This is a genomic window from Streptomyces sp. CG4, assembly GCF_041080655.1.
In the GTDB taxonomy this organism is placed as follows: domain Bacteria; phylum Actinomycetota; class Actinomycetes; order Streptomycetales; family Streptomycetaceae; genus Streptomyces.
The window spans coordinates 3,321,181-3,377,452 of the sequence record NZ_CP163525.1 but is presented as its reverse complement, the minus strand read 5'-3'; the positions used below and the strand labels follow the sequence as shown (position 1 = coordinate 3,377,452).

The following is a 56,272-nucleotide window of genomic DNA, read 5'->3' as shown; positions in this document are numbered from 1 at the left end:
CGTATCGCGGTCGCATGCTCTGCGATGGCACTGCTCTCTGCGGACGGGCGGACACCATGGCCGACTCAGACACCCCCGACCTCCCCAGGCTCCTGCCGGACGCCGTCCACCGGTCGGTGAAACCCGGCACGGCCCTGCTGAGGCTGGAGACGACACACTCACGCGAGGGAGTCCTGGACGGCGCATGGTGGCCGCGGTCCCGGGACATCGGCGCCGAACTCCCCTCGCTGATCTCCGCGTTGACCGAGCACCTCGGACCTGTCATCCGGGTCGGTCTGGACGGCAGCGCCTGGGACGAACTGCCGACCCGGGTGATGGTCGACGGCCGAGTCGTCCACATCGATTCCTTCCCGGTAGGTGACGACACCGTCCTCATCACCCGGGGCGACCAGGACCATTTCTCCCTGATGCTGGTCCCTCCGGACACGTCGCCCGACGCGGCACGCGCCGCGATGGCCAGGGCCGTACGGGCCGACAACGTCACCGAGGCCAAACAGATCCTCATCGATACGGGCGGCGGCATGCCTCCTGCGCCGGCCTGACACGTCCGTCGCAGATCGACTCCCCATCGGCCTGGACGCTAGATGCGGGCGTACTTTTCCGTTTGCTGGGCGAATTCCTGGGCCATGGCAGAGCTGACCGTGGGCTTGGTGTCGCGGATCGTGTCCAGGTAGTCGTCGGTGGTGGGGGTGGTCCGGGATCCGGTGTCGAAGGTGCGCTCGAACTGGGCCTGGGAGACGGTTCGCGCCGCGTGGGCGATGTCGGCGGGGGTGAACCCCTCGCTGGCGGACGCGAGTACCGCGCTGTCGGCCCGCGCGCCCGCTCGGGCCAGGTAGCTCTCCCACAGTGCGGTCCTGGCGGTGTGGTCGGGAGGGCCGATCGGCAGCACGTAGTCGAAGCGGCCGTGCCGCAGGAACGCGGAGTCGAGCGTGGTCACGTTGTTCGTGGCACAGACGAGCAGCCGTCCGTCCTGGCTTCGGAACCGGACGATCGCCTTGAGCAGTTCGTTGACGACGCCGACAGCGGTCGCGTCCGCGCCGCCGCGTTCGCCGGCGATCTCCTCGACCTCGTCGATGAAGACGAGGACGTGGTCGAGCCGGGCGATCTCGTCGAAGCGCCGGTTCAGCCCGGTCGCCAGGCCGTACTCGGCGGCCAGACGGGCGGGGAACAGTTCGAGGAAGGGCCATCCCAGGCGGCTGGCGATCGCGTGCGCGAACGTGCTCTTGCCGGTCCCGGGCGGGCCGAACAGCATCACCGCCCGTGGCAGCTCCACTCCGTGCTGGGCGGCCAGTTCGGGATGGGCCAGCGGCAGGACCAGGCGCCGCTCGATGAGCTGCTTCTCCCGTTGCATGCCCGCGACCTTCTGCCACAGTCCCCCTGGCGGCAGCTCCGCTCCGAGCGAGGACAGCGTGCCGGCCGACTGCGGGGTCACCGGCCCGCGCTTTTCGAAGAAGACGAGCCCGGGGCGGGCGCCGAAGTCGCAGTTGCGCAGGGCGGTGGCACCGGTCTCGCCCTCGGGAAGGACGGCGTGCACCGCTCGGACGCCGGCGGCGAAGAGCCGTTGGTCAAGGGCAGTGATCAGGGCACTGCCCAGCCCGCGCTGCCGCCAGGTGGGCGCCATGCAGATGCGCAGGAGCCATGCCCGTTCGCCCTCCACCCTGCTCACCGCGGCGCCGATCAGCACGTCGTCGGCCGTGGCCACCACAGCCGGGTGGCGGGCCTGGAGGGCCGTCACGGCGTCCGAGAGCGGGAAGAGCGGCGGCTCCTCGGTCGTGCTGCTCTCCATGTCGACTCGGATCAGCGCTTCGAGATCGTCCTGGGTATAGTTCCTGACCCGCCAACCCGTCATGATCAGCTCCGCGTGTTCAGCCGTACTCCCATCATCAGCCGATGCCCGGAGGACGCGCGCGACAGACGTCGGCCACGAGTCCGCCTTGGCGGCACGGATCGCTCGGGCCGTAGTCGGGTCACGCCGCGGTGCCGGGCGCGTTGTCGGCCGGGCTGAGGGACTTGTCGGTGCGGCCGGTGCCGGCCGGTGGCGCTGCCGCGGCGGGTGCAGCGGCCGCGGTTTCCCGGGCGAGGAAGGAGCCGAGCTCGCCGATCGTGCTCATGAGGGGGGCCGGGAAGACGACGGTGGTGTTCTGGTCGACACCGATCTCCACCAGGCTCTGGAGATTGCGCAGTTGAAGCGCCAGGGGGTGGGCCATCATGGTGTCCGAGGCGTCGCCGAGCGCGGCTGCGGCCAGGGACTCGCCCTCAGCGTTGATGATCTTCGCTCGCTTCTCCCGCTCGGCCTCGGCCTGGCGGGCCATGGCGCGCTTCATGGTGTCGGGCAGCTGGATGTCCTTGAGCTCGACCAGCGTGACCTGCACACCCCAGTCGACGGTGGTGACGTCGAGGATCTGGCGGATGTCCAGGTTGATACGGTCCGTCTCCGACAGCGTCTCGTCGAGCGTGTGCCGGCCGACGACCTTCCGCAGGGTGGTCTGGGCGATCTGGTTGATCGCCGCGTTGACGTTCTCGACGGCGACGACCGACTTCACGGCGTCGACGACCCGGAAGTAGGCGACCGCCGACACGTCCACGCTCACGTTGTCCCGGGTGATGATGCCCTGGGACTGGATCGGCATGGTGACGACCCGCAGCGACACCCGGTGCAGGGCGTCGACGAACGGGATGATGAACCGCAGCCCCGGGGAGCGTGTTCCGACGAGTCGGCCGAAGCGGAACAGCACTCCCTTCTCGTACTGCTTGACGACCTTCACGGACAGGGCGAGGGCCAGGACGGCCAGGAGGCCGATCACGACGATGAGAACGATCAGGGCTTGCATGTGCTGCTCCTCGGGACGAGGCCCATGGCCACGTGGTGCGGGGACCCGCCGGTCGAGATCCCTGCATGTGCCTGCGTCGGTTCGTGGGGCAGGGCCGAAACCCGTCGGTACGGGCCGCGCAGACGGTCGGTGCGTGGGGCCGGGGACATCGCCTCGTCACCCGTGGTGAGTGGTGCGGTCGCGGCGGCGGCGCGGTGGGAAGCGGCCGCGGCCCCCGTCACGGTGGTCACGTCGTTCGCCGACCGTCGGCGACTTGGACAGTGGTGGTCCCGCAGGGGGTTGTGCCGCGTCGGTGCCGCGGCGCGGGCTGCCAGGCAGGGCGCGACTGTACCGGTGCACGGCGATCCTTTCCGCGTGCTCGATGTCGAGCCGGTGGATCACGAATGCCGCCGCCGCGATGAGGACCAGGAAGGCGCCGGTCGTCAGGAAGGTGTTCATGGCGGCTGTCTCACATGCCGATGATCAGGCGACTGACGCGGCCGGTCCGTGCCGGAACGGCCGCAGGGGAGGGGCCGTCCTCGTGCTTCCCTGCCTCGTCCGGTTCGAGTGGCCGGTCGGCGGCGGCGACGGCGTGCCGGGTCTTGTCCGCGGCGATGAGAGCGCTTGCGGTCAGCGGCGGACCGTCGTAGTCGGACGCGGCCGCCATCAGGCGGGCCGCCGACTCAGCCTCGGTCTCGGGTGGGATGACCAGCAGATCCCAGCGGCCGGTGCCGTAGGAGAGCAGCAGCAGCTTGTGCGGGTCGATCTCCGGGGTGAACCAGCCGACCTTGACGACATGACCGCCCACGGGAATCTCGTGCGGGATGACCGGCCAGCACTTCGGGTTGACGGCGATGCGGGTGATGCGGCCCCACAAGGGGTCCAGCACATCGGTCAGTGCGGGCAGCTCGCTCAGCAGGTCCCGGGAGCGGGGCCACCAGGCACCGTCCAGGAGGCCGCGGGGCGGACCGTCGCTCTTCAGCGCGAGACGCACGGCCGGGGCTGCGACGGGCTCGTGGTGTGGCAGGGGTTGGTGCAAGGTCGCCGACATGATGCGGACCCGTCTCCGGGCCGCCTTCGCGGCGAACCGGGGTTCATCTCTCGCCGAGAACGACCCGGCGTGGAAGCCGGCGTGCGAAATGCCCTCGGTGTTGTCCACCGTACTCCGCGGACGCCGGGGCGGTTGTGGAGTCGACGCGGCATGGCATTCCGCGAAGCGGCTGTCGACACCGGCGTTGAGTGGGCCGAGGACGCAGGGGCACTTCGTATGTCGGCTCCCGGACCGGTCTCCCCCACGAGGGCTCGCGTGCCCTGGCCCAGCACTCCTTGGCTGTGTTATGTGGGGGGTGTTCCTCGTGTTCCGTTCAGCCCGTCGCTCCGCATCAGTCCGCCGGGCGTCGGCGAGGAGTATCCTGGTGATTACCGAGAGCATCTCGTACACCGGCTTCCACGCCGGGTCGTTCTCGGCGATTCATGACAACCGAGCCGGCCGTGACCGGCCCGGGGTTGGGTCCGCGCCATGACCGCGACCATTCCGTTCACACCCGCAGTCGAAGCCCGGGCCCCTTCCTCGTCACCCCTCCGACTCACGCTGGCGCCGGCCGTCGCCCCTCCGGCCCTGATCGACGGTGCCTGGTGGCCTCGTTCGCGCAACCTGACGGAGCAACTCCCGGCGCTCGTCGAATGTCTCGACCCGCTGTGGGGACGGATCACCCGGGTAGCGGTGAGCCGCACGTTCTGGCCGGTCATTCCAGGAGAAGTGCCTGCGCACGGCCACATGGTGCGCGTCGGCTGGTCCAACGCCGGGCAAGACCCGCACAAGCTGTTGCTGCTGTCCTACACGTTCGGCTGCTGGAACCTGCTGGTGATCCCACCGGAGACAGACCCGGCCACCGCGGCCCGGCTCATGGTCACGGCCACCGACCCGTCACGGAACCTCACGGCGAGCGGCCTGATGCAGGAGGCCGAAAGCTTCCGGGCCATGGCAGAGGACGAGGCCGACTCGGACTCGCTCCGGGAGGCGGTCTGGGAATCCGAAGGCGGACACGACGCCCGCCACCCGGCCTCACGTACTCCTGCTGAAGCGGTCATGTGCCACGTGCCGACCCCGGCAGCAGGAGTGTGAGGGACATGGACACACCTTCGTGACGGTGAGTGTGCTCCTCGCGGTGATCGTCTTTGGTGTGATCGTGATTCAGCTGTTCACCGCGAGCCACGATGATCGCATGGAGACCCTGGCCTCCGGCCCTACCCGGCGGTGGCGGTTCTCGCCATGGCGCCGCACACAGAGAGAGAAGTGAACCCGCCCCAAGGAGGATCCGCGGAGCGGGCTCCGCCGGTAGGGCGTTCGCGGGCAGCGGCGGGAGTGGAACGGTCAGCGTGCCGTCGGCCATGTCCATGGTGGTGCGGCTGCCGGCTCACTCCAGGAGGGCGAGGTGGTCGGCGGCGCCCCCGCGCCATTCGATCAGGAAGAGGGTCGCGTCGTCGCTGGTGCGGCCGCCCCGTTGCTGCTTCAGAGCGTGGGAGAGTGCGCGCACCACCGCGCGTACTCCCTTCTCTGTGTGTTCGATGCGGTTGACCCAGTGGATGAGTTGCCCCTCGCCGAACTGCTCTTCACCGGCTTCGTGCTCCTCGATCAGGCCGTCGGTGAAGCACAGCACCCGGTCGCCGGGTTGGAGCGTCTGCTCGCTGATCTGGGGCTCTTCACCGCCGAAGCCGACCGGCAAGGTGGTCGGGCCTGTCAGTTGCTGCACGACTTGGTGGTTGCGGATCAACAACGGTGCGGGGTGGCCCGCGTTGACCCACTGCAGTTGGCCCGTCGCGATGTTCAGGCGCATCATCTGCGCGGTGACGAAGTGCTCGGGCCCGAACTGCTCCGCGATGGCCCGGTCCATGAACGCGTAGATCTCGGACAGGCCGATGTCGGCACGTCTGGCGTGCCGGTAGGCACCGACGGCGACGGTGGCCATCGTGGCGGCGTCCAGGCCGTGGCCCATCGCATCGACGATGGCCAGGTGCAGGATGTCCTCGTTGAGGGCGTAGTCGAAGCTGTCGCCTGCGACGCTGTAGACAGGCTCCAGGATTCCGGCCACTGCTGCCCGTGGGACGGACATCGCCAGCGGCGGCAGCAGGGACCACTGGATCTCCGCTGCCACACTCATCGGTTCGCGGCGCCGGGCGAAGAAGAACTGGTCGGTGTAGCTGTGCTTGGTGACCAGCATGTAGGCGACCAGACTGGCGAGCCTGCGCAGTAGCCGACGGTCGTCGTCATCGACGGTGTCCAGGGTGAGGGCCATCACTCCCACCTGGCCGCTGCCGTCCAGCAACGGTACGTACATCCGGACGCCGTCGGGCTGCGGCACCTCGACAGTGGTCGCCTGCAGGAAGGCGGTGCCGGCGGGAGAGTCACCGATCGGCTCGGGCTCGCCGACCATCAGCCGCCGACCCGGCAGCGGCACCAGCACCAGCTGGCCGTAGTCCTGCAGCAGGATCGACACATCGCGACCACCGACCCTGGCCACCTCGTCCACGACCAGCGGGGCGATCAGCTGCGGCGGCATCTCGTGTGCCCGGTCCAGCAGCACCCCCAGCAGCCGCTCACCGAACCGTTCCGAACGGTCCGTCATGCCGTTGTCCGGTCGCCGCTCACCTTGTGCCATGGTCGCGCCCTTGCACCGGTGTCCTCAAAGTCTCGGTCACCATGTTCCTACTGACCTCGTGCCGCGGATGCAGCGCCCGAAGCGACACGCTCGGGGCCGTCCGGCGGTCATGGCCGATCCGCTCGGCCCTCTCACGTGATCCGTACACAGGGCTCCTGACACGACCGTGATCAACCCTTCCAGAGTGACGCGGCCGACCAACCCAAAGTGCCCATTACGTCAAACGTGGCATGTCATACGTGATCAGGACAGATGGCTTTCAATCCCATTGTGTAGCTGTCACAGACTCTGTGCTTCCTGTCGGGACAGCCGCCGGAGCTGTGGGTGATCAGCGGTGAGTGATCTCGATGGCGAGGGCGCCCAGAGGTTCCTTGGCTGGGCCGCCCGTCAATCACCTGAACTCCCCTTGATCTGGTCGCGGTCGGGCCTGGACCGGAACCGCCACTCAAGACGGTACCGAGCGTGCAGTACGGGTGTGGTCGTGATCCACGTGAATTGCCGCAGCTCACCCTCGTCGCTGCGGACGGGCCGGGTCCGCAGCGGGGAGGCTTCGGTGGTCATCGAGGTCTCGGTGCCCCAGACCACCGGGTCGAGGACGGCGGGGAATGCGAGCTGGACTTCGAGCTGCTCGGTGGGCAGGCGGACGGCCCGCTGGAATCAGTTCCCCCGATGCCGCCGCCGACGGCTGGTCCGTTGCCGTGTGCGGACGGGTCACGGGGTGGTGCGTTCGATCTCGATGGCAAGGGCACCGAGGGCTTCCTTCTCAGATGGATAGATGGCGCGGATATTGGAGAGCTGTTGGTCGCGGGAGGCGGTGGGGTTGACGTTGGCCGGCTCCTCGCCGTCGAGCAGGGCTTCGAAGTCGGGGTACTCGGTGACCCGCTTGACTTTCACGTCGCAGGTCTCGTCGGTGTCCTTGATGCGGAAGCGGATGCTGTCGCCGGCTGCCAGGTTGGCCAGGTGCGGGTGTTTGACCCGCACCTCGATGGTCTTGGTGCCCGCGGCGACAAGGTCGAAGTACTGGCGGTAGAGGTTGAGCCCGTGGACGCGGGCGGTGGTGTCGGTCATGGGGCGGGAACGCTCCTGGTGGCTGGTGCGGTCATCATGCGGCCGATCTCGGCGGCCGAGTATGCGCGGAAGAAGTGCCGGGGGTCGGACAGCAAGGTATCGGTCATGGCGAGCAGTTGCTCGGCATAGTCCGTGATGGTGCCGGGCCACTGCCGGGTGTCGAGCATCCAGTCGGCGGCGCCGGCGGGCAGGGGAGCGCGGCCTTCGTGGATCAGCGACTTGGACAGCTTGGCGCCGGTGCCGGTGACGACCTGGGGGCAGAACAGGCGGGCCGGGAGCTGTCCGCGGGTGAGGCCGACGGCCTGGAGGGCCTCGTCGACCAGGTGGGAGCCGAAGACCCAGTCGCCGCCCTTGACCATGACGTGCAGGGTGCCTTGGGGGCTGGACAGCGCGAGTTCCTTGACCATGTTGCGATACAGGGTGGCCAGGTCCAGGTAGGCGCCTCCCGTCGGGGTGACGGTGGAGAGGCAGGGGCCGTGGTGGAGGCACACGGCAGCCACCTGCGCGGCCTCGCGGTCGGTGAGGTGCACGTGGGTGCGTTCGGCGTATTTCTCGGCCCAGCCGCAGCCGGGGTGCGGGCAAGGGATGCGGAGGTGCGGGGTGCCGGTGGAGGGGGCGAGCCACCAGCGGGCCGCGTCGAGGCGGGGCAGGAGTCGCAGCCAGGTGCGGCGGAAGTGCTCTCCGGCCTGCTGCTGGGTGTAGGTCTCGACTCGGAAGGGGATGCCCAGGCGTCGCGACAGCGCGGTGAACAGGGGCTGGTAGAGGGCTGAGACGAGGTCGCGGAGGGTTTGGTCTCCGAGGGCCTGGGCGTAGGCGCGCTGGTAGCGGTGGCCGGTTGTGGGGTCAGTGGACAGTTCATAGGGAGCGTTGTCGAGGGCGCTGAAATGGACCTCGGTGGGCAGGCCGAAGCGGTCGCGCAGGCGGGCGGCCATGGCGAAGGCCAGGGACTGCACGAGCGAGGTGCCAATGTGTGGGGCGCCGTTGATCTGCGTGCCGACGGCCAGCACGACCCGCTCGGGTGGGGTGGCCAGGATGCGCGGGGTCAGGACGTCCTCAGCATGGTGGAGGGCGTTGGCCAGGACGGTGTTCGGTGAGACCGGGTGAGTCGTCACGGGATGTCCCCCTGGGGTGGGTTGGGGCTCATTCGGTTCGGGTGTGGCCGAAGAGGAGACGTTGGCGGAGGGTGCCGAGGTCGAGGTAGCTGTCGATCTCGGCCGGAGTGGCGCTGCGGGAGAGCGGGTCCAGGCCGAGGACGAGGGTCACCGGGGTGCGTCGGCCGAGCAGGAGCATCCAGGAACGGCCTGCCAGGATGCGCTTGCGGTAGGGGGTGCTGTCGAAGCGCAGGGCGACCTCGGTGAGTGTGATCGGGCGCAGGCGTGGTCCGATGTCCGGTGGGGGAGCGGTGGCCGGGCCGAGGTGGAGGGTCTCGGCGACTGTCCGCATGCGTTGCTCGATGACGGTCTGCGCCTCGCACCGGCTTCGCGGCCGCTGGGGCACCAGCAGAAGGCAGCAGAGAGTGGCGCCGGTCGGGGCGGTGTCCAGCCACGTGACGGTGGCCAGGGAAGCGATCAGCCCTGCGGGGATCGTGAGCGATCTGGTGCTGGCGGGAGTCAGCATGCCGGCACCGTGCTGTGCTGGAAGGCGGCCCACACGCACTTGCCGGGGCCCCGGCGTTCCTCCACGCCCCAGTCGTCGGCGAGGGCCGAGACGAGCAGTAGGCCGCGGCCGGTCTCGGCGGTGGCTGGCACATGTCGTCTGCGAGGTGGGGCGTCGACACGGTCGTGTACTTCGATGCGGAGTTGGATGTCGTTGAGCGTGACGCGTACCAGAACCAGCCCGCCTGTGGGGACTCCGTGCAGGATGGCGTTCGTGGTGAGCTCGGAGACGCACAGCCTTACGTCGTCGAGGCGTTTGGTCCGGCCCCATTGGGTAAGGGTCTCGGCGACGAAGGTCCGGGCGGCACCTGGTGTGATGCGGCGCCGGTCGAAGAGCCTCGTGTGGTGCTCGATGGCCCCGCCGGGGGCCGGGGCGAGAGCGACTGGCTTGTCGGGCGGCGTGCTGGGCATGGCCAACAGCCAACCGCTGTAGCTCGTTTGGGTCGGGAGCCAGCGTGGGGGCCATGCCGGGGGCCACTATGGGGGCCAGAGTTCGTGTGCTGCGGGGTGAGGGGATGGGCGACACAGGGATCGGTGCTCTGCTCGTCCGGCTGCGCACAGAGCGTGGGTGGTCCCAGCAGAGGGTGGCCGACGAGTGCAACACCCTGGAGGGGCGGGCCACCAAGACGGGCAAGGAGATCGGGCGCTACGAGCGCGAGGTGCGCATCCCGGTGCCGTACACGCGGAAGTACCTGGCGCAGGTCTTCGGTGTCGATGCCGCCGTGCTCGACCAGGCGGTCGCTGTCAGCAAGAGCCAACGGGGTGGGGAGGGCGAGGATGAGGTGGGACAGGCACCGCTCGCGTGGCCCACGGCGCGTCCACGCACCGTCGCCGGAGCTGTGTCGGCGGATGCGGTGGCCTCGGCGGAGTTCGCCCGGTTCATCGCGCAGCGCAACGCGGACGAGTTCGTCGTAGAGCAGTTGGAGGCCGATGTCGCTCGGCTCGCCCGTACTTATGTCAGCCATCCGCTGCTGGAGGTGTACGTCGAGATCAAGCGGCTTCGGAACGGGGTGTTCGAGCTGCTGCGCGGGCGGCAGCATCCCCGGCAGACCACCGACCTGTACGTCGCGGCCTCTCGGTTGTGCGGGCTGTCCGCGCACGTCTGCTTGGACCTGGGCGCCTATGACTCTGCCGCCACGCACAGCCGTACCGCCAGGGCGTGCGCCGAGGCGGCTGGCCACGAGGGGATGCTGGCCTGGGTACGCGCTGTGGAGTCCCTGATCGCCTACTGGACCGGGCACTACGAGCGGGCGGCTCGGCTGGCGCAGGCCGGTCGCCAGCACCGGGCGGGCGGGAGTATCGGGGCTCGGTTGGCGAGCCTGGAGGCGCGGGCGTTGGCCATAGCCGGAGACCGGGCAGGTGCCGTAGCCGCCCTGGCGGGCGCCGAGCGCTCCCGCGAGGCGATGCGTGGCCACGACGAGGTGCCGGGCATCTTCGCCTTCCCGGCCGCCAAGCAGTTCGCGTACGCGGGGACGAGCCACCTGGCCGTGGGCGGGCGGGAGCACGTCCAGCAGGCCATCGCCAGCGCGGACACCGCTATCCGGCTCTACCGCAGCGCCGAAGACGACGACCAGTCGGTCGGTGACCTGTTCGCCGCCCACGTCGATCTCGCCCGCGGCCACATGCTCCTCGGCGACCTGGACGGTACCGAGGCGATGCTCGGTTTCGTCCTCGGCTCCCCGCCGGAGCGCATGTCGGCCAGCATCGTGCGCCGGCTCACCGCTCTGGGCCAGGAGCTGAGCGGGCCGCAGTACGGTGGAGCCGCGCGGGCCGTACACCTGCGCGAACGACTCCAGCACACGGCCGTCCTTGCGGCCGCACCCGCCGCCCATCCTCCGGAGCTGCCGACGTGACCGAACTGTCCGCCGCACACGACGCCGCCGTCACCGACCGGGGCCGTCTCGCCGGAAGTGCCTACAGCAGTGACCGGGATCTGGCTGCCCGCCAGTCGCTTTATCGGTGGCAGACGCCCCGTTACGACCTGCCAGGCATCGTCGCCGAGCAACTGAGGGGCGTGAACGGGCGCGTGGTCGATGTCGGCTGCGGCAACGGCAAGTTCATCCAGCGGCTCTGCCAGGACCGGCCCGACCTGACTCTGCTGGGCCTGGACATCGCTCCTGGCATCCTCGCCGGTGTCCAGGGCTTGGTCGCCGTTGCGGACGCCACCCGCTTGCCGCTGGCCACGCAGAGCGCCGATGCTGCCTTGGCGTTGCATATGCTCTACCACGTCCCGGACATCCCTCAGGCGGTCAGGGAGCTGTCTCGCGTGGTCGCCCGTGACGGGCTGGTGATCGCCTCCACCAACAGCGATCGGGACAAAGCTGAACTCGACGACCTGTGGCAGCGGGCCGCCGGCCACGTGCTCGGCACCGGACGCGGCCCGGCCCGCATCTCGCTCAGCGCCCGCTTCTCCCTGGAGAAGGCTCCGGCCTTCCTGGGGGAGGAGTTCGGCCGCGTCGAGACGATTGAACTGCCCGGCACCATCACCGTCCGCGACGCCGAACCCGTGGTTGCGCACATGGTCTCGTACCAGGCATGGGCGGACCAGCACGACGTGCCCTTCGAGGCCACGATCGAGCGAGCCCGCACCATCCTGGACGAACACATCGCCCGGCATGGGGCGTTCGAGATCCGCTGCCGGGGAGGCATCCTCGTCTGCCGCCGTTAGCGGCGGCGGGCACGTTCCGTTTGGTGCCCGTGCGTCGGGGTGGAGACGGGCTGCGGTGCCGGCGTAACCGTCATGGTGCGGCGGGTGCTTTGTGCGCGGGCCGCTTGTGCACGCCGGTTCGGCTGGGCAGTGATGCGCCAGTTGAGGACCTCGGCGGGGCGCTCGGCAGTGTCGAGCTCTCGGCTGGCAGCCATCTCCACGAGGAGGTGCCGGGCGTTGTGGCCGGCGGATTCCGCGCGGGCGAGGGTGGTGGCCAAGGCTGGCCAGGCGGCGTCGGCCAGGATGCGGTCGGCGTGGTCGGGGACGGCCTGGCACACGGTGGCCTCGAAGCGTTGGACGGTCTGGGGGCGGGGTGCGCGTCGGGCGAGGTCCGCCAGGACGGGCTCGGCGGCGTGGCGGTAGCTCTCCTGGAGGTGGCGGAAGGCTTCTTCGGCCGCTGCCGCCTGCTGCTCGTGGCCGCGCTGCTCGTGCCACTTGGCGGCGGCGCGGGCAAGGCGCAGGGCGGTGAAGATGAGGGCGATGGTGAGGCCGCCGGGAATGGTGGGGGCGTAGGCGAGTTCCTTGGCGGCTTGGCGTAGTTCGGTGGCGGCTTGGTGGTCTGCCCGGATCGCCGAGCGGCGAGCCCGGTTGAACGCCATGGCTGCCGCTTGCAGTTCAGCCCGGTGCGGTCCGGGGGTGGCGCGAGCCAGGTTGTGCAGAGTGTCGGCGAAGGCGTCCAGGTGGCCCTGGGCCACGGGATCGTCGCCCGAATCGAGCGCGGTGAGAGCTGTACGCACAGCGGATTCCGTCCGACGCCACGGCAAGGTCGGGTCGGCAACCGGTTGTGGGCGGTCGGCTACGTCCTGGGTAGTGAGGCGTTCGAGCAGGCGGCTGTAGGACAGATCGGGGGCGAGCTTGGAGCCGCCGAAGAAGATGGCGTCGCCAGGGGCGGCCAGGCTGTAGCCGTCCACCTCGCCGGTCTTGGCGCTGACGCGCGGCTTGACCTGGATGCCGAGCGATTGCAGCACGGTGAAGTAGTCGTCGATGTTCCGCACGGCGGCGGCGACCGCGTACGCGCGCTCCCGCAGCCACTCTCGCGCGGTCACCTCCTGGCCCAGGCGCTCGGCCTTGGCCCGCTCCGCCCCGGTGGGCGTCTTGGGCGCGGTCAGGTCACCGGACTTGAGCTGGCGCAATCCGTACTCGGCCTCGATCTTGCGGCACTCCTTCTGCGCCCGCCAGCCGTCGCGGTTCGTGCGCGCGCGGCGCCCGTCGGCGCGCACGGTGGTGGCCAGGATGTGGATGTGGTCGTCCGCGTGCCGCACTGCGATCCACCGGCATGCCTGGTCGTCGCCCTCGGGCGCGATGCCGGTGGCGGCAACGACGCGGCGAGCGACCTCGGCCCACTCGTCGTCGGTCAGGTAGCGGTCACCTGGCGCGGTGCGCACCGGGCAGTGCCACACGTGCTTCGGCGGCTTCTTCCCGCCCAGTTCGCGGGTGCGCAGGTCGACATGGTGGTCGAGGCGCTTGGCAAGCTGGGTGTAGGTGGCGTTGGGGTCGGGGGCGCCGGCCATGTCCCAGGCGGCCACGATGTGCGGGTCGGTGTGCTCGTCGCGTCGCCCCGGCCCGAAGAGGTAGTTGATCAGGCCGAGGGTGTCGGAGCCGGCGGAGACGTCAGGAACCATGACTGCTGCCTCCCGCCACGAGCTCGTCCATCAGCTGGTAGCTGCGCTGGACGGTTTGGTCGACGTGGGAGAGGACGGTCTCGGCCTGGTCAGGGATGGCTCCGCTGTTGATGGCCGTGGTGATCTGGTTGAGGTTGGTGCCGATGCGGTTCAGCGCCTTGATGTGGGCCTCGACGGCCTCCACCAGCGGGCGGATCGGATCGTCCTCCGGACTTCCCGCCATGTTCGCCTTGCCGACCGCGACCGCCAGGGCGGCGTCGCCGACGAACCCGGCGAACGTCAGACGGCGCCGCTCGGCCGCCTCGTCAATGATCCGGACCGCGGTCGGGGTAAAGCGGATCTTCTTCTCCTGGTCGCGGTTCTCGGTGGTGCGCTTGCGGTTCATCCGCGCGGGCAGAGTGGGGGCGTCGGGCTCACGCCACGAGGGCTGCTCAACGGGCAACGGAGGGCGGGCAGACGGCTCGGGCTGCGGAGCAGCGGTGTCGGCGGGCAGCTCGTCGCTCGTGGCGGGGGCGTCGGCGACGGACGCGGTGTTGGGCTCGGTCGTCGCCTCCCCCGGCTCGGGCGCCCGCTGGCGCCCGGCCTCCTCCTCCGCCATCCCAGGGGCGGGGGCAAGCGCGGACGAAGCCCCGTTAGGGGCTCGAACGCTCCAGCTTGCTGCTGTGTGGTTGGGCCGGCTGAACAGTTGCCAGCGGCGCCGAGGGCGATCGACGGGCTGAGGTTCATCGTGCCGTGTGGCGTTGGTGATGTCGACGGGGTCGTACATGTCGGGCTTCGAGTGGTGGTTTTGAGGGGGTGGGGATGGCTGTGCTTCGAGCGTTCACGGAGGGGGCGTTCACGCGGGCCCCCTTCTAAGAGAGGGCCCGCGCGTGAACGGCCTGGCGCGTGAACGGCGTGCACGCTGCCGTGATCGCTTGACCTGTGGTTTCGTGTGGATCGTGAACGGCGTGATCGCTCCGTGAGGGGTGTCAGCTGCACGGGCCGCGTGAACGCTCCCGTGAACGCTCGGTTCGGTTTGGCAGAGGGCGGAAAGCGGACCCTGTCACCGTTGATCAGGAGGGAATCCGGCTGACCTCCGCCGGTTGACCGGAAGCCTTGGCGGTGACCGGAAGTCGCGATCACCACCGGAAGTCGTCACGGGAAGAGGGCGAGACCGCAGGCGGACGATGCCTGCGGTCGGGCCGGTGGTGGTGACGGTCAGGACACGGCGACCAGGCGGCGGGCGCGGTAGCGGGCCTGGCTACCGCCACCGGCTCCGCCGGCGCTGCCCTGGGCCTTCTCTACATGTCCAGCCTGGGCGAGCTGGTCCAGCTTGCGCCGGGCCTTCTCCACGTCCGCGCGGCTGGGCTTGGACTCCTCGGTCAGATGCGAGGCCAGCTCGCGTGGGGTCAGCCCCTCGGGCGATGCCCGCACGAGGGCGAGTGGGTCGAGGGCCTGCTCGACGTGGGAGGTACCGCGCACGTGGTTGTGGATCACGGGCAGCGGGCCGATCTCGCCGGTCGGGGTCTTGAGATGGTGGATCTTGACCGCCGGGTCACCGGCTTCGCCGGCTATGAACAGCACGCTGCCCGCGCCGCCGACGAACCAGGTCGAGCCGTACACGCGGTCCAGGACGGGGCGCTGGTCGCGTGGTGCCTCGGCGGTGGACTTGCGCTGGTGGTGCAGCTCCAGGACCTCGGCGCCCTCGCGCAGCGCGTGCTGGCGGGCGTTGTTGTACGCGATGGCGGCCTCGTCCTCGGTCAGGCGGCTGACCGCGTCCTTGAGGCTGTCGATCACGACGGTGTCCGCCTTGTGGTGGGCGGCGAGTTCGGCGAGTAGGTGGGGCTCCTTGTCGAGGGTGGTGGGCAGCGGACCGGACCACACGCGCAGCCGGTCACGAAGGGTCGGCTCGTCCTTCGGGTTGAGGTGACGGCGCAGGGCGCGGGCGATCTGCGGTGGCCTGTCCAGGGCGAGGTACAGCACGCGCTCGCCTTCGGTCACCGGCAGGTCCAGGACTGCCTGGTACACGCCGAGGCGGGCGAGGATGACCTGGTGGGCGAGCGTGGTCTTGCCGACGCCCGGAGGACCGACGATCATCAGACTCTCGCCCTTGGCCCAGGCGGTTTGCTCCTGAGTACCCCATAGCGGGTCCGCCGGCGCACCGATCTCGTCGACGAAGTCCCACCCGTCGCTCATGTACCGGTCCAGGCGCGAGCTGCCCGTGGTGCAGGAACGCTCGCGCTGGGCGCGAACCAAGTCCTCTACTGTGGTGAGGACCTGGTCAGGGTCGGCACCTGGGTCGCTGGCCTGCTGGACGGCCTGCAGCGCGGCGGCCTGGACCGCTCGCAGCCCGGCCAGGCGGCGCACGATCTCGGCGTAGTACGCGGCCCGGCCGGGCTCGTACCCATCGGCGAGGCCGTGCAGGTAGACCGCCCCGCCGACGCGCTTCAGGTCGCCCTGCTGGCGCAGCAGGTCGGTGACCGAGACCGGGCTGGTGGGTGCCTTGTCACGCCGAAGCTGTAGCAGGGCAGCCCAGACCGTCTCGTGCCGTGGCTCGTAGAAGTCGGCCCCGTCCAGCACCAGGCGGACCTCGTCGATCTCCTCGGGGCGGTGCATGCACGTACCGAGGACGGCGCGCTCGGCGGCCGCGTCGCGAGGCATGTTCCCCTGCGCGTCACCGTGCTCGGGCGACTCGGGTGACGCGTGAGCGGGCGGGGCACTACGATGGTGCACGGCAAGTCCTCACCGGCGGTTGCGAGGCGGGCAAGGCCCCGCACCACTCAGGCTGGTCGTTCAAGCGGGCGATCTCGTGGGACTTCAGACGGTCTTTGGTGTTGGCGCACCGAGGGCCGTCGTCATTTCTGGGATGGGCTCGCGTCATACGGCCATCCCCCACTCGTCCAGGCCCTGGGCCAGTGCCTCCTCATAGCGCTGCAGCTCTGTGGCGCTGTACAGCACCCTCTTGCCGATCTTGACCCCGCGCGGGCCCTTACCGATCTGGCGCCAGTACCGGACCGTGCTCTCGGACGTGCGGTAGCGCTCGGCGACCTCGGCGGTGGTGAAGAAGCGTTCCAAGTCGTTTTCCTATTTGGATAGACGGTAAGTCATTACGTATAGTTGTACCCGACGGAGGGTGACGAGTCAAATGGGGAAGTGTATGATTCAATTTGAAAAGCGACCTGGTGGCGGCGACGAGGGAGGACGGCATGAGTGACGGGCGGCTAGGCGGTGGCGATGTGCCACTGCTGTACAGCGAGGGCAACATCGCGGCGCGGGTGGCTATGGAACGCGAGGTCAGGGGGTGGAGCACGACGGAGCTGGCGGATCGGGTCACCAAGGCCGGCGTCCGGATGAACCAGACGGCGGTCTGGCGGATCGAAAACGGCAACCCGCGGCGCCGCATCAATGTCGATGAAGCCCTCGGCTTCGCCAGAGTCTTCGAGCTGCCCCTCGAAGAGCTGATGTCCCCGCCGCTGGAGGGCATCGACCTTGAGGGGCGGCGCCTCGTCCAGGAGGCCGTCGAGGCGTTCTACGAGTCCCGTGACGCCCAGGACCGCCTCCATCGGGCGGTGGTCGCGACTGCCGAGTACATCGAGGCCCACCCTGATGGCTCGCGAGCCATCCACGAGCAGTGCCTTCGCCTCATGGGTGAAGAGCGCGACGCCCGAGCCCTTACTGAGTACATCGAGGGTGGCGGCTACTACCACCAGTAACCAACCTGAAGGAGAACCGGCTTGGCCAACATCCAGAAGCGCCCCAACGGCAAATGGCGGGGCCGCTACCGCGACCTCGACGGCAAGGAGCACGCCCGCCACTTCGACCGCAAGATCGACGCCCAGCGCTGGCTCGACGAGGTGACGACCAGCATGGTCACGGGCCTCTACGTCGACCCGCGCGCCGGAAAGATCTCGTTCCAGAAGTACGCGGAGAAATGGGAAGAGTCGCTCATCGTCAGCGAGGCGGCCGAGCGCATCACCGACAACGCGCTACGGCTGCACCTGGTCCCGGCGCTCGGCTCCCGCGCCATGGCGGCGATACGCCGCAACGACATACAGGTGCTGTTCAAGGCCCTGTCCGAACTGCTCGGCCCCGGCAGCGTGCGCAACGTCTACGACGTCCTAGTGCGCGTCATGACCGCGGCCGTCGAGGACAAGGTCATCCCGGCCAGCCCGTGCCGCCGGATCACCCTCCCGCCCGTGCCGGACGAAGAGGTCACCCCGCCCACGGTCGCGCAGGTCGAGGCCATGGCCCGCGTGATGCCGCCGTACATCCGGGCAGCAATCGTGACACTTGCCGGATCGGGCTTGCGCATAGGCGAGCTGCTCGGCCTCAAGGTGTCGGACGTCGACTTCAAGGCCGGCGCCATCCGAGTCGAGCGGCAGCGCCTCCAGTCGGGGAAGATCGGTCCGCCGAAGACCGCCAAGTCCCGTCGCACCGTCCCGGTCGGCGAGGTCGTCACCGACGCCCTCCTCGAACACCTCGCCGCACGCTCCTCCAAGGAGTGGCTGTTCACGATGGAGGAGGGCGAGCCCCTCAACTATCGCCGTTGGAAAACGGAGTGGAACTGCGCCCGCAGGGCGCTCCAGGCGGCGGAGAACGAGGCAGCCGAGCGCGAGGGGCGTAAGCCCGTCGAGCTGTCCCACATGGTGACCCACGACCTGCGCCACTTCTTCGCCTCCGCCCTCATCGCCGGCGGCGCGAGCGTCAAGCAGGTCCAGCTCGTCCTCGGTCACGCGTCCGCAGTCATCACGCTGCGGATCTACGCCCACCTGTGGCCGGGCGAAGAGGACCGCACCCGATCCGTCATGGACGCCGTGCTCGGCGGCCTGCGGACCGGGTGCGGACAGGTAGACACTGCAATCAAAGAAACCGCAGGTCAGAAGGCGTGAATCAAGATCAAGCCTTCTTGGTCTCCCAGAAGATCTTGTCGATCTGGGCGATGTAGTCCAGCGCCTTCTGGCCCGTCGCCGGGTCGGTGGACGCCTTGGCGGCCGAGAGGGCCTTCAGGGTGTCGTTGACCAGCTGGTGCAGCTCCGGGTACTTCTCGAAGTGCGGGGGCTTGAAGTAGTCGCTCCAGAGCACGGAGACGTGGTGCTTCGCGAGCTCCGCGCGCTGCTCCTTGATGACGGTGGCGCGTGCCTGGAAGTGGGGGTCGTCATTGCCGGCCATCTTCTCCTGGACGGCCTTCACCGACTCCGCCTCGATGCGGGCCTGGGCCGGGTCGTACACGCCGCAGGGCAGGTCGCAGTGGGCGCTGACCTTGACCTTGGGGGCAAACAGGCGGGAAAGCATGGAGCATTCCTTCCTCGTGATCGTCTTCTCAGGTGCGACATTACTCCCTGAGGAAGGCGATTTCTCGGGTGCCCCCTAGGGCTTAGGACAAAAGTCCAGGGTCAGACTGAGACTGGTGGAGGAACGGACCGGGGAGGTGCCGGGATGCCGGAGCTGTCACAGGAGACCGAGCGGGGGAGGGCTGTGGCGCCCTTCGGAGTGGCGGAAGTGACCGGGCCGTCGATGGTGCCCACGCTCCGACACGGGGACCGGCTGCTGGTGCGGTACGGGGCCTCGGTCAGGCCGGGGGACGTCGTCGTCCTGCGTCATCCCTTCCAGCAGGACCTGCTGGTCGTCAAGCGTGCCGTGGAGCGGCGCGACGGCGGCTGGTGGGTGCTCGGGGACAACCCCTACGCGGGCGGGGACAGCACGGACTACGGGGTCGTACCGGACGAGTTGATGCTGGGCAAGGCGCGCTTTCGGTTCCGGCCGCTCCCCGCCGGTCAGCGCTCGCCGCTCGCGCTGGTGTGCTGGGCGCTCTCGGCCGCGAGGCCGCTGTTGCCCGACCGGTCGGCCTCCAGGCGCTTGCGGGCCCGGTAGGCGGCCACGTTGGCGCGGGTCGCGCAGCGGTCCGAACAGTAGCGCCGGGAGCGGTTGGTGGAGGTGTCGAGGTAGGCGTTGCGGCAGGGGGCTGCCTCGCACAGGCCGAGGCGGTCGACGCCGTACTCGGTGAGGTGGAAGGCGAGGCCCATGGCCGCGATCGCCGCGTAGCCGGCCGTCGCGTTCGACGGGTGGTCGGCCAGGTGCATGTGCCACAGCGGGCGGCCGTCCTCGTCGCGGAAGTCGTGGCCGGAGATCTGCGGCGACACCGGGAACTCCAGCAGGAGTGAGTTCAGCAGGTCCACGGCCAGGGTCTCGTCGGCCGTGTCGGCCGCCTCGAAGACCGCGCGCAGCCTGCCCCGTACCGAGCGGAAGCGGGTGACGTCGGCGTCGGTGGCGCGCCGGGCCGCGGAGGAGTTGGCGCCGAAGAGGTCGCGGACGGCCTCGACCGAGGTCAGCGAGTCCTTGCCCCGGGCCGGCTCCTCGCTGTTGACGAGACGGACGGCGTAATCCGAGTAATAGGCCAGTTCCACTTGTAGTCCTTACGAGGGCGCTTTATGGTCGTGTCAGCGGTCGGGTAACAGACGGTCGTGCATTCAGGGTATTACGCATCATGAGGGGAGACGGGGTTCCATGACCACGAGTACCGGAACCGACTGGGCGGCCTGGCAGGAGAGCTGGGACCGGCAGCAGGAGTGGTACATGCCGGACCGCGAGCAGCGCTTCGAGATCATGCTCGACATGGTCGAGGCGCTCGTCGGGACCGCCCCGCGCGTCCTCGACCTCGCCTGCGGCACCGGCAGCATCACCGACCGGCTGCTCCACCGCTTCCCGCAGGCCACCAGCACCGGCGTCGACCTCGACCCGGCCCTGCTGACCATCGCGCGCGGCACCTTCGAGGGCGACGACCGCGTCTCCTTCGTCACCGCCGACCTCAAGGACCCCGACTGGCGGGCGCGGCTGTCGTACGACTCCTACGACTGCGTCCTGACCGCCACGGCCCTGCACTGGCTGCACAGCGAACCCCTCGCGGCCCTCTACGGTCAGGTCGCGGAGCTGGTCCGCGACGGCGGTGTCTTCATGAACGCGGACCACATGATCGACGACAGCACGCCCCGGATCAACGCGGCCGAACGCGCACAGCGGCACGCGCGCATGGATCAGGCCAGCCGGGACGGCGCCCTGGACTGGGCGGAGTGGTGGCAGGTCGCCGCCGAGGACCCCGTGCTCGCCGAGCCGACCGCCCGGCGGTTCGAGATCTACGGCGAGCACGCCGACGGGGACATGCCCTCGGCGGCGTGGCACGCGCGTGTGCTGCGCGAGAAGGGGTTCGGGGAGGCACGGCCGGTGTGGTGCTCCCCGTCGGACACGCTGCTGCTCGCGGTGAAGTAGGCGAAGCGGCCGTAAGGGGCGGTACGGATGGCTGTACCGCCCCGCGCCGGCACGCGGTCAGAGAACCTTCGACAGGAACGACTGCGTCCGCTCGTGCTGCGGGTTCGTCAGGACGTCGCGCGGATGGCCCGATTCGACCACCACGCCCTCGTCCATGAACACCAGGCTGTCGCCCACCTCGCGGGCGAAGCCCATCTCGTGGGTGACGACCACCATGGTCATACCGGACTCGGCGAGGTCCCGCATGACGTCCAGGACGTCACCGACCAGCTCCGGGTCCAGGGCCGAGGTCGGCTCGTCGAACAGCATCAGCTTCGGGTCCATCGCCAGCGCCCGCGCGATGGCCACCCGCTGCTGCTGGCCGCCGGAGAGCTGCGAGGGGTAGTACCCGGCCCGGTCGGCCAGCCCCACGCGCTCCAGCAGCTGCAGCGCCCGCTCCCGGGCCTGCGCCTTGCTCACGCCCTTGACCTGGACCGGCGCCTCCATGACGTTCTCGACGGCCGTCATGTGCGGGAACAGGTTGAAGCGCTGGAAGACCATGCCGATGTCCCGGCGCTTGCGCGCGACCTCGCTGTCCTTCAACTCGTACAGCTTGTCGCCCTTTTGCCGGTAGCCGACCAGCTCGCCGTCTACGTACAGCCGGCCGGCGTTGATCTTCTCAAGGTGGTTGATGCACCGCAGGAAGGTCGACTTGCCCGAGCCGGAGGGGCCGATGAGGCAGAACACCTCGCCCGGCCTGACCTCCAGATCGATGCCCTTGAGCACCTCGACATGGCCGAAGGACTTGTGCACGCCCTGCGCCCTGACCATCGGGACGGTCGCCTTCCGCGGGGCGTCCTCGGTCGTCTTGCTCGGCTTGTCGGTCATGCGCTCACCGCTCCCTTCGGCCGGCCCAGGGAGAACATGCCGGCCTTCACCTTCTGCCACGGGGTCGGCGGCAGCTGGCGGCTGGAACCGCGGGCGTAGTAGCGCTCGATGTAGTACTGGCCGACGCTCAGGACGGACGTCATGATCAGGTACCAGGCAGCGGCGAGGAAGTACATCTCCACCGGGGCACCGGAGTTCTGGCCGATGTCCTGGGCGTAGCGGAACAGCTCGGGGTACTGGACGGCCGCCACCAGGGAGGTCGTCTTCAGCATGTTGATGACCTCGTTGCCCGTCGGCGGCACGATCACGCGCATCGCCTGCGGGATGATCACCCGGCGCAGCGTCTTGCCGTGGCTCATGCCGAGCGCGTGGGCCGCCTCGGTCTGGCCCTCGTCCACCGCGAGCAGGCCCGCCCGGCAGATCTCGGCCATGTACGCCGCCTCGTTCAGACCCAGGCCGAGCAGCGCCGTCAGCAACGGCGTCATGAAGTTCGACCAGTAGTCCTTGTAGATCGGCATCAGGTTGATGTACTCGAAGACCAGGCCCAGGTTGAACCACAGGAACAGCTGGACCAGGACCGGCGTGCCGCGGAAGAACCAGATGTAGAACCAGGCGATGGACGAGGTCACCGGGTTCTTCGACAGCCGCATGATCGCGAGGATGATGCCGAGGACGATGCCGATCACCATCGACAGGACCGTCAGCAGCAGGGTCTTGCCGACACCGGTCATGATCCGGTCGTCGAAGAAGTAGTCCGGTACCGCGTGCCAGTTGATCTTGCCTTGGCTGAACGCGTAGATGATCGCGACGAGGATCGCGAGGGCGATGAGGGCGGAGACGTACCGCCCGTAGTGCCGCACCGGGACGGCCTTGATGGCCTCCGGGCCCGCGGCGGAAGTGGAGCCCTCCGCGGAGTTCTCCCCGGGGCCGGGGTCGTCTCCGGCCGTCTTCTCTATGTGAGTCACGGGTGTTGCCTCTCGTGGCCGCTTCTGCTCGGGTTGCTTCCGCGGGTCACTTGCCGCCGTTGATCACGGACTCCTTGACGGCGCCGTCCTGGGCGCCCCACTTCTCGAGGATCTTCTGGTACTCGCCGCTCTTGATGATCGCGTTCACCGCCGCCTGCAGCGCGTCACGCAGCTGGGTGTCCTTCTTGGCCACGGCGATGCCGTACGGGGCCGCCTCGACCTGCTGGCCGGCCATCTGGAAGTCCTTGCCGCCGCCGGAGGTCTTCACGGCGTACGCGGCGACCGGGAAGTCGGAGGAGGCGGCGTCCACACCGCCCGAGCGCAGCCGGGTCTGGGACTGCTGGTCGTCGTCGAACGGCTCGATGGTGAGCTTCTTGCCGCTCGGGCACTTCTTGGCCTCCGCCTTGGCCAGGTCGTTCGAGACGGTGCCGCGCTCGACGGCGATCTTCTTGCCGCACAGGTCCGACCAGCCGTTGATGCCCTGGGTGTCGCCCTTGCGGGTGTAGATCGAGACACCGGCGGTCAGGTAGTCGACGAAGTCGACGCCCTCGCCGACCTTCTTGCCCGTGTCCGGGTCGACACCCTGCTGGCGGTTCTTGTTGTCCGTCATCGCCGACATCGCGATGTCGTAGCGGCCCGAGCGCAGACCGGTGAGCAGGGCGTCGAAGGTGCCGTTCTGGAACTCCAGCGTGACGCCGAGCTGCTTGCCGACGGCCGCGGCGAGGTCCGGGTCCAGGCCGACGGCCTTGCCGGCGGAGTCCTTGAACTCCACCGGGGCGTACGCGATGTCCGAACCGACCTCTATCTTGCCCTTGTCCCTGATGTCCTTGGGGAGCTTGGCGGCCAGCGGGGCGCTGCCGACGCTGCCGGAGTCCTTGCTCTTGTCCTTGGTCTGGTCACCGCAGCCGGTGAGCAGCAGCGCGCCCGCGACCGCTATCGCACCGGCCGCTGCCAGACGGGAGCGTGCGGCGGTCGTACGACGGGTGGGGCTTGCGGTCGTCATCGTGGTTCCTCCGGCGGATGGAAAGAGGTGCCGATGGGGTCGACGAGAACACACACCTTCGGGTGTCGCGACCTCGTGGGGTTTACGGCATCTTGCCATTCGGACTGCACCAATCAGGGGCGTCGCCATGTCAAAATCACATAACGGGTCACCCCCGAACCGCATCAGGTCGGTACATCCTTGGCCCTTGGCCACCGAACCATCTGCGGGAATCCAGCCATCCGGCCGGAAAACCTTCAGCGCGTCTCACGATGTGGTCGGCGCTTGTGTCCGCGTACCAGCGGCTTCGGGCGCTCCTCGCGGTTGTCAGCCGCGTGTCATCTCTCTGTGGCTTTGTGGTTCCGAGATGTGACCTTGCACCTAATGGACTCGTCGTGGGCACCGTCCGTCCGGTAAGAAGGTTCTTTACACCCCTCATCCGGGGCTCAGGGCGCGTGTGCGGCGCGCCCGTCGTGCAAGTGCTCGTACGTGTCCGTACGTATCGGCATTCGGGCCTTGCGCGGTGCCCGCCCACCCCTCACCAGGAGTGGTCGACCCTCAAACCATGCATACCTAAGGGGTAATACAAAGTGGCAGCGGAGATCGTCAATCCTCGCAGCGACGGCAAAGCGGACCAGGACAGCGGGGCCGAGCCCCTCGATTCCTTCGATCCCGTGTTCGCGCTGCACCGCGGCGGCAAGATGGCCGTGCAGGCCACCGTGCCGGTCCGCGACAAGGACGACCTTTCCCTCGCGTACACGCCCGGCGTCGCGCGCGTGTGCACCGCGATCGCGGAACAGCCGGAGCTCGTCAACGACTACACGTGGAAGTCGTCGGTGGTCGCCGTCGTGACCGACGGTACGGCCGTGCTCGGACTCGGGGACATCGGTCCCGAGGCCTCCCTCCCGGTGATGGAGGGCAAGGCGATCCTGTTCAAGCAGTTCGGCGGCGTCGACGCGGTCCCGATCGCGCTCGACTGCACCGATGTGGACGACATCGTCGAGACCGTCGTCCGGCTCGCCCCGTCCTTCGGCGGAGTGAACCTGGAGGACATCTCGGCGCCCCGGTGCTTCGAGATCGAGCGCCGGCTGCAGGAGCGCCTCGACATCCCGGTCTTCCATGACGACCAGCACGGTACGGCCGTCGTGACGCTCGCGGCGCTGCGGAACGCGGCGCGGCTCAGCGGACGCGAGATCGGGCAGCTGCGGGCCGTCATCTCGGGCGCCGGCGCGGCCGGTGTCGCCATCGCCAAGATGCTGATCGGGGCCGGCATCGGGGACGTGGCGGTGACGGACCGCAAGGGCGTCGTCTCGGCCGACCGGGAGGACCTCACCCCGGTCAAGCGGGAGCTCGCGGGCTTCACCAACAAGGCCGGCCTCAGCGGCTCGCTGGAGGCCGCGCTCGCGGGCGCCGACGTCTTCATCGGCGTCTCCGGCGGTACGGTCCCGGAGGAGGCCGTGGCCTCCATGGCGGAGGGCGCCTTCGTGTTCGCGATGGCCAACCCGAACCCCGAGGTGCACCCGGACGTCGCGCACAAGTACGCGGCGGTCGTCGCGACCGGGCGGTCCGACTTCCCGAACCAGATCAACAACGTGCTGGCGTTCCCGGGCATCTTCGCGGGCGCGCTGCAGGTGCGGGCCTCCCGGATCACCGAGGGGATGAAGATCGCTGCGGCGGAGGCGCTGGCCGCGGTGGTGGGGGACGACCTCGCCGCCGACTATGTGATTCCGTCGCCGTTCGACGAGCGGGTCGCTCCGGCTGTCACGGCGGCGGTTGCGGCTGCTGCTCGTGCCGAGGGCGTCGCTCGTCGCTGACGTTGCGTGGAGTGGCCCCGTCCGTTTGGGCGGGGCCATTTCATTTCCTGGGGTCGGCGCGGGCCTGTGTCGCACGGGTGCCCTTGCTGCGCTGCATGGGTGCCGTTGCACAAGAGGGCATGTGTCACAGGGCGGTCCGGTTCCGTCGGCTGCACGGCGCACCTATCGTCGGCAGCATGTTCGCTGTCTACGCCGCCCGAATCGACCGCGACCAGCCGCTCACCGGCCTTGAGTTGGGGGAGCGACCGGCTCCCGAGGCCCGTCCCGGCTGGAGCACGATCAATGTGCGGGCCGCTTCCCTCAACCATCACGACCTCTGGTCCCTGCGCGGCGTCGGCCTCCCGGAGGACCGGCTGCCGATGATCCTCGGCTGCGACGCCGCCGGGGTCGATGCGGACGGCAACGAGGTCGTCCTGCACTCCGTCATCGGCCAGACCGGCCACGGCGTCGGCCCGGACGAGCCGCGCTCCATCCTCACCGAGCGCTACCAGGGCACCTTCGCCGAGCAGGTGGCCGTGCCGACCTGGAACGTCCTGCCCAAGCCCAGGGAACTGTCCTTCGCCGAGGCCGCCTGTCTGCCGACGGCCTGGCTGACGGCGTACCGGATGCTGTTCACCAACGCCGGGGTACGGCCCGGGGACTCGGTCCTCGTGCAGGGCGCGGGCGGCGGGGTCGCCACGGCCGCGATCGTGCTCGGCAAGGCGGCGGGGCTCAGGGTCTTCGCCACCAGCCGGGACGAGGCGAAGCGGAAGCGGGCCCTGGAGCTGGGGGCCGTGGAGGCCGTGGAGTCCGGGGCGCGGCTGCCGCAGCGGGTGGACGCCGTCATCGAGACCGTGGGCGCGGCCACCTGGTCCCACTCGGTGAAGTCGCTGCGGCCGGGCGGCACGATCGTCATCTCCGGTGCCACCAGCGGGGACCGGCCCTCGCATGCCGAGCTGACCCGGATCTTCTTCCTGGAGCTGAAGGTCGTGGGCTCCACCATGGGCACCAAGGAGGAGCTGGAGGACCTGCTCTCCTTCTGCGCCGCGACCGGGGTGCGGCCCGTCATCGACGAGGAGCTGCCGCTGGACCGGGCCCGCGAGGGCTTCGAACGGCTCGCGTCCGGGGAGCAGTTCGGGAAGATCGTGCTCGCCAACTCCTGAGGTGTCCGCCCTCCCGCAGTTCCTGCGCGAGGGGTGTCGTGGGGCGGGTTCGGGTGTCCGGGCCCGCCCCTTCGCACGCCGAGGATGTCAACGTTGGTTGACATGGGGTGTCGCGTCAACGTAGGTTGACATCATGAGCGAGGCAACCGAGCTGGCACAGCGTGCCGGTGATCGTGATCCGCGGGTCGGACTGCGGGCCGTCGCCGCGCTGCGCAGGCTGCTGGAGCAGCTGGAGGCGGTACAGGTGCGCAGTGCGCGCAATCAGGGCTGGTCGTGGCAGGAGATCGCCGCGGAGCTGGGTGTCAGTAGGCAGGCCGTGCACAAGAAGTACGGGAGGCAATGATGTTCGAACGCTTCACCAAGGATGCGCGTGAGGTCGTGCAGGGCGCGGTCATGGACGGCCGGCGCACCGGAGCCCGGACGATCGATGCCGAGCATCTGCTGCTCGCCCTTCTGGAGCGTGAGGGCAGCCGCGCGTCCTTCGCCCTGGCCGCGCTCGGGCTCGCGGAGCGCCGGGAGTCGGTACGGGGCGCCTTGTCCCAGGCGCGGCGGCACGCCGGGCTGACCCGGGCCGACGCGGACGCCCTGGCCGGGCTGGGCATCGACGTGTCGGAGATCGTGGCACGGGTGGAGGAGGTGCACGGCGTCGGGGCGATGTCCGGCGACCGGAAGGACGGAGGCGGCTGGTCGGGGCGCCGGCCGAGCTTCAGCCGGGGCGCGAAGGACGTCTTGGAGAAGTCCCTGCGGGTTGCCCTCGCCCGCCGCGACCGTCACATCGGTGACGAGCACCTACTACTGGCGCTCACCGTCCTGCCGGGCGTGCCGGCCGAGGTGCTGGCCGACCACGGCGTGACGTACGAGTCGGTGACCCGGGTCCTGTACGGAGACGAAGGCGAACAGGCGAAGGCCGGCTGAGCGGCGGGGCGCCTTCGACTGAGCGGCCAGGGCGGCTCCGACCGGGGCGGCCCGGGCGGCCGGGGCGGCTGAGGGGCGGGCGATGCCGGCCGAGGGGCCGGGGCGGTGCCGGCTGGTCGTCGCCCCGGCCGGTCCTCGTGGGGCTCCGGCACTCTTGTGCGGCCGTCCGTTTTCGGCCGTCCGTTCGCCGGTCTGCGGCACTCGTTGTCCGGCTCCCTGCTCGTCGGGCTCCGGTCGGAGGCGCGGCTGCTTGCAGCCACGGTGCGTACGCGAGTGCGGCAACCGCAACCCCTTGGGGGCGCGGGGCTGTAACGATATGCGGCTCCGCATACGGCTCCGCCGCGTGGGCGCGACCAGCCGCAACGGACTCGTCACGGCCAACGGACCCGTCACGGCCGGGGAACCCCGCCGTCCGGCCGCAGGCGCGTCTCTGCCGTGCCCGGCCGTCTCTGCCGCGCCCCGCCGCCTCCGCCGTGCCCGGCCACCTCGACCAGGCCTTCTAATGACCCGGTCAGGCCTCCGAACAGGCCACGAGCGGACCTCGCGCAGCCTCCTGGACCCCGGCGCCTCAGACCGCGGTCACCGTCAGGCCGCGGTCACCGTCAGGCCGCGGTCACCGTCAGGCCTTCGGTGACCGCAGAATCACCCCGATGTGGGCCGCTGCCGTCGACAAATGGCGGCGGGCGTCGCGGAGTTGGTCCGGGGTGACTCCGTGGTCGCGGGCCGCGTCGCGGATGTCGTCGCGGAAACGGTCCAGGAGACGGTCCAGGTCGCGGGTCGGGTCGCCGGTGGGGTCCTCGTGCGCCCAGGACGGTTCGTACGCGACGGAGAAGTCCTCCGTGGGGGAGACGTAGTGCAGGTCCGAGGGGGTGGTGGGCTCGGGGGCCGGCTCCTCGGCGGGGCGAGTGGAGCCGTTCCAGCTCTTGCCGAAGTCGCCCAGTTCCCTGGCCAGTTCGGACAAGCCCTCGCGGACGCCCGTCGGCCAGTCGCCGTGGGTGAAGTGGTCCTGGACGCGGTCCTGGACCCGGCGGGCGATGCGCTGCATCTCCTCCTGCGCCTGGGCCCGCGCCCGCGCCTGTGCCTCCTGGGCCTGATGGCGGGCCCGCTGGGCCTCCTCGCGGGCCCGGCGGCTCTCGTCCTTGGCGCGGCGGGCCTGCTCCTTCCACTCCTGCTTGACCCGGCGCATCTCCTCCTTGGCGGCCCGCCAGGCCTCCTTGTCGCTCACGTCGCCGTACTCCGCGAAGGGGCCCGCCGCGCCGGCGCCCGTCTTCGTGGCCCGGCGGGCCTCGGACGCGGCCGCGCGCATCTCCCGGCGCAGATCGCCGGCCGCGCCGCGTACATCGGCCTTGATCTCGGCGGCCAGTTCCGCGACCGACTCGCGGATCTCCAGCTCAAGGTCGGCCAACTCACCGCTGCGGTCGGCCAGTTCGGCCCGGCCGGCGTCCGTGATGGCGTACACCTTGCGGCCGCCCTCCGTGGTGTGCCGGACCAGGCCCTCCGCCTCCAGCTTGGCCAGCCGGGGGTAGACCGTGCCCGCCGAGGGGGCGTACAGGCCCTGGAAGCGCTCCTCGAGGAGCCTGATCACCTCGTAGCCGTGGCGCGGGGCCTCGTCGAGCAGCTTGAGCAGGTACAGGCGCAGGCGCCCATGGGCGAAGACGGGGGGCATGTCAGAGCACCTTCTTGTCGGTCGTGCCAGCGGTGACGTCGGTCTGGCCGGCGGCCGGAGCATCGGTGGTGGGGTCGGTGCCGGGGGTCTGCGACGGCTCGGCGGGGGCGGTGGGCTCGGTCTCCCAGGGGGTGTCCGGCTCATCCTCTCCCGACGGGCGGCGCAGCAGGGCGATCGAACCGGAGACCGTGGTGGCCCGGAGCCTGCCCGTGCCCGCGCCCAGGCGGCCGGTGATCTTGTGGGCGCCCCACTGGCCGTGCACCCGCAGTCCGTCGAAGGCGTTGGAGATCGTGCCGCTCGCGGTGTTCGCCTCCACCTCGGCGTCTCCCGGATGAGGCAGACGGATGGCGATCTCGCCGGAAACGCTGGTGAGGCTGACCTCCGTCGGGCCGTCCGGGTCCAGGTCGACGATCATGGAACCGCTGACGGAGTCGGCGCGCACGGAGCGCCCGGAGCCCTCGACCACCGTCAGGTCGCCCGAGACCGACTTGAACCGCAGGTCGCCGGTGACGGCCTGGGCCTCCAGGTTTCCGGAGACGGTGTCCGCCTGGACCGGGCCCGAGACGCCGACCAGGGTCGTGTCGCCGGTGACTCCCTTGACCACCGCCCGGCCGCTGATGCCGGAGACGACCGCACCGGCGCCGACCACGCCCACCTCCACGCGGGTGTCGGCGGGGACGGCCAGGGAGACCACGGCGCTGCGGCGCCAGCCCTTGCGGTCGAGCCACTTCAGGAAGCCCTTCCAGGGCAGGTCGTCATAGGCCACGGTGAGCGTGTCTCCCTGCTGGGTGACCATCAGGGGCGGGCCCTCGATCTCCGAGATCTCCAGGCGGGCGGAACCTTCGTCCGTGCCCACCACGTTCACCGTTCCGTTGACGATGCGGACCTGGAGGTCGCTCACATGGGAGTCAAAGGTCAGCTTCTGGGGCTCGGTGACGGACCACTCGGGCATGGGGGACCTCCTCGGCAGGCACGGCCGCGACACGCCATATCGCGTCCTGTGTCAAACACGATATATCGTGGATGCCGGAAGTCAAGACACCCGTTCGTGTGAGAGGGCCGACGTCTTCGCGTGAGAGGGCGGGCGTCATCGCGTGACAGGGCCGGCATCGGTCTCGCGCACTCCCGCGACCGGGACACGGCCTGCCCCGCGGGACACGGCCTACCCTGGGGGAGTAGATCCGTCCCCATCAGGAGTGAGCGTTGTACTTCACCGACCGTGGCATCGAGGAACTGGAGAAGCGGCGCGGCGAGGAGGAGGTCACCTTCGAGTGGCTCGCCGAGCAGCTGCGCACGTTCGTCGATCTCAACCCGGACTTCGAGGTGCCGGTGGAGCGGCTGGCGACCTGGCTGGCTCGGCTGGACGACGAGGACGACGAGTAGCCCGGGCGACGACGAGCGGACCAGGCGGCGCGCAAGCCGAGCGGCGGTGAGCCGGCCAGGCGGTGGCGAGTAGGCCGGGCGCATAGTTCTGCAACCAACCTGGGTATTAGCCTCGTCACTGTCCAAGTGGGCGTCGTCGGGGGCCGGTTGACCTGACGGCCAGGGCTCTGCGGGGGGAGCGGAATGAGTCACATCCAGGACATCGAGCTGCCGGACGGCACGGTGGTCACCGCCCGGATCGGCGCGGGGGAGGCCTACGGGGACCAGGAGGACGTCGGCTTCACCGAGGCCGCCGTCGCCAAGGTCGAACAGCTCCAGGAACTGATCAGGGCTGTCGGCGGCACCGTTCTCGACGCCGCCCGCGCGGCCAAGCCGCACGAGGCCGCCATCACCTTCGGCGTGGAACTGACCGCCAAGGAGGGCGTGGCCGTCGCCGTGCTCGCCCGCGGGGAGGCCAAGGCGTCCCTGGAGGTCACCCTCACCTGGCAGTTCGACCGGGGCACCACGGAGGAGGGCGAGGGGAGAGCGGTGGGCGCATGAGCGAGCGCGAGGACCGTCTCTTCGACCTCGTCCGGGCCGCCACCGTCCAGCTGCTTCCCGCCGCCGGGAAGGACGGCCCCTTGTGGGGCAGCGGCTTCTTCGTCGCGCCCGGCTGGGTGCTCACCGCCGCCCATGTGCTGCGCCCGCACCTCGCGGCGGACCGCCAGGCCGCCTTCCGGGTGCGCGGCGAGGGCGTCGACGCCGAGGCCCGCCTCGCCCGGTGGCTGCTCACCGACCCGCGCAACCCCAAGGTCCCGCTGGCCGAGGACCTGGCGCTGGTCCGGCTGACCGACGAGTGCCCGCACGAGTGCGTGTGGCTCACCGACCGGGCCGCCCGCCACTCCGGCGCCCTCAAGGCCTGCGGCTACTACCCGGTGCCGCCCGAGGCCCACTTCCGCATCGTGGACGCCGAGATCAACGGCCACGAGGACACGTACGGGCTGATCATCAAGCCCGACGTCGACTTCCCGAGCGGCATGTCGGGCGGTCCGCTGCTCGACCCCGAGACGGGTGCGGTCGTAGGACTCATCAAGTCGCGGCGCACGACCAGGGACGGCACCCCGACGGAAGGCGGCAAGGCCGTGGCGATCGCCGCGCTGCGCCGGTTCGGGGAGACGTACCGCGAGGTGATGACCGCCCACGACCGCTGGCACGGCGAGGAGCCGGTCGCGGAGACCGGGGACAACTGGATCGACCTGCAGTGCGGCCCGGCGGCCGGCTCGGACACGGTCTGGACGCCGCGCGACCGCCGCAAGGCGCTCGCCCTGCTCGCCGCCCTGCCGCACCCGCCCGACGAGCCCACCGTCAAGCTCATCGCCAAGGAGGCCCGCAGCGGCAACCAGTGGCCCGGCACCACCCCCGAACTGCGCACCTGGCGCGACGGCCACGGCCTGCTGTACGAGGGCACCACCCCGCTCGACCCGCTCGTCTTCCTGCGCTTCCTCAGGCTCGTGGAGGCCCACGCGTGCGCGCGCGACGCCGGCAGCCCCCTGCTCGCCGGCTGGATCACCAAACGGCTGCGGCACGACACCCGCCGGCACTTCCACGCCATGGTCCGCGACGCCACCCTCCCCGACGAGCTGAAACCGCCCGCCGAGGACCACGGCCCCGAACGCGTCGTGATCTCCTACCCCGGCCCCGGCGAGGGCTCCGTGGTGGCCCTGCTGCTCGACCCGGTGATCGGCGCGCAGCCCGTCCGGTTCTTCTGGCAGATCTGGTACGACGACGGCGACGGCCTGCCCGAGGTGCACGAGACCGACTCCTCGGTGCACGGCTACCGGCCCGACGAACTCGTCCAGGCGCTCCGTGTCCCGCTCGGCGCCCTGCTGGAGTCCAAGGACCGCGAGGGCCACCCCGTGCCGCTCGAAGTCGCCCTGCCCGCCGAGCACTTCGACACCGCCGTGCACCGCTGGCGGTTCGCGGACATCGCCGCGCTGTACGACCCCGGGCACCTGGGTGCGCGCCGCCGGCTGGTGCTGCGCGCCCTCGAGCGCCGGGGAGATCCGGACAATCTCTGGCTCGACCGCTGGCAGGGCATGGCGGCCGGGCACCGCTTCCAGGGCTGGCGCATGCCCCCGCCGGGCGCGGTGGACCCCTCCGGCTACCGGGGCGCCGGGCGCGACCGCATCCCCGTGATGTGCCGTCCGGCCGGACAGGGACCCGGGCGCGTCGCCATGCAGCACGCGCTGCACAGCGGCCACGCCGTCGCGCTGTGGCACATCGGCCCGCACCCGGAGCGCGGCGCCCATCTGCCGGAGTGCGACACCCTGCACGCGCGCGTGGAGGCGTTTCTGGAGACGCTCGGCTCGCTGGCAGAACTCCCCGACCGGCTGCGGCTCGTCCGCCAGGACATCAGCGAACAGCGCCCCGAAAGCGCCTGGGCCGAACCGCTCGCCCTGCTCTACGACGACCCCCGCCGGCCCCTGCCCGGCGAGGAGACCGACCCGGTGGACGCGCCGTGAACACCCTCGAAGGCTGGCCGAAACCACCTGTGTACCAGGGCTGTTGCGGGTATGTTCCCAGGGGCCCGTTGCGGGCGCACGACGCCCCCGCCGGCCAGGACGTGGACCACCACCGACCGTCGGCGAGGAGCACAGCATGAGCGAGTGGTTCGTCTACCAGGGCATCGGGCAGCCGGATCCGGCCAGGATCGACGCGCTGCCGGAACCGCCGCCCTGGCGGAAGTTCGACGCGCCGGCCGTCGACTACGAGGTCCCGGCGCTCGACTCCGCCACCCACCGCAGACTCGGCGAGCGCAGCGTCCCGTTGCCCGTCCAGGACCCCGACGCCCTCGAACTCGTCAACGCGGCCCTGTACCTGCGGCGCCCCCTGCTCGTCACCGGAGAGCCCGGCGTCGGCAAGTCCACGCTCGCCCACTCCGTCGCCTACGAACTCGATCTCGGCCGCGTCCTGGAGTGGCCGATCGTCAGCCGCAGCGAACTGCGCGACGGCCTCTACACCTACGACGCCATCGGCCGCCTCCAGGACGCCCAGCTCCCCGGCGAGGTCACCGCCCAGGACATCGGCCGGTACATCAAGCTCGGCCCGCTCGGCACCGCGCTGCTCGCCGCCGACAAACCCCGGGTGCTGCTCATCGACGAGCTCGACAAGAGCGACATCGACCTGCCGAACGACCTGCTGAACGTCCTGGAGGAGGGCCGCTTCGCCATCCCCGAGCTGCAGCGCATCGCCGACCGCACCCCCGAGGTGCGGGTCCTCACCGACGACGGCCGCCGGGTCACGGTGACGGACGGGCAGGTGCACTGCCGGGCCTTCCCGTTCGTCATCATGACCAGCAACCGCGAGCGCGAGTTCCCCGCCGCCCTGCTGCGCCGCTGCATCCCGCTCGACCTGAAGGCCCCGCGCGACGAGCGCCTCGCCGCCCTCGTCCAGGCCCACTTCGGCCAGGGTGCCTACGACGCCAACCACGATCTCGTCGACCGGTTCACCCAGGCCGAGGCGGACGGCGCGCTGCGCCCCACCGACCAGCTCCTCAACGCCATCTTCCTCGCCCAGCACGCTGCCCGGGAGACAGGTCAGCGGCGCACGGAGATCTCGGAGCTGCTGATGCAGCCCCTCGACCGAGGACCGCGCTGACCCATGACCTCCCGCGCTCCCGGTGGTCCGACGAGCGGCGTGAGCCCGGTGCTCACGGCGCTGGTCGCGCGTCTGCGGGACGCGGGGATCGCGCCCGGGGTCGAGGAGCTGGCCGACGCGCTGTGGCTGGCGCGCTGGCTGCCCGCGGGACAACCCGCCCGGCCCGGCCCCGTACCCTCCGTGGGCCCGGAACCGTCCGGGGCCACGGGCCCGCCGTCCCCGCGCCCACCGCGGTCCCTTCCCCTGCCCACCGAGGACGAGGCGCCCCGGCCGCCCGACCACGCCCGCCTGTTCGCCCCCGGTCCGGGCGGCGACGGCACCGACACCCGGATGACCCCGGTCCGCGTCCCCGCCGCACCCGCGCTGCCCGAACCCCTCGCGCTGCAACGGGGGTTACGGCCCCTCCAGCGCTACCGCGCGCCGGTACGGCCGGTTCCGCGCACGCTCGACGAGCAGGCCACCGCGGAACGCGCCGCCGAGTCCGGGCTCGTCCTGCCCGTCCTGCGCACCGACCGGCGCCGGGAGGCCCGCCTGCTCCTCCTGATGGACGTCTCCACCTCGACGGCCGTCTGGCAGCAGGCCCTCGACGAACTGCGCCAGGTCTGCGCCCGCGCCGGCGCCTTCCGCGAGGTGCAGGTGCGCTATCTGCACGAGGCGCCCGGCGGACTGCCCGGCTGTGCGGTCGCCCCGGAGCCGGGTGTCCCGCTCTCCGCACCGGAGCAGCTCAGCGATCCGACGGGGCGGCGCGTCACGCTGGTCCTCAGCGACTGCGCCGGGCCGATGTGGCGCAGCGGCCGGGTGCAGCGGCTGCTGCACCGCTGGGCGGCCACGGCGCCCGTGGCCGTCGTACAGCCGTTGCCGCAGCGGATGTGGCTGCGCACGCATCTGCCCGCGCGGCGTGGGCTGTTGCGGCGGCAGGAGGGGCCCGCCGGGTCGCTGCGGTTCCTGCCCGACCGGGGGCCCGCGCCGGCCGGGGCGCTGCCGGTGCCGGTGCTGGCGCCCCGCCGGGAGTCGGTGGAGGGCTGGGCGCGGCTGGTGTCCGGTGCCACGGGACAGTCGCTGGCCGCCGCGGCCGGGTGGGTGCGGGCCGATCACCCGGCGTCCGGGGCGCCCGTGCGGGCGGCCGAGGAGCGCAGCGGGGAGGAGCGGGTCCGCGCGTTCTGGCGGCAGGCGTCCTCCGAGGCGCGGCGGCTGGCGGTGTATCTGTCGGCGGTGCCGCTGTATCTGCCGGTGATGCAGCTGGTGCAGCACGCGATGCTCGCCGGGAGCGGTCCTGACGTCCTCTCCGAGGTGTTGTTGAGCGGGCTGCTGCGGCGGCGGGAGGACGCGGACGATCCGCGGGCCGTGCGCTACGACTTCCTGCCGGATGTCGCGTCCGAGCTGCGCTCGCGGCTGTCCCTGGACGAGGCGGAGCTGCTCTTCAAGCACTGCTCCGCGTACGTGGAACGGAAGTTCGGGCGAAGTGCGCGGAACTTCCCCGCGCTGGCCGGGGCGTTTCTGCGGGGAGCGGTGCCGCCGGACGGGGAGCTGCCGGCCGGCGCGGAGGAGCGGGAACCGGCCGGGCTGCGGGCGTTCGCCGAGGTGTCGGCGGAGGTGCTGCGGGATCTGGGGGCGCGGCTGCGGCCGGTGCCGGTGGCCGCGGCGGCCGGGCAGACGCCCGGGGAGCTGCTGGAGCTGGGGCGGCGGGCGCTGGCCCGGTTCCACGAGGAGGGCCTCACCCGGGAACTCGACGCGGCGGTGGGGTACTTCGGGATGGCGGCGACCGACGACCGGCCGGACACGGAGCGGGACTCCGCCCTGGAGGACCTGGCCGACGCGCTGCTCACCCGGTGGCGGGTGCGGCGCGTGGGGGACGACCTCAGGGAGGCGTGGGAGGCGGTCGAGCACGCTTCGTCCGACTCCGGGCGACTCGTCCGGGGCCTGGTGTGCTGGGCGCAGGCGCAGGAAGTGCGGTACGCGGGGGTCGACTTCGACGGTATCCCGGAGAGCCTGCGGGAGTGGGCCCGTCAGGAGCCGCGGCGGGCCGGGGAGCGAGCTCTGCGCGTGTTGCTGTACGTGGCCGAGGCGAGCCTCGTGGCGGGTGTGGACGCGACGGACGCGTTCTCGCAGCGACGCAGCGTCCTCGCGGACGCGCTGACAGGCGTGCGGCGGGCCATGGCGGAGCTGGGACCGGACGAGGGGATCGACGCCGAGTACTGGTACGTCCGTCACCTGGAGCGGGCCATCGACGCGGCGGAACTGTGGCTGGGCTCGGACGTGTTCGTCGTGCGGGGGCGGTTGCGGCTGGACCTGGCCCGGCAGTACGCGGGGAAGGGGCCGGTCGCCCGGTCCGCCCCCGACCGGAGGCGTGCCGAGTACTGGGCCGAGTGGGCCAGTGGTGACCTCGTCGTGGCGACCGGCCACGAGTCCGCGCCGGACGCGGTGGCCTGCCGGGTCTGGCTGGACGTGGCGGCCGTCATGGAGATCTGGCGCCCCGGGAGCGAGGACGGCCGGTTGTACGGGGTGGACGAGGCCTTGCGGGCCGCGGGCGACGACAAGGAGCTCAGGTTCGCGTGCCACGCGTGGGCCGCGGGGATCCACCGCGACCGCTACGACCGCTCCGGCGATCCGGCCCAGCTGGACCGCGCTGTCGACGCGTGGTCGCAGGCCGGATCGCAGCTCGGCATGGACGACCCCCGGCGGCCGGAGACGATGGACGAGCTCGGTCGTGCCCTGTTCGAACGGTTCGGACGGGCGGAGGAGCCGGATGACCTCGCCCGGGCCGTCCTCGTGCTGCGCCGCGCGGTCGAGCTTTCCCTGCCCGACGATCCCCGGCTGCCCATGCGGCGCCGGAGTCTGGCCGACGCGTACAGCACGCGCTACCAAAGGACCGGCGTACTGACCGAGCTGTACGAGGCCGACTGGCTGCTCGGCGAGGCCGTGCGCGGTTCCGACGACCCGGTGCTCCTCGCCGAGTGCTGGATCAGCCGCGCGAACCTGATGCTGGCGCTGTACGAGCGCACCGAGGCGGTCACCCACCTGCACGGGGCGATCGACTGCTTCGGCAAGGCCGTCGAGTACGCCGAGGAGGCGGGCGACGACGCACTGATGGCCGAGGCCCTCAGGGGACGTGCCCGAGCACGGGAGCGGCAGGGGAGACCCGCCACGGCCCGGAGCGACTACGAAGCTGCCCGACGTCTGACCAACCCCGCGAGTGCCGGCGACACCCAGCAGCGCCCCTCCCGCCCGTCCCCCGAAACGGCCACCGAGTGACCCTCCCCATCGACGACACCCACATACCCCTCCCGGAGATCGCCCCGCCCGACCACACCGACCACCCGGTACTGGCCGCGATCCTCGCCGAACTCCGGGAACGCGAGCGGGCACGAGAGGGGGAGCCCGTCGTCGTCGCCCACTACGAGGACGCGCCATGAGGACCCACCCGGCATGGCCGTACGACACCTTGGACACCCGCGGCCACGAGCCCGTGCCGTTCCGGCAGTTCGTGCTGAAGGTGCACGGCCGCTGCAATCTCGACTGCACCTACTGCTACCTCTACCAGGGCCCCGACCACGGCTGGCGCGACCGCCCACGCAGCGCCTCCGCCCGCACCATGCGCCGTACGGCCCACCGCATCGCCGAGCATGTCCGCACCCACCGCCTCGACGCCATCCGCATCGAACTGCACGGCGGCGAACCCCTCCTCACCGGGCCCGACCCGGTCCTCGCCTACGCCGACGCGGTCCGCGAGGCCGTCGACTGCCAGGTCACCGCCACCGTCCAGACGAACGGCACACGGCTGACGGCCAGGACCCTCGGCCGTCTCGCCGACGCCGGGATCCGTGTCGGCCTCAGCCTCGACGGGGGCGGCCCGGCGCACAACGCCCGCCGCGTCGACCGCGCCGGCCGGCCCGCCTGGCCCGCCGCCCGCGCGGCAGCGCTACGCCTCGCGGAGCACCCGGAGTCGTACGCCGGAATCCTCTGCACGATCGACCTGGCCGCCGATCCGCTCGACGTCTACGGCTCCCTGCTCCAACTCCGCCCGCCCGGGGTCGACTTCCTCCTCCCGCACGCCAACTGGGGCACATACGGCCGGTCCCCGGGACGGTGCCGCCCCGCCCCCACCCCCTACGGCGACTGGCTCACCGTCGTCTTCGACGCCTGGTGGGACATGAACCGCACCGAAGTCCCCGTCCGCATCCGTCTGTTCCAGGAGATCGCCGCTCTCCTCCTCGGCGCTCCCAGCCGCGCCGAGGCCGTGGGACTGTCCCCCATGGCGGCCGTCGTCGTGGAGACCGACGGTGCCATCGAGCAGGTCGACGCCCTCAGGTCGGCGTACGAGGGAGCATCCGAAACCGGGCTGGACGTCCACCGGCACTCCTTCGACGACGCCCTTCGCCACCCCGGCATCGCCGCACGCCAGTTGCGCGAGCGGGCGCTCGCCGACGAGTGTCTGAGCTGTCCCGTGGGGAAGGTGTGCGGTGGCGGGAACTATGTGCACCGGTACGCTCCTGGGACCGGGTTCCGGCACCCCAGTGTCTACTGCGCCGACCTGGAACGGCTCATCCGCCACATCGCACATCGGCTGACCGGTACCGTGCTCAACTCAACACATCGGAAGCCGATTTGACGCACAATTGAATAACCTGTGCACACTCGTGACCAGGTTCAGTCGAGGGGATACGGCGAGATGGCGGCGGAACTCGGACACGTCACGGTGGTGTTCGCCGGACAGAGCGAGTCCTGGGCCAAGTGGATCGACCACCAGATCCGGGCCGCGGGACGGGGCACCACTCTGATCAGGTGGAACCCGCTGCGGCGCCCGCCGTCCGCCGAGGCGTTCGCCGAGCTGCTGAGCGCGCCGGGGCGCGTGCTGCTGGTGATCGACGACTGGTACGAGCGGCTCGGCGCCGAGCGGTTCGACGCCTGGGCCGAGGCCCTGCGGCAGGTGCTGCCCGCGTACCAGGACCGGATCGCCGCCGTCAGCATCACCGCCCGGCCCATGCCGGAGGCCGTCATCGCCCTGGCTCCCGTCGAGCTGCGTGGCCTCAGGCCGGAGATCGCGCGCAGCCGCGTCCTGGAGTGCGCGGGCATCCCGGCCCCGGGCACCCTGATCGACCTGCGCCGCGGCCCCCGGTTCCCCGACGACCCGCCAGACGTGTGGCAGGTCCCGCGCCGCAACCGCCGCTTCATCGGGCGCACCGAACTGCTGGAGAAGGTCTACGGCGCCTTCTCCGCCGCCGGGCCCGACGGCGCCGCCGTGGCGCTGCTCGGTCCGGGCGGCTTCGGGAAGACCCAGCTCGCGCTGGAGTACGTCCACCGGTTCGCGGGCGAGTACGACGTCGTGTGGTGGGTCAGCGCACACCAACGCGTCACCGCCCGCCAGCAGTTCGCCGAACTCGCGCCCGCGCTGGAGCTGCGCGACGCCGGTGATCTCGCGGCCACCATCACGGCCGTACGGCGGGCCCTCGACCGCACCCAGCGGCCCTGGCTGCTCGTCCTGGACGGCGCCGGGGACCCGGAGCGGCTGGCGGACCTGCTGCCCGAGGGGCGCGGGCACGTCCTGATCACCACGCACCGCAGCGAGTGGGGCGCCCACGCCGAGAACATCGCCGTGCCCGTCTTCGAGCGTAGCGAGAGCGTCGCCTTCGTCTCGCGCCGCACGGAGCGGCTCAGCGACACGCAGGCCGCCCGCCTCGCCGAGGCCGTGGAGGACATGCCGCTGCTGCTCGACCAGACCGCCGCCTGGCTGGACATCAACCCGACCGTGCCGGTCGAGGACTACATCCGGGACATCCGCGACGGCCGCCCGGACCGCTTCGGCGTGATGCCCTCCGGCCAGTACCCGGAGAGCTTCGAGGTCGCCTGGGCCAAGCTCGTCAACACCCTCCGCGAGGGCTCCGAGTCCGCCTGGCAGCTCCTCAACCTGCTCGTGTGCTTCTCGCACGACGTGGTGCCGGTACGGCTGCTGCAGACGGCCCGGCACGGCGATCTGCCCGCCGAACTGGCCGAGTTGATCACCGAGCCCAGCAGCTGGAACACCGCGCTGCGCCGGCTCTCGGAGATCACCTCCATGCGCATCGAGTACGAACCCGGGCCGCGGATGGACACCCAGACCGTCGGCACCCTGCGCATGCACCGCCTCTTCCACCGCTTCGTCCGCTCCATCCAGTCACCCGCCGACGCCGAGCGCTATGCGGCGGCCGCCCGCCGGGTCCTCGTCTCCGCCGACCCGCGCGACTCCTCCTCGGCCGGCAACTGGGCCCGCTACGCCGCCCTCATCCCGCACCTGGAACCGTCCGGCGCCCTGGAGTCACCCGACGACGACGCCCGCGAACTCGTCCTGAACTGCATTGAATACCTGCGGATGCGGGGCGAGTACCACGACGGCTGGTGGCTCAGCCGCACGGCCGTCAAGCACTGGCGGGCCACCTCCGGCGACACCGACCGCGCGGTGCTCGTCGCCGCGCACCAGCTCGGCAACATGCTGCGCCGCCTCGGCCGCTACGAGGACGCGAAGATCGTCGGCCAGGAGACCCTCGGGCGCCTCGAACGTGCCGAGGACGTACGGCCCATCGAGATCATCCGCGCCAAGGACGGCCTCGGCGGCACCCTCATGGCGCTCGGCCGGTACACCGAGGCCCGCACCCTGTTCGAGGAGGCCGCCCGGGCTGCCGCCGCGGAACTCGGCGGTGAGCAGGTGCCGCGCACCCTCGCCATCCGCAGCAACCTCGCCGTCGCCCTCGGCCTCCAGGGCCGCTACGCCGAGTCGCTCGCCCTGCACCGCAAGGTCTTCGAGGCCCGACTGGACGTCCTCGGCGGCCGCGACGCCCTCACCCTCAACTCCGCGCTGCACACCGCCTGGATGCTGCGGCTGCTCGGCAGCTACCGGGAGGCGCTGGCCATCCAGGGCCACAACTCCCGGGTGCACAGCCAGGTGCTGGACCGCACCCACAGCCAGACCCTGCTCGCCGAGCACAATCTCGCCCTGTGCGCCCGTCGCGTCGGCGACCTGCAGTTCGCGCACGCCATGCTGCGCGGGGTCCGGGAGAAGCTGATCCGCCGGCGCGGCCCGCTGCACCCGGAGACGCTCATGGTCTCCTGCGACTACGCGATGATGCTGCGCGACCTGGAGCGCACCGAGGAGGCCCGCGACCTCGCCGAGGCCACCGCCACCCACTACGCCGCCCAGCTCGGCGAACGCCACCCGTACGCGATCGGCGCCCGGGACAACGTGGCGACCATCATGCGGGACCTGGGCGAGCACCGGGTGGCGCTGGACCTGTCCCGGCAGGCCGCGCGGCAGATGCGGCGGGCCGTCGGCAAGGACCACCCGTGGGCCATCGGCTGCGCCAAGAACGAGGTCGCCGCGCTGGCCGCCGTGGGGGAGACCGACGAGGCGGCAGCGCTGGGCCGGGAGGCCGCCGACCGCTCCGCGTCCGTGCTCGGCGACGCCCATGTGCTCACCATCAGCCTACGGGCCGGCCTCGCCCTGGACCTGGCCGACCTGGGCCGCCGCGAGGAATCCGAGGCCCTCCACCAGGACGCGGTGACCCGCCTCACCACCCTCCTGGGCGCCGACCACCCCCACACCCGCCACATCCTGGAACGCCACCGCCCGTACTGGGACTTCGAGCCCCAGCCGATCTGATCGACACGGGTAAGCAAAGGGCCCGGCCCCGAGTCACTGTGAACTCGGGGCCGGGCCCTTTTGTCGGCTGAACCGCCGGAGACCTACGCCTCGAAAACTTCTCGCACCAGCTGCTCCTGCTCAGCCTGGTGCCGCTTGGCGGAGCCCACCGCAGGGGACGAGCCGTGCGGGCGCGAGATGCGCCGCAGGCGCTCGCCGTGCGGGACGTCCGCGCCGACCGCCAGGTCCAGGTGGTCGATCAGGTTGAGCGCGATGAACGGCCAGGCACCCTGGTTCGCCGGCTCCTCCTGCGCCCACAGGTACTTCTCGGCGTTCGGGTACTTCTTGATCTCCGCCTGGAGCTCGGCACCCGGCAGCGGGTACAGGCGCTCGATACGGATGATCGCCGTGTCCGTGACGCCGCGCTTCTGACGCTCGGCCTCCAGGTCGTAGTACAGCTTGCCGGCCACGAAGACGACCTTGCGGACCGCGGCCGCGTCCGCCGTCGCGTCGCCGATGACGGGACGGAACTGACCCGAGGTGAACTCCTCCGTCTTCGACGCGGCGGCCTTCAGACGCAGCATCGACTTCGGGGTGAAGACCACGAGCGGCTTGTGGTGCGGGTTGTGCACCTGCCACCGCAGGAGGTGGAAGTAGTTCGACGGCAGGGTCGGCATGGCGACCGTCATGTTGTTCTGGGCGCAGAGCTGGAGGAACCGCTCGACGCGGGCCGAGGAGTGGTCCGGGCCCTGGCCCTCGTAGCCGTGCGGCAGGAGCAGGGTGACGCCGGACGTCTGGCCCCACTTCTGCTCGGCCGCCGAGATGTACTCGTCGACCACCGTCTGGGCGCCGTTGACGAAGTCACCGAACTGCGCCTCCCACATCACGAGCGCGTCGGGGCGGGCCAGCGAGTAGCCGTACTCGAAGCCCATGACCGCGTACTCGGAGAGGAGGGAGTTGTAGACGTTGTAACGTGCCTGCTCCTCGGCGAGGTACTGCAGCGGGGTGTACTCCTCGCCCGTCTCGCGGTCGATGAGGACCGCGTGGCGCTGGCCGAAGGTGCCACGCTGGGAGTCCTGACCGGACAGCCGGACCGGGGTGCCCTCAAGGAGCAGGGAGCCGACCGCGAGGGTCTCGCCCATGCCCCAGTCGATCGTGCCGTCCTCGACCATCGTCGCCCGGCGCTGCAGCTGCGGCAGCAGACGCGGGTGGACGTGGAAGGTGTCCGGGATGTTGACCTGGGACTCGGCGATGCGCTTGACGACCTCCGAGGAGATCGCGGTGCTCACGGCGACCGGGAAGTCCGCCTGCGGGTCCGGCACCGGGCCGGTGCCCTGCGGGGCGGTGACGGCCTCGCGGACCTCCGTGAAGACCTTCTCCAGCTGCCCCTGGTAGTCCTGCAGGGCCTGCTCGGCCTCTTCCAGGGTGATGTCGCCGCGACCGATCAGGGACTCGGTGTAGAGCTTGCGCACCGAGCGCTTCTTGTCGATCAGGTCGTACATCAGCGGCTGGGTGAAGGCCGGGTTGTCCGACTCGTTGTGACCGCGGCGGCGGTAGCAGATGAGGTCGATCACCACGTCCTTGTTGAACGCCTGGCGGAACTCGAAGGCCAGCCGCGCGACGCGGACCACGGCCTCGGGGTCGTCGCCGTTCACGTGGAAGATCGGGGCCTCGATCATGCGGGCCACGTCCGTCGCGTACATGGAGGAACGCGAGGACTCGGGGGCCGCGGTGAAGCCGACCTGGTTGTTGATGACGATGTGGACCGTGCCGCCGGTGCGGTAGCCGCGCAGCTGCGACATGTTCAAGGTCTCGGCCACCACGCCCTGGCCCGCGAAGGCCGCGTCGCCGTGGATCGCCACCGGCAGGACCGTGAAGTCCGTGCCGCCCTTGTTGATGATGTCCTGCTTGGCGCGGGCGATGCCCTCGATGACCGGGTCGACGGTCTCCAGGTGGGACGGGTTGGCGGCCAGCGAGACCGTGATCTGCTCGCCGTCCAGGCCGGTGAAGGTGCCCTGGGCGCCCAGGTGGTACTTCACGTCGCCGGAGCCGTGCATCGACTTCGGGTCGAGGTTGCCCTCGAACTCGCGGAAGATCTGCGCGTACGACTTGCCGACGATGTTCGCCAGCACGTTCAGGCGGCCGCGGTGGGCCATGCCGATGACGACCTCGTCCAGGCGGGACTCGGCCGCGGAGTCGATGACCGCGTCCAGCAGCGGGATGACGGACTCGCCGCCCTCCAGGGAGAAGCGCTTCTGGCCGACGTACTTCGTCTGCAGGAAGGTCTCGAAGGCCTCCGCCGCGTTCAGCCGGCGCAGGATGCGCAGCTGCTCCTCGCGCTCCATCTTGGAGTGCGGGCGCTCCACGCGGTCCTGGATCCACTTGCGCTGCTTGGGGTCCTGGATGTGCATGAACTCGATGCCGGTGGTGCGGCAGTACGAGTCGCGCAGCACGCCGAGGATGTCGCGCAGCTTCATCATCGACTTGCCGGCGAAGCCGCCGACGGCGAACTCGCGCTCCAGGTCCCACAGGGTGAGGCCGTGCTCGACGATGTCCAGGTCGGGGTGCTTGCGCTGCTTGTACTCCAGCGGGTCGGTGTCGGCCATGACATGGCCGCGGACCCGGTAGGAGTGGATCAGCTCGAAGACGCGGGCGGCCTTGGTGACGTCGTCGTCGTGCGAGGCGTCGATGTCCCGGAGCCAGCGGACCGGCTCGTACGGGATGCGCAGGGCCTCGAAGATGTCGTCGTAGAAGCCGTTCTCGCCGAGGAGGAGGTTGGCGACGGCGCGCAGGAACTCGCCGGAGGCGGCGCCCTGGATCACCCGGTGGTCGTAGGTCGACGTGAGCGTCATGACCTTCGAGACGCCGAGCTTGTTCAGGGTGTCCTGGCTGGTGCCCTGGAACTCCGCCGGGTAGTCCATGGAGCCGACGCCCATGATGACCGACTGGCCGGGCATCAGGCGCGGGACCGAGTGGACCGTGCCGAGGCCGCCCGGGTTGGTCAGGGAGACCGTGACGCCGGTGAAGTCGTCCATCGTCAGCTTGTTGTCGCGAGCGCGACGGACGATGTCCTCGTAGGCCTGCCAGAACTCGAAGAAGTTCAGGGTCTCGGCCTTCTTGATGGCGGCCACGACGAGCTGGCGGTCGCCGTTGGGCTTCACCAGGTCGATGGCCAGGCCGAGATTGACGTGCGCCGGCTTGACGAGGGTCGGCTTGCCGTCCTTCTCACCGAAGGACCAGTTCATCGACGGCATGGCCTTGATGGCCTGCACCATCGCGTACCCGATCAGGTGCGTGAAGGAGATCTTCCCGCCGCGGGCGCGCTTGAGGTGGTTGTTGATGACGATGCGGTTGTCGAACAGCAGCTTCACCGGGACCGCGCGGACCGAGGTGGCCGTCGGCAGTTCCAGAGAGGCGTTCATGTTCTTCGCGACCGCGGCGGCCGGGCCGCGCAGCGTGACCAGCTCGGGGCCACCGGGGGCGGGCGCGGCGGGCGCGGCGGCCTTCGGCTTCGGCTGAGCGGGCGCCTGTGCGGGCTGCGCCGGCTTGGCCGGGGCCGGGGCCTGCGCCGCGGGAGCCGGCGCGGGGGCCGCGGCGGGCTTCGGGGCGGCGGGCGCCGGAGCGGCGGCGGCCTGGGGGGCCGGGGCCGCGGGCTGGGCCTGCGGGGCCGTGGTGGTGGTCCCTGCGGCCCCCGCGGCCGCAGTACCCGCCGCAGCCGGGGTGACCGGAGCCCCCGGCTTGTAATCGGCGAAGAAGTCCCACCAGGCGCGGTCTACCGAATTCGGGTCCTGGAGGTACTGCTGATAGATCTCGTCGACGAGCCACTCGTTCGGACCGAACGCGGCAGCGGGGTTCTTCCCGGCTTGGTCGTCGGTGGAGACGCTCGGGTTACTGGGGGACTGTGGCGACACGGCGGCAACCGCCCTCTTCCGCTTCACAAGGTGATGGACAGCGGGAATAAAGGCTACGCCTCTGCGGGCGGGAAGGTCAGGTCGAGCAAGGTCATCGTCGCGTAAGTCACATCGGAAATCTTGTTTCGGGGCTTGATATGGCGGGAAACAAGCGTGGTTCCGCGGTGACTGGGTGCACCGGCCCCGGCCCGGCGCGCCACTCCTGTGCGGATCGCGCGGGCCTGCCCCTGATCACACGTGTCCAGCTGCGCGCCTGCGGCGCGGAAACTCGTGGATCTTGTGCTTCCGATTCGGACTTTACGTCAACCCGGGACGGAAGTCAGTCCCGGAAGGGTGACGATGATCCGGCAGCCCCGCTCGGATTCGGCCACACCGATCCGGCCGCCGTGCAGATCCACGGCCCAGCGGGCGATCGCCAGCCCGAGCCCCGTACCGCCGTCGCTGCCCGGCCCGTGCGGCCGGGTCACCGCGCCCCGGTTGAACCGCTCGAACACTCGGTGCCACTCCGACCGCGGGATGCCGGGGCCCTCGTCCAGCACCTCCAGCTCCAGCGACTCCGGCTGCGGCCCGCGGCGCGCCTTCACCGTCACCCGGCCGTGCGGCGGGCTGTGCTTGACCGCGTTGTCGATCAGATTGGCGACGACCTGGTGGATCCGCTCCGGGTCCGCGTGCGCGGTCAGCTCCGGCGGGGAGACGTCCAGGTGCAGATGGACGTCGGTACGGGTGTGGCTTCCCGAGCCCGAGGCGATGCCCGCGCGCGCCGAAGCCACCATGTTGGCCTCCTTCAGCACGCCCGAGAGATACGGCCACACCTCGAAACGGCGCATCTTCAGCGGTACGACGCCGTTGTCGAGCCGGGACAGGTCCAGCAGGGTCTCCACCAGCCGGCCGAGCCGCTCGGTCTGCTTCAGGGCCGTCCGCATGGTCTCCTGGTCGGCCTCGGTGACGCCGTCGACGATGTTCTCCAGCACCGCGCGCAGCCCGGCGATGGGGGTGCGCAGCTCGTGGGAGACGTTCGCCACCAGCTCTTTTCGCTGGCGGTCCTGGGCCTCCAGCTCGTCCGCCATGACGTTGATCGTCTGGGCCAGGTCGCCCAGCTCGTCCCGGCGGCCCTGGCTCACCCGGCGGGTGTAGTCGCCCTGGGAGATCGACCGCGCCACCGCGTTCATCTCGTCCAGCGGCATGGTCAGCGAGTGCGCCACGAACTGCGTGATCAGCAGCGTGGCGATCATCGAGAAGACGGTGATGAAGCGCAGCTCGGTCTTGGTGTGCACCGCGACGATCGACAGTCCGGTGGTGATCAGCACCGCGATGACGACGAGCGCGCCCAGCTTGGTCTTGATCGAGAACGGGCGTACGCCGCCCCAGGGGTCCTCCCCGGGGCTCCTCCGTGCGGCCGGGCGCCCGTCGCTGCTCATGGAGTAGGCGTCTCCAGGGCGTACCCGACGCCGTGCACGGTGCGGATCCGCTCGGCGCCGATCTTCCGGCGCAGCGCCTTGATGTGGCTGTCGACCGTACGGGTGCCGGAGGCGTCCGCCCAGTCCCACACCTCGGCCAGCAGCTGCTCCCGGGAGAGCACCGCGCGCGGGGTGTTCGCCAGGCACACCAGCAGATCGAACTCGGTGGGCGTCAGGTGGACGTCCTCGGACTTCACCCGCACCCGGCGCTGCGCGTGGTCGATCTCCAGCTCACCGAGGCGCAGGATGCCCGAGCGCGGCGTGGCGGCGGCCAGGGCCGCCCGCTCCACCCGGCGCAGCAGCACATGCACCCGCGCGGCCAGCTCCCGCATCGAGAACGGCTTGGTCATGTAGTCGTCCGCGCCGACCCCGAGACCGACCAGCATGTCCGTCTCGTCGTCGCGCGCGGTCAGCATCAGCACCGGTACCGGGCGCTGCGCCTGCACCCGCCGGCAGACCTCCAGGCCGTCGAAGCCCGGCAGCATGATGTCGAGGATCAGCAGGTCGGGCTGCCAGGCCTCGGCCGTGTCGACGGCGGCCGGGCCGTCCGACGCGGTCTGTACGAGAAATCCCTCGGCGCGGAGCCGGGCCGCGATGGCGTCGACGATCGTGGGATCGTCCTCGACGACCAGTACCCGGCGCTGTGCGCCCGGGGTGGTCGTCGCCGCGCCGCTCTGGGAGGTGTGTGTCTGCTCCATCGCCCGCCCCTGATTGTTGCTTTCCGGAACCCGTGGGGTGATCCCATGTCTGCGATTGACGCTTGAATGATCCGCGTCAGGGCAGCACATTACGGGGATCCACCGTGCTGTCGCTATCCAGGTCTGACGCCGAGGTGCACGGCGTCCGGAACGCCCCGGGCAACGGGCACCTCTTCGGTACGCACCTGCCGGAACCCGGCATTCCGCAAGGTTCCTTCAAATTCCGGAGAGGGCTCGGCGGACCACACCGCGAGCACCCCGCCGGGCCTCAACACCTTTGCGCAGGCCGCGAGTCCGGCCGGCGAGTACAGCGTGTGGTTGTCATCCGTGACCGTCCAGCCGGGGCCGTTGTCGATGTCCAGGCAGATCGCGTCGAACGTGTCGCAAGTCTCACGGATGAACGCAACGAGATCGCCTTCCACGACGTCGGTGCGCGGATCGCCGAGCGCGGCGGCGGACACCTCGGCCAGTGGCCCGTCCCGGTGCCAGCCGACGACGGCCGGCTCCCGCTCGACCACGGTGATCCGCCCCCACCTGGGGTCGGCCGCGGCATGTGCGAGTGAGAATCCCACGCCCAGGCCGCCGATCAGCACGGTCGGCTCCGGGCGGCCGTCCAGCGCGTCGTACGCGGCGTCGACCAGCAGCCGTTCCGAGCGGCCGTCGGAGGTGTCCATCAGGAAACAGCCGTTGGCGATGATCTGCAAGAGCACTCCGTGTCGGCGCAGCACCACCTCGCCATAGGGGCCGTCGCGCCGGTCGAGGACCTCGGGGGAGTCGTACACGGCAGTCATGCCCCCATCCTGCTTGAACGAGTCCTGTCGTTCATGGGAATTGCGGATGGCGGCACGGCGGCTCGCACGTAGTTTTGTGAGTAGGGCATGTGTTTGGGTGGTTTGTACGGGGCATGGACGTCGGCGGAGCGTGAGAGGTTGCTGTGAATCCGCTCTCGCGTGGCGTCGGTCATAGACAGCGGGCCCCGGAACCCGAAGGGTTGGGCGCGACGGAAGGAGTCCCGCAACGTGGAACGGACCGTGACGGGCCCAGCGGCGGCCGCGACGCCACCCCTGGGGGGCCTGCCCATGTCCGACGGCACCGCCGTCGTCCCGGCCCCCGTGCTCGCCGATCTGCTGGACGGCATGCCGCGCCAGCGGCACGCCACGGCGCCCGCTCCCGTCCCCGTTGCGGACCTCGTCGTCGTCCCGGTCTCCGTCTCCGTCCCCGCCCCCGTCTCCGTCGGGGCGCGCCAGGCCGTACGGATCCCGCGCGTCTGGCGGCTGCTGCCCACTCCGGTCGGCACCCCGTTCACCTTCGTCTACATGGCCGTCCTGGCCGTCACCTCGGTGATCGCGGCCGTGGCGGCCCCCACTCTGATGGACGCCCTCTACCAGGCCTCCAGCACGGACGTGGCCCACCTGGTGCGCTCCCCCGTGGTGGTGCTGCTGGCGAGTGCGCTGTGGATCGCGGGCGGCATCCTGTCGCCGTACTCGCTCGCGTTCGTGCTGGTGCTCACCGCGCTGGAGCGGCGCATAGGCGGCGCGCGGACCGCCTGCGTCTTCCTGGCGGGCCACGTCCTGGCCACCCTCGCCACCGAGATCCCCGTGGGCCTGGCCGTCCTGTTCGGCCACCTCCCCACCACCTCACTGCACCGCCTCGACTACGGCATCAGCTTCGGCGTGGCCGCCAGCATCGGCTCCCTGTGCGGCATCCTCCGCCCCTGGCTCGGCTGGCCCGTCCTCGGCCTGATGGGCTCGCTGCTCGTGAGCGACCTGATCGAGTTCGCGGACCCGATGACGGACTGGGGCCACCTCATCGCCTTGACGATCGGCGTGTCGACCTGGCCTCTGGTCCGCCGCTGGGCGCAGCCGGCCTCGGCCTGAGAAGCAGCCCCCACTCTCGGGCGCAACTCCCGGGCACCCCTTGGCTACAAGTGATCGCTCACAGCGAACAACCCCCGGGAACACCAGCCCATCCCCAGCGGTTGAGTCGGCATAGCTCAACTTGACTGCCGAAGGGGAGATCATGGCTACTGAGTCCACGGCGTTCACGCTCGTACTGCCCGTGCTGCCGCTCGACGACGAGGTCGTGCTGCCCGGCATGGTGGTTCCGCTGGACCTGAGCGATGCCGACGTACGCGCCGCGGTGGAGGCCGCACAGGCCGCCGCCCGGTCGGAGCCGGGCAAGCCCAGGGTGCTGCTGGTGCCACGCATCGACGGCACGTACGCCAAGACCGGTGTGCTGGGCACGGTCGAGCAGGTCGGCCGGCTGGCCGACGGTGACCCGGGGGCTCTGATCCGCGGCCGGAGCCGGGTGCGGATCGGCGCCGGCACCACCGGTCCCGGCGCGGCCCTGTGGGTCGAGGGCGCGCGCATCGACGAGAGCGTGCCGGACCCGCTGCCGGGCCAGGTCGCGGACCTCGTCAAGGAGTACAAGGCGCTCGCCACCACCTGGTTGAAGAAGCGCGGCGCCTGGCAGGTCGTGGACCGCGTCCAGGCCATCGAGGGAGTCTCCGCGCTCGCCGACAACTCCGGATACTCGCCGTTCCTCACCACCGAGCAGAAGGTGGAACTGCTGGAGACCGCCGACCCGGTGGCCCGGCTGGGGCTCGCCACGCGGCAGCTCCGCGAGCACCTCGCCGAGCAGGACGTGGCCGAGACCATCGCCAAGGACGTCCAGGAGGGCGTCGACAAGCAGCAGCGCGAGTTCCTGCTCCGCCGCCAGCTGGAGGCCGTCCGCAAGGAACTGCGCGAGCTGAACGGCGAGCAGGACGGCGAGGAGTCCGACGACTACCGCGCCCGCGTGGAGGCCGCCGACCTGCCGGACAAGGTCCGCGAGGCCGCGCTCAAGGAGGTCGACAAGCTGGAGCGGTCCAGCGACCAGTCCCCGGAGGGCTCCTGGATCCGCACCTGGCTGGACACGGTGCTCGAAATGCCGTGGAACGAGCGGACCGAGGACGTGTACGACATCCAGGGCGCCAAGGCGATCCTGGACGCCGAGCACGCCGGCCTGGAGGACGTGAAGGCGCGCATCACCGAGTACCTCGCGGTGCGCAAGCGCCGTGGCGACCGTGGCCTGGGCGTCATCGGCGGCCGGCGCGGCGGTGCCGTCCTGGCCCTCGTCGGCCCGCCCGGCGTCGGCAAGACCTCGCTCGGCGAGTCCGTCGCGCACGCGATGGGCCGCAAGTTCGTCCGTGTCGCCCTCGGCGGCGTCCGGGACGAGGCCGAGATCCGCGGCCACCGCCGTACGTACGTCGGTGCGCTGCCCGGCCGGATCGTGCGGGCCGTCAAGGAGGCCGGGTCGATGAACCCGGTGGTCCTGCTGGACGAGATCGACAAGGTGGGCTCGGACTACCGGGGCGACCCGGCCGCCGCCCTGCTCGAAGTCCTGGACCCGGCGCAGAACCACACCTTCCGGGACCACTACCTGGAGGTCGAACTCGACCTGTCGGACGTGGTCTTCCTGGCCACGGCCAACGTCCTGGAGGCCATCCCGGAGGCGCTCGCCGACCGGATGGAGATCGTCCGGCTGGACGGCTACACCGAGGACGAGAAGGTCGTCATCGCCCGCGACCACCTGCTCCCGCGCCAGCTGGAGCGGGCGGGACTCGGCGAGGACGAGGTCACCATCGACGAGGGCGCGCTGCGCAAGCTCGCCGGCGAGTACACCCGCGAGGCGGGCGTGCGCACCCTGGAGCGGTCCATCGCCCGCCTGCTCCGCAAGGTCGCGGCCCAGCACGAACTCGGCGAGCGGGAGCTGCCGTTCACCGTCCGGGACCAGGATCTGCGCGGCCTGATCGGGCGCCCGCACCATGTGCCCGAGTCCGCCCAGGACCCGGCCGAGCGGCGTACGTCCGTCCCCGGTGTGGCGACCGGCCTCGCGGTCACCGGAGCCGGCGGCGACGTCCTCTTCGTCGAGGCGTCCCTGGCCGACCCGGAGACGGGCGCGGCGGGGCTGACCCTCACCGGTCAGCTCGGCGACGTGATGAAGGAGTCGGCACAGATCGCGCTGAGCTTCCTGCGCAGCCACGGCGCCGAACTGGAGCTGCCGGTCGGCGACTTGAAGGACCGGGGTGCGCACATCCACTTCCCGGCGGGCGCGGTCCCGAAGGACGGCCCGAGCGCCGGCATCACGATGACCACGGCGCTCGCGTCGCTGCTCTCCGGCCGCCTGGTGCGCACGGACGTGGCGATGACCGGCGAGGTCTCGCTGACCGGCCGCGTCCTGCCCATCGGCGGGGTGAAGCAGAAGCTGCTCGCCGCCCAGCGTGCCGGGGTGACCACCGTGATCATTCCCAAGCGCAACGAACCCGACCTGGACGACGTCCCGGCCGAGGTGCTGGACAAGCTCGACGTCCACACCGTGACCGACGTCCGCCAGGTCCTGGAGCTGGCGCTCGCCCCCGCGACGAACGGGGCGGCGCCGCAGATTCCGGTCGCGGCGTGACGGACGCTGCCGGATAGCCGGAGGCCCGGGTCCCGTGAGGGAGGCCCGGGCCTTCGCCATGCGCCCGTACCGACCCCCAAATCGGTGTGGCTCGGTAGAATTCAGGCGTGAGTTGGCCCCCCAGGAGCCCCTCCGGGCTGATCGGGGCCGAGATAGCGGGCTACAAGGTGCAACGCGAACTCGGCCGCGGTGGCATGGCCGTCGTCTACCAGGCCAAGGACCTGCGGCTGGGGCGGACGGTCGCGCTCAAGCTGCTCGCCCCCGAGTACACCCGCAACGACGCCTTCCGCCGCCGTTTCGCCCAGGAGTCGCGGGTGGCGGCCGCCATCGACCATCCCAACATCGTCCCCGTCTTCGAGGCCGGCGAGGCGGACGGGATCCTCTACATCGCCATGTGCTACGTCGCGGGCCTGGACCTGCGTGCGCTGATCGACCAGGAGGGCTCGCTGCCGGTCGCGGCCGCGCTGCGCATCGCGGCCCAGCTGGCGTCCGCCCTGGACGCGGCGCATGCGCGCGAGCTGGTGCACCGGGACGTCAAACCGGCCAACGTCATGGTCGCCAAGGGCGTCGACAGCGACCACCCCGAGCACGTCTACCTCACCGACTTCGGGCTGGCCAAGAAGTCGCTGTCGCTCACCGGGTTCACCACCGCGGGCGAGTTCGTCGGCACCCTCGACTATGTGGCGCCCGAGCGGATCACCGGGCGCCCGGTGGACGGCCGGTCCGATCTGTACAGCCTGGCCTGTGTGGTCCACGAGATGCTCGCGGGCGCCCCGCCCTTCCGGCGGGAGGACCAGCTCGAACTGCTCTGGGCCCACCAGTACGACCCGCCGCCCGCCCTCAGCGCGGAGCGGCCGGACATCCCGGCGGCCGCCGACGAGGTCCTCGGCCGCGCCCTGGCGAAGGCCCCGGGCGACCGCTACGACTCCTGCCTGGAGTTCGTGGCCGCCCTGCGCGAGGTGGCCGCCGCCCCCGTCTCCCGCCGCCGTACGCCGACCGTGGTGGACCGCGTGCCGCCACCGGATCCGCCCGCCTGGGCCCGGCCGTTCCTCGCCTGAGCCCAGCCCCGTCGCGCTTACGCGGGCTTTACCCGACCCCCGTGGTGTCGTCAAGTCCCGAGTCCTCGGAACATGACCCGGATTTCCGTTTCGGGCCTACTTGAAGTGCGGCCTCACCGGAGACACCGGAAAGGAAATGAGGCGGCACGGAGGGTGGAAATTCCCTCCGGAATTCCTTACATCCATCCATGGGAGAAGACTCATGACTCGAAATGTTCAGACCCGCGACGACATCCGTCCGAAGCGCCGAGGTCTCCGGCTGGCGACCGCCGTCGCCTCCGCCGCACTGGTCACCGGAGGTGTCCTCCTTCCCGTGTCCGGCGCGATGGCGGCCCCGATGCCCACGTCGACCGTGGCCTTCGTGCACGGCGGCGGCGCCGGTGGGGCCGGTGGCGACGGCGGCTCCGGGCTGGTCGGCGGCGGCGGTGGCGCCGGTGGATCCGGTGGCGCCAGCCTCCTCGGCACCGGTGGTGACGGCGGCGCCGGCGGCAAGGGCGGCGACGGCGTCCTCGCCGGGGGCGGCGGCGGTGGCGGCGGTGGCGGCGGTGAAGGCGTCGTCGGCGGGAAGGGCGGCGACGGCGGTGCCGGTGGCTTCGGCATCTTCTCCGGCGGTGGCGGCGGCTCCGGCGGCGGCGGGGGCGACGGCACCCTCGTCGGCGGCCAGGGCGGCAACGGCGGGAAGGGCGGCAACAGCATCTTCCAGGGCGGCAACGGCGGGAAGGGCGGCAAGGGCGGCATCGGCGGCCTGTTCGGCGGCGCCGGCGGGAACGGCGGGGCCGGCGGCCTCAGCCTCTTCTGATCGTCTGCGCTGACCGTCGACGGGGTGGAGGCCGCTCCGGGCCTCCACCCCCTGCCCGGGCCACCGCGCCCGCTCCCGAAACCTCTCGGCCCGCATCCGGCACCTCTCACCTCATCCCTGACCACACACCCCTCATCTCTGATCGCACATCCCTCATCCCACACCCCCCTGATCACATTCGGAGCCCCCGATGTCCACCAACCTCTGGCAGCGCCCCTTCCTCCTCGCGGCGGCCTCCGCCGCTCTCGTCACCGTCACCGCATGCGGCGCCCAAGCGGTCACCCACGCGGCCCCGGCCGCCACCGGTTACTCGGCCCTGGCCCAGCAGTCCTCCCAGTGCGGCGAAGGCGGCGAAGGCGGCAAGGGCGGCGCGCCCGGTCAGCCGGGGGAGCCCGGCCAGCCCGGCAAGCCGGGCTGTGCCCCGTTCCAGGGCCCGCAGGACCTGCCCGACAAACCGAAGTCGGAACTCTCCCAGCTGGACAAGGCGCGCATCGCGCTGACCGTGCTGACCGGCCGGGTGACCCAGGCCGACGCGGCCAAGAAGTACAAGATCTCGGAGCAGGAAATCAGCACATGGGAACGCCAGCTCCTGAACGGCGACTGGCTCGCATTTCTGCAGCCGGAATCTGCGTGAGAAATTCAGCGAAAGGAAATCCCATGCGCAGGCACTCCTGGAAATTCGGTCTCGGGCTCGCGGTCTCCACCTTCGTGATCGCCGGGGGCGCGATGGCACCGGCCGCGATGGCCGACACCGGCCCCGTCGGCAGCGGACCGGGCAGCAGCCCTGCCGGCCTCGGCAGCCTCCGTACGGGCAGCGGCAGCATCCATGTCGGCAACGGCAGCGTCCGCATCGGCGACACGATCTGCGCGGGCAACTGCAACGGCACCGTCAACGGCACCGGCGGACACGACGGCGGCATCTGCGCCGGGCTCTGCAACGGCAGCGCCAACGGCGGCGACGGCACCAACGGCGCACCGGGCCGGGCCGGCACCAGGGGCGGCAACGGCGGGATCTGCGCCGGCGTCTGCTCGGGCAGCGTCAACGGCGGCAACGGCGGGAACGGCGGCGGCGCGGTGGGCACCGGCGACGGCGGCGACGGCGGCCGGGGCGGCAACGGCGGGATCTGCCTCGGCGTCGGCTGCGAGAGCAGCGGTCAGGGCGGCCGCGGGGGCAACGGCGGCAATGGCTGACTCACCCGGTGGCCCCGGAGAGCGACTGCTCCGCCCACACCGTCTTGCCGACCCGGTCGTGCCGGGTGCCCCAGCGCTCGGCCAGCTGGGCGACCAGCAGCAGGCCCCGGCCGCCCTCGTCGAAGATGCGGGCGCGCCGCATGTGCGGGGTGGTGCCGCTGGAGTCGTACACCTCGCAGAGCAGGGTCGAGTCCTGGTGGATCAGCCGGAGCTGGATGGGCGGACGGCCGTAGCGGATGGCGTTGGTGACCAGCTCGCTGACCATCAGTTCGGTGGGGAAGGTGGCCTCCTCCAGGCCCCACACGGTCAGCTGGTCGCGGACCAGATGGCGGGCCCGGTAGACGTCCGTGGGGTCGTGCCGCAGCTCCCAGGCGGCCACCCGGTCCTCGTGCAGGACACGGGTGCGGGCGACGAGCAGGGCGATGTCGTCGTCCGGGCGGTGGCTCAGCAGCGCGGTGAGGACACGGTCGCAGAGCGCGTCCAGCGACTTCGCGGGCCGGCCGAGCGCCGCGAACATCTTGTCCAGCGCCTCGTCGATGTCGTGCTCACGGGCCTCGAACAGCCCGTTGGTGTAGAGGACGAGCAGGCTGCCCTCGGGCAGTTCGGTCTCGACGGCCTCGAAGGGCAGCCCGCCGAGCCCGAGCGGCGGCCCCGCCGGCACGTCCAGGAAGCGCACGGCGCCCTCCGGGCTGACCGCGGCGGGCGGCGGATGACCGGCCCGGGCCAGGGTGCAGTGGCGCGAGACCGGGTCGTAGACCGCGTACAGACAGGTGGTGCCGATGCCGCCGGCGGTCTCGGCGGCCGGGTCCGTGCTGCCCTCGTCGGCGGCGAGCCGCAGCACCAGGTCGTCGAGGTGGGTGAGGAGCTCGTCGGCCGGCAGATCGACGTCGGCCAGGGTGCGTACGGCGGTGCGCAGCCGGCCCATGGTGGCCGAGGCGCGGATGCCGTGGCCCACCACGTCGCCCACGACGAGCGC

The 56,272-nt window shown here is 70.9% G+C and carries 51 protein-coding genes (1 of these 51 cut by a window edge); 26 read left to right on the top strand and 25 right to left on the bottom strand.

The annotated features are described in order from the left end of the window. The first annotated feature begins 56 nt into the window (after positions 1-56). The gene (locus tag AB5L52_RS15175) at positions 57-542 is read left to right on the top strand and encodes a DUF5994 family protein (protein ID WP_351023882.1); all 486 of its coding nucleotides are present in this window, start codon (positions 57-59) and stop codon (positions 540-542) included. A gap of 38 nt (positions 543-580) precedes the next feature. Here the strand turns inward: AB5L52_RS15175 and AB5L52_RS15170 are convergent, their stop codons facing one another. From AB5L52_RS15170 to AB5L52_RS15155, 4 genes are all read right to left on the bottom strand, one after another. Next, complete coding sequence (locus tag AB5L52_RS15170) at positions 581-1,849, bottom strand: ATP-binding protein (protein ID WP_369364486.1); 1,269 nt, start codon at positions 1,847-1,849, stop codon at positions 581-583. 118 nt (positions 1,850-1,967) lie between these two features. Next, positions 1,968-2,831 (bottom strand): slipin family protein, encoded by an 864-nt coding sequence (locus tag AB5L52_RS15165; RefSeq protein ID WP_351023877.1) that lies wholly within the window; start codon positions 2,829-2,831, stop codon positions 1,968-1,970. A gap of 156 nt (positions 2,832-2,987) precedes the next feature. Then, positions 2,988-3,269: a hypothetical protein gene (locus AB5L52_RS15160; protein WP_351023875.1), complete on the bottom strand. Its 282-nt coding sequence runs from the start codon at positions 3,267-3,269 to the stop codon at positions 2,988-2,990. A 10-nt stretch (positions 3,270-3,279) separates the two neighbouring features. Continuing rightward, entirely contained in the window at positions 3,280-3,969 is a 690-nt protein-coding gene (locus tag AB5L52_RS15155) for a DUF5994 family protein (protein WP_351023872.1), read from the bottom strand. Between the two features lie 360 nt (positions 3,970-4,329). Between AB5L52_RS15155 and AB5L52_RS15150 the strand changes: the two genes are divergently transcribed. Then, positions 4,330-4,935, top strand: a complete 606-nt coding sequence (locus AB5L52_RS15150) for a DUF5994 family protein (RefSeq protein WP_351023869.1) — start codon at positions 4,330-4,332, stop codon at positions 4,933-4,935. A gap of 292 nt (positions 4,936-5,227) precedes the next feature. On the opposite strand, the gene AB5L52_RS15145 is transcribed toward AB5L52_RS15150, so the two are convergent. The 5 genes from AB5L52_RS15145 to AB5L52_RS15125 form a co-directional block, all read right to left on the bottom strand. Further along, positions 5,228-6,469 (bottom strand): PP2C family protein-serine/threonine phosphatase, encoded by a 1,242-nt coding sequence (locus AB5L52_RS15145; RefSeq protein WP_351023866.1) that lies wholly within the window; start codon positions 6,467-6,469, stop codon positions 5,228-5,230. Positions 6,470-7,180: 711 nt separating this feature from the next. After that, positions 7,181-7,537, bottom strand: a complete 357-nt coding sequence (locus AB5L52_RS15140; RefSeq protein WP_351023864.1) for an ASCH domain-containing protein — start codon at positions 7,535-7,537, stop codon at positions 7,181-7,183. Then, positions 7,534-8,649: a hypothetical protein gene (locus AB5L52_RS15135; RefSeq protein ID WP_369364482.1), complete on the bottom strand. Its 1,116-nt coding sequence runs from the start codon at positions 8,647-8,649 to the stop codon at positions 7,534-7,536. The genes AB5L52_RS15140 and AB5L52_RS15135 overlap by 4 nt, the downstream gene beginning before the upstream one ends. Positions 8,650-8,677: 28 nt before the next feature. Next, a complete protein-coding gene (locus AB5L52_RS15130) occupies positions 8,678-9,154 on the bottom strand; it encodes a hypothetical protein (protein ID WP_351023858.1) in 477 nt (158 codons plus the stop codon). Beyond that, complete coding sequence (locus AB5L52_RS15125; protein WP_351023856.1) at positions 9,148-9,603, bottom strand: ATP-binding protein; 456 nt, start codon at positions 9,601-9,603, stop codon at positions 9,148-9,150. Before AB5L52_RS15125 ends, AB5L52_RS15130 begins: the two co-directional genes overlap by 7 nt. A 104-nt stretch (positions 9,604-9,707) precedes the next feature. On the opposite strand from AB5L52_RS15125, the gene AB5L52_RS15120 reads away from it, so the two are divergent. Both AB5L52_RS15120 and AB5L52_RS15115 read left to right on the top strand, forming a co-directional pair. After that, a complete protein-coding gene (locus tag AB5L52_RS15120) occupies positions 9,708-11,045 on the top strand; it encodes a helix-turn-helix transcriptional regulator (protein WP_351023853.1) in 1,338 nt (445 codons plus the stop codon). Next, complete coding sequence (locus AB5L52_RS15115; RefSeq protein WP_351023850.1) at positions 11,042-11,860, top strand: class I SAM-dependent methyltransferase; 819 nt, start codon at positions 11,042-11,044, stop codon at positions 11,858-11,860. Before AB5L52_RS15120 ends, AB5L52_RS15115 begins: the two co-directional genes overlap by 4 nt. On the opposite strand, the gene AB5L52_RS15110 is transcribed toward AB5L52_RS15115, so the two are convergent. From AB5L52_RS15110 to AB5L52_RS15095, 4 genes are all read right to left on the bottom strand, one after another. Continuing rightward, positions 11,857-13,521, bottom strand: coding sequence for a relaxase/mobilization nuclease domain-containing protein (locus AB5L52_RS15110; protein WP_351023847.1), 1,665 nt, complete (start codon positions 13,519-13,521; stop codon positions 11,857-11,859). The two genes, AB5L52_RS15115 and AB5L52_RS15110, sit on opposite strands and share 4 nt — an antisense overlap. Beyond that, positions 13,511-14,119, bottom strand: coding sequence for a plasmid mobilization relaxosome protein MobC (gene mobC, locus AB5L52_RS15105; protein WP_351023845.1), 609 nt, complete (start codon positions 14,117-14,119; stop codon positions 13,511-13,513). Before mobC ends, AB5L52_RS15110 begins: the two co-directional genes overlap by 11 nt. A gap of 599 nt (positions 14,120-14,718) precedes the next feature. Next, positions 14,719-16,161 carry a DnaB-like helicase N-terminal domain-containing protein gene (locus AB5L52_RS15100; protein ID WP_369364479.1) on the bottom strand — a complete coding sequence of 481 codons (1,443 nt, stop codon included), beginning with the start codon at positions 16,159-16,161 and terminating at the stop codon, positions 14,719-14,721. A 216-nt stretch (positions 16,162-16,377) separates the two neighbouring features. Continuing rightward, positions 16,378-16,575, bottom strand: coding sequence for a helix-turn-helix domain-containing protein (locus AB5L52_RS15095; protein ID WP_351023839.1), 198 nt, complete (start codon positions 16,573-16,575; stop codon positions 16,378-16,380). A gap of 131 nt (positions 16,576-16,706) precedes the next feature. Between AB5L52_RS15095 and AB5L52_RS15090 the strand changes: the two genes are divergently transcribed. Together AB5L52_RS15090 and AB5L52_RS15085 are read left to right on the top strand one after the other, a co-directional pair. Next, a complete protein-coding gene (locus AB5L52_RS15090; RefSeq protein WP_351023836.1) occupies positions 16,707-17,213 on the top strand; it encodes a helix-turn-helix transcriptional regulator in 507 nt (168 codons plus the stop codon). 21 nt (positions 17,214-17,234) lie between these two features. Next, positions 17,235-18,389, top strand: a complete 1,155-nt coding sequence (locus AB5L52_RS15085) for a site-specific integrase (protein WP_351023833.1) — start codon at positions 17,235-17,237, stop codon at positions 18,387-18,389. Positions 18,390-18,396: 7 nt separating this feature from the next. On the opposite strand, the gene sodN is transcribed toward AB5L52_RS15085, so the two are convergent. After that, positions 18,397-18,792 carry a superoxide dismutase, Ni gene (sodN, locus tag AB5L52_RS15080; protein WP_004983535.1) on the bottom strand — a complete coding sequence of 132 codons (396 nt, stop codon included), beginning with the start codon at positions 18,790-18,792 and terminating at the stop codon, positions 18,397-18,399. 144 nt (positions 18,793-18,936) lie between these two features. Between sodN and sodX the strand changes: the two genes are divergently transcribed. Next, positions 18,937-19,371 carry a nickel-type superoxide dismutase maturation protease gene (gene sodX, locus AB5L52_RS15075; protein ID WP_369364476.1) on the top strand — a complete coding sequence of 145 codons (435 nt, stop codon included), beginning with the start codon at positions 18,937-18,939 and terminating at the stop codon, positions 19,369-19,371. On the opposite strand, the gene AB5L52_RS15070 is transcribed toward sodX, so the two are convergent. Then, on the bottom strand, positions 19,275-19,904 hold the full coding sequence (locus AB5L52_RS15070; RefSeq protein ID WP_369364474.1) for an ABATE domain-containing protein: 630 nt from the start codon (positions 19,902-19,904) through the stop codon (positions 19,275-19,277). The two genes, sodX and AB5L52_RS15070, sit on opposite strands and share 97 nt — an antisense overlap. A 100-nt stretch (positions 19,905-20,004) precedes the next feature. Here AB5L52_RS15070 and AB5L52_RS15065 point away from each other — a divergent pair, with 100 nt between their 5' ends. Beyond that, entirely contained in the window at positions 20,005-20,763 is a 759-nt protein-coding gene (locus AB5L52_RS15065; protein WP_369364472.1) for a trans-aconitate 2-methyltransferase, read from the top strand. A gap of 57 nt (positions 20,764-20,820) precedes the next feature. Here AB5L52_RS15065 and AB5L52_RS15060 read toward each other — a convergent pair whose 3' ends face one another. The 3 genes from AB5L52_RS15060 to AB5L52_RS15050 all read right to left on the bottom strand — a co-directional run bounded on the left by AB5L52_RS15060 (position 20,821) and on the right by AB5L52_RS15050 (position 23,598). Further along, positions 20,821-21,573: an amino acid ABC transporter ATP-binding protein gene (locus AB5L52_RS15060; RefSeq protein WP_351024209.1), complete on the bottom strand. Its 753-nt coding sequence runs from the start codon at positions 21,571-21,573 to the stop codon at positions 20,821-20,823. Positions 21,574-21,626: 53 nt separating this feature from the next. Further along, positions 21,627-22,505 carry an amino acid ABC transporter permease gene (locus AB5L52_RS15055; protein ID WP_351574161.1) on the bottom strand — a complete coding sequence of 293 codons (879 nt, stop codon included), beginning with the start codon at positions 22,503-22,505 and terminating at the stop codon, positions 21,627-21,629. Positions 22,506-22,641: 136 nt separating this feature from the next. Next, complete coding sequence (locus tag AB5L52_RS15050) at positions 22,642-23,598, bottom strand: ABC transporter substrate-binding protein (protein ID WP_369364470.1); 957 nt, start codon at positions 23,596-23,598, stop codon at positions 22,642-22,644. A gap of 569 nt (positions 23,599-24,167) precedes the next feature. On the opposite strand from AB5L52_RS15050, the gene AB5L52_RS15045 reads away from it, so the two are divergent. From AB5L52_RS15045 to AB5L52_RS15030, 4 genes are all read left to right on the top strand, one after another. Further along, on the top strand, positions 24,168-25,391 hold the full coding sequence (locus tag AB5L52_RS15045; RefSeq protein ID WP_351023818.1) for an NADP-dependent malic enzyme: 1,224 nt from the start codon (positions 24,168-24,170) through the stop codon (positions 25,389-25,391). A 176-nt stretch (positions 25,392-25,567) separates the two neighbouring features. Continuing rightward, positions 25,568-26,533, top strand: a complete 966-nt coding sequence (locus AB5L52_RS15040) for a zinc-binding dehydrogenase (protein ID WP_369364468.1) — start codon at positions 25,568-25,570, stop codon at positions 26,531-26,533. Positions 26,534-26,666: 133 nt separating this feature from the next. Beyond that, a complete protein-coding gene (locus AB5L52_RS15035) occupies positions 26,667-26,876 on the top strand; it encodes an HTH domain-containing protein (RefSeq protein WP_351023813.1) in 210 nt (69 codons plus the stop codon). Beyond that, the gene (locus AB5L52_RS15030; RefSeq protein ID WP_351024204.1) at positions 26,876-27,448 is read left to right on the top strand and encodes a Clp protease N-terminal domain-containing protein; all 573 of its coding nucleotides are present in this window, start codon (positions 26,876-26,878) and stop codon (positions 27,446-27,448) included. The genes AB5L52_RS15035 and AB5L52_RS15030 overlap by 1 nt, the downstream gene beginning before the upstream one ends. A 619-nt stretch (positions 27,449-28,067) precedes the next feature. Here the strand turns inward: AB5L52_RS15030 and AB5L52_RS15025 are convergent. Both AB5L52_RS15025 and AB5L52_RS15020 read right to left on the bottom strand, forming a co-directional pair. After that, positions 28,068-29,114: a PadR family transcriptional regulator gene (locus AB5L52_RS15025; RefSeq protein ID WP_369364466.1), complete on the bottom strand. Its 1,047-nt coding sequence runs from the start codon at positions 29,112-29,114 to the stop codon at positions 28,068-28,070. 1 nt (position 29,115) lies between these two features. Then, complete coding sequence (locus AB5L52_RS15020; protein ID WP_369364465.1) at positions 29,116-30,066, bottom strand: DUF4097 domain-containing protein; 951 nt, start codon at positions 30,064-30,066, stop codon at positions 29,116-29,118. Positions 30,067-30,317: 251 nt separating this feature from the next. On the opposite strand from AB5L52_RS15020, the gene AB5L52_RS15015 reads away from it, so the two are divergent. From AB5L52_RS15015 to fxsT, 8 genes are all read left to right on the top strand, one after another. Next, a complete protein-coding gene (locus tag AB5L52_RS15015) occupies positions 30,318-30,497 on the top strand; it encodes a DUF6104 family protein (RefSeq protein ID WP_003992906.1) in 180 nt (59 codons plus the stop codon). A 183-nt stretch (positions 30,498-30,680) separates the two neighbouring features. Further along, a complete protein-coding gene (locus tag AB5L52_RS15010; RefSeq protein ID WP_351023805.1) occupies positions 30,681-31,037 on the top strand; it encodes a CU044_2847 family protein in 357 nt (118 codons plus the stop codon). Continuing rightward, the gene (locus AB5L52_RS15005; RefSeq protein ID WP_369364463.1) at positions 31,034-32,998 is read left to right on the top strand and encodes a trypsin-like peptidase domain-containing protein; all 1,965 of its coding nucleotides are present in this window, start codon (positions 31,034-31,036) and stop codon (positions 32,996-32,998) included. Before AB5L52_RS15010 ends, AB5L52_RS15005 begins: the two co-directional genes overlap by 4 nt. Before the next feature lie 136 nt (positions 32,999-33,134). Continuing rightward, positions 33,135-34,133: a MoxR family ATPase gene (locus AB5L52_RS15000; RefSeq protein ID WP_351023800.1), complete on the top strand. Its 999-nt coding sequence runs from the start codon at positions 33,135-33,137 to the stop codon at positions 34,131-34,133. A gap of 3 nt (positions 34,134-34,136) precedes the next feature. Then, the gene (locus AB5L52_RS14995; RefSeq protein WP_369364460.1) at positions 34,137-37,385 is read left to right on the top strand and encodes an SAV_2336 N-terminal domain-related protein; all 3,249 of its coding nucleotides are present in this window, start codon (positions 34,137-34,139) and stop codon (positions 37,383-37,385) included. Continuing rightward, positions 37,382-37,546 (top strand): hypothetical protein, encoded by a 165-nt coding sequence (locus AB5L52_RS14990; RefSeq protein ID WP_351023795.1) that lies wholly within the window; start codon positions 37,382-37,384, stop codon positions 37,544-37,546. The genes AB5L52_RS14995 and AB5L52_RS14990 overlap by 4 nt, the downstream gene beginning before the upstream one ends. Next, positions 37,543-38,742 carry an FxsB family cyclophane-forming radical SAM/SPASM peptide maturase gene (locus tag AB5L52_RS14985; RefSeq protein WP_369364458.1) on the top strand — a complete coding sequence of 400 codons (1,200 nt, stop codon included), beginning with the start codon at positions 37,543-37,545 and terminating at the stop codon, positions 38,740-38,742. Before AB5L52_RS14990 ends, AB5L52_RS14985 begins: the two co-directional genes overlap by 4 nt. Positions 38,743-38,802: 60 nt before the next feature. Then, the gene (gene fxsT, locus AB5L52_RS14980; RefSeq protein WP_351023791.1) at positions 38,803-41,763 is read left to right on the top strand and encodes an FxSxx-COOH system tetratricopeptide repeat protein; all 2,961 of its coding nucleotides are present in this window, start codon (positions 38,803-38,805) and stop codon (positions 41,761-41,763) included. A gap of 83 nt (positions 41,764-41,846) precedes the next feature. Here fxsT and AB5L52_RS14975 read toward each other — a convergent pair whose 3' ends face one another. The 4 genes from AB5L52_RS14975 to AB5L52_RS14960 form a co-directional block, all read right to left on the bottom strand. Next, positions 41,847-45,653, bottom strand: a complete 3,807-nt coding sequence (locus AB5L52_RS14975; protein WP_369364456.1) for a multifunctional oxoglutarate decarboxylase/oxoglutarate dehydrogenase thiamine pyrophosphate-binding subunit/dihydrolipoyllysine-residue succinyltransferase subunit — start codon at positions 45,651-45,653, stop codon at positions 41,847-41,849. A gap of 302 nt (positions 45,654-45,955) precedes the next feature. Beyond that, positions 45,956-47,071, bottom strand: coding sequence for a HAMP domain-containing sensor histidine kinase (locus tag AB5L52_RS14970; protein WP_351023785.1), 1,116 nt, complete (start codon positions 47,069-47,071; stop codon positions 45,956-45,958). Next, the gene (locus tag AB5L52_RS14965) at positions 47,068-47,808 is read right to left on the bottom strand and encodes a response regulator transcription factor (RefSeq protein ID WP_031163266.1); all 741 of its coding nucleotides are present in this window, start codon (positions 47,806-47,808) and stop codon (positions 47,068-47,070) included. The genes AB5L52_RS14970 and AB5L52_RS14965 overlap by 4 nt, the downstream gene beginning before the upstream one ends. A 113-nt stretch (positions 47,809-47,921) precedes the next feature. Next, positions 47,922-48,599 carry a spermidine synthase gene (locus AB5L52_RS14960; RefSeq protein ID WP_351023782.1) on the bottom strand — a complete coding sequence of 226 codons (678 nt, stop codon included), beginning with the start codon at positions 48,597-48,599 and terminating at the stop codon, positions 47,922-47,924. Between the two features lie 228 nt (positions 48,600-48,827). Here AB5L52_RS14960 and AB5L52_RS14955 point away from each other — a divergent pair, with 228 nt between their 5' ends. The 6 genes from AB5L52_RS14955 to AB5L52_RS14930 all read left to right on the top strand — a co-directional run bounded on the left by AB5L52_RS14955 (position 48,828) and on the right by AB5L52_RS14930 (position 55,296). After that, positions 48,828-49,685 (top strand): rhomboid-like protein, encoded by an 858-nt coding sequence (locus tag AB5L52_RS14955; protein ID WP_351574047.1) that lies wholly within the window; start codon positions 48,828-48,830, stop codon positions 49,683-49,685. Positions 49,686-49,827: 142 nt separating this feature from the next. Continuing rightward, positions 49,828-52,248: an endopeptidase La gene (lon, locus tag AB5L52_RS14950; RefSeq protein ID WP_369364453.1), complete on the top strand. Its 2,421-nt coding sequence runs from the start codon at positions 49,828-49,830 to the stop codon at positions 52,246-52,248. 107 nt (positions 52,249-52,355) lie between these two features. Continuing rightward, positions 52,356-53,306 carry a serine/threonine-protein kinase gene (locus tag AB5L52_RS14945; RefSeq protein WP_351574041.1) on the top strand — a complete coding sequence of 317 codons (951 nt, stop codon included), beginning with the start codon at positions 52,356-52,358 and terminating at the stop codon, positions 53,304-53,306. A gap of 202 nt (positions 53,307-53,508) precedes the next feature. After that, positions 53,509-54,105: a hypothetical protein gene (locus tag AB5L52_RS14940; protein WP_351574038.1), complete on the top strand. Its 597-nt coding sequence runs from the start codon at positions 53,509-53,511 to the stop codon at positions 54,103-54,105. A 190-nt stretch (positions 54,106-54,295) separates the two neighbouring features. Then, a complete protein-coding gene (locus tag AB5L52_RS14935; RefSeq protein ID WP_351574035.1) occupies positions 54,296-54,739 on the top strand; it encodes a hypothetical protein in 444 nt (147 codons plus the stop codon). 23 nt (positions 54,740-54,762) lie between these two features. Next, positions 54,763-55,296, top strand: coding sequence for a hypothetical protein (locus AB5L52_RS14930; protein ID WP_369364451.1), 534 nt, complete (start codon positions 54,763-54,765; stop codon positions 55,294-55,296). Between the two features lies 1 nt (position 55,297). Here the strand turns inward: AB5L52_RS14930 and AB5L52_RS14925 are convergent, their stop codons facing one another. Beyond that, positions 55,298-56,272, bottom strand: the end of a protein-coding gene (locus AB5L52_RS14925; RefSeq protein ID WP_369364449.1) for a SpoIIE family protein phosphatase. The gene runs 1,425 nt beyond the window's last position; 975 of the gene's 2,400 nt are visible here — the last part of the coding sequence; the start codon falls outside the window, past its right edge — the gene reads right to left on this strand; the stop codon is at positions 55,298-55,300.

Bases quoted from the DNA above. Each gene is read 5' to 3' on its own strand.
- AB5L52_RS15175 (WP_351023882.1), top strand. From the start codon at position 57: ATGGCCGACTCAGACACCCCCGACCTCCCCAGGCTCCTGCCGGACGCC.
- AB5L52_RS15170 (WP_369364486.1), bottom strand. From the start codon at position 1,849: ATGACGGGTTGGCGGGTCAGGAACTATACCCAGGACGATCTCGAAGCG.
- AB5L52_RS15165 (WP_351023877.1), bottom strand. From the start codon at position 2,831: ATGCAAGCCCTGATCGTTCTCATCGTCGTGATCGGCCTCCTGGCCGTC.
- AB5L52_RS15160 (WP_351023875.1), bottom strand. From the start codon at position 3,269: ATGAACACCTTCCTGACGACCGGCGCCTTCCTGGTCCTCATCGCGGCG.
- AB5L52_RS15150 (WP_351023869.1), top strand. From the start codon at position 4,330: ATGACCGCGACCATTCCGTTCACACCCGCAGTCGAAGCCCGGGCCCCT.
- AB5L52_RS15145 (WP_351023866.1), bottom strand. From the start codon at position 6,469: ATGGCACAAGGTGAGCGGCGACCGGACAACGGCATGACGGACCGTTCG.
- AB5L52_RS15140 (WP_351023864.1), bottom strand. From the start codon at position 7,537: ATGACCGACACCACCGCCCGCGTCCACGGGCTCAACCTCTACCGCCAG.
- AB5L52_RS15130 (WP_351023858.1), bottom strand. From the start codon at position 9,154: ATGCTGACTCCCGCCAGCACCAGATCGCTCACGATCCCCGCAGGGCTG.
- AB5L52_RS15125 (WP_351023856.1), bottom strand. From the start codon at position 9,603: ATGCCCAGCACGCCGCCCGACAAGCCAGTCGCTCTCGCCCCGGCCCCC.
- AB5L52_RS15120 (WP_351023853.1), top strand. From the start codon at position 9,708: ATGGGCGACACAGGGATCGGTGCTCTGCTCGTCCGGCTGCGCACAGAG.
- AB5L52_RS15110 (WP_351023847.1), bottom strand. From the start codon at position 13,521: ATGGTTCCTGACGTCTCCGCCGGCTCCGACACCCTCGGCCTGATCAAC.
- mobC (WP_351023845.1), bottom strand. From the start codon at position 14,119: ATGGCGGAGGAGGAGGCCGGGCGCCAGCGGGCGCCCGAGCCGGGGGAG.
- AB5L52_RS15100 (WP_369364479.1), bottom strand. From the start codon at position 16,161: ATGCCTCGCGACGCGGCCGCCGAGCGCGCCGTCCTCGGTACGTGCATG.
- AB5L52_RS15090 (WP_351023836.1), top strand. From the start codon at position 16,707: ATGAGTGACGGGCGGCTAGGCGGTGGCGATGTGCCACTGCTGTACAGC.
- sodN (WP_004983535.1), bottom strand. From the start codon at position 18,792: ATGCTTTCCCGCCTGTTTGCCCCCAAGGTCAAGGTCAGCGCCCACTGC.
- sodX (WP_369364476.1), top strand. From the start codon at position 18,937: ATGCCGGAGCTGTCACAGGAGACCGAGCGGGGGAGGGCTGTGGCGCCC.
- AB5L52_RS15065 (WP_369364472.1), top strand. From the start codon at position 20,005: ATGACCACGAGTACCGGAACCGACTGGGCGGCCTGGCAGGAGAGCTGG.
- AB5L52_RS15060 (WP_351024209.1), bottom strand. From the start codon at position 21,573: ATGGTCAGGGCGCAGGGCGTGCACAAGTCCTTCGGCCATGTCGAGGTG.
- AB5L52_RS15050 (WP_369364470.1), bottom strand. From the start codon at position 23,598: ATGACGACCGCAAGCCCCACCCGTCGTACGACCGCCGCACGCTCCCGT.
- AB5L52_RS15040 (WP_369364468.1), top strand. From the start codon at position 25,568: ATGTTCGCTGTCTACGCCGCCCGAATCGACCGCGACCAGCCGCTCACC.
- AB5L52_RS15035 (WP_351023813.1), top strand. From the start codon at position 26,667: ATGAGCGAGGCAACCGAGCTGGCACAGCGTGCCGGTGATCGTGATCCG.
- AB5L52_RS15030 (WP_351024204.1), top strand. From the start codon at position 26,876: ATGTTCGAACGCTTCACCAAGGATGCGCGTGAGGTCGTGCAGGGCGCG.
- AB5L52_RS15025 (WP_369364466.1), bottom strand. From the start codon at position 29,114: ATGCCCCCCGTCTTCGCCCATGGGCGCCTGCGCCTGTACCTGCTCAAG.
- AB5L52_RS15020 (WP_369364465.1), bottom strand. From the start codon at position 30,066: ATGCCCGAGTGGTCCGTCACCGAGCCCCAGAAGCTGACCTTTGACTCC.
- AB5L52_RS15010 (WP_351023805.1), top strand. From the start codon at position 30,681: ATGAGTCACATCCAGGACATCGAGCTGCCGGACGGCACGGTGGTCACC.
- AB5L52_RS15005 (WP_369364463.1), top strand. From the start codon at position 31,034: ATGAGCGAGCGCGAGGACCGTCTCTTCGACCTCGTCCGGGCCGCCACC.
- AB5L52_RS15000 (WP_351023800.1), top strand. From the start codon at position 33,135: ATGAGCGAGTGGTTCGTCTACCAGGGCATCGGGCAGCCGGATCCGGCC.
- AB5L52_RS14995 (WP_369364460.1), top strand. From the start codon at position 34,137: ATGACCTCCCGCGCTCCCGGTGGTCCGACGAGCGGCGTGAGCCCGGTG.
- AB5L52_RS14985 (WP_369364458.1), top strand. From the start codon at position 37,543: ATGAGGACCCACCCGGCATGGCCGTACGACACCTTGGACACCCGCGGC.
- fxsT (WP_351023791.1), top strand. From the start codon at position 38,803: ATGGCGGCGGAACTCGGACACGTCACGGTGGTGTTCGCCGGACAGAGC.
- AB5L52_RS14970 (WP_351023785.1), bottom strand. From the start codon at position 47,071: ATGAGCAGCGACGGGCGCCCGGCCGCACGGAGGAGCCCCGGGGAGGAC.
- AB5L52_RS14965 (WP_031163266.1), bottom strand. From the start codon at position 47,808: ATGGAGCAGACACACACCTCCCAGAGCGGCGCGGCGACGACCACCCCG.
- AB5L52_RS14960 (WP_351023782.1), bottom strand. From the start codon at position 48,599: ATGACTGCCGTGTACGACTCCCCCGAGGTCCTCGACCGGCGCGACGGC.
- lon (WP_369364453.1), top strand. From the start codon at position 49,828: ATGGCTACTGAGTCCACGGCGTTCACGCTCGTACTGCCCGTGCTGCCG.
- AB5L52_RS14940 (WP_351574038.1), top strand. From the start codon at position 53,509: ATGACTCGAAATGTTCAGACCCGCGACGACATCCGTCCGAAGCGCCGA.
- AB5L52_RS14935 (WP_351574035.1), top strand. From the start codon at position 54,296: ATGTCCACCAACCTCTGGCAGCGCCCCTTCCTCCTCGCGGCGGCCTCC.
- AB5L52_RS14930 (WP_369364451.1), top strand. From the start codon at position 54,763: ATGCGCAGGCACTCCTGGAAATTCGGTCTCGGGCTCGCGGTCTCCACC.